The 57,338-nt window shown below is 55.3% G+C and carries 56 protein-coding genes and 1 pseudogene; 31 read left to right on the plus strand and 26 right to left on the minus strand.

Going from position 1 to position 57,338, the window contains the following annotated elements; genetic code table 11:
• Positions 1-136: 136 nt before the first annotated feature.
• Both ACOTXL_RS17835 and ACOTXL_RS17840 read right to left on the minus strand, forming a co-directional pair.
• Entirely contained in the window at positions 137-949 is an 813-nt protein-coding gene (locus ACOTXL_RS17835) for a Cof-type HAD-IIB family hydrolase (RefSeq protein ID WP_045350855.1), read from the minus strand.
• A complete protein-coding gene (locus tag ACOTXL_RS17840; RefSeq protein WP_023315708.1) occupies positions 939-2,153 on the minus strand; it encodes an MFS transporter in 1,215 nt (404 codons plus the stop codon). Before ACOTXL_RS17840 ends, ACOTXL_RS17835 begins: the two co-directional genes overlap by 11 nt.
• Before the next feature lie 82 nt (positions 2,154-2,235).
• On the opposite strand from ACOTXL_RS17840, the gene ACOTXL_RS17845 reads away from it, so the two are divergent.
• Positions 2,236-2,787, plus strand: a complete 552-nt coding sequence (locus ACOTXL_RS17845; RefSeq protein WP_022650683.1) for a TetR/AcrR family transcriptional regulator — start codon at positions 2,236-2,238, stop codon at positions 2,785-2,787.
• A 27-nt stretch (positions 2,788-2,814) separates the two neighbouring features.
• On the opposite strand, the gene arsC is transcribed toward ACOTXL_RS17845, so the two are convergent.
• The 8 genes from arsC to ACOTXL_RS17885 form a co-directional block, all read right to left on the minus strand.
• Positions 2,815-3,240 (minus strand): glutaredoxin-dependent arsenate reductase, encoded by a 426-nt coding sequence (gene arsC / locus ACOTXL_RS17850; protein ID WP_022650684.1) that lies wholly within the window; start codon positions 3,238-3,240, stop codon positions 2,815-2,817.
• Between the two features lie 12 nt (positions 3,241-3,252).
• Positions 3,253-4,542, minus strand: a complete 1,290-nt coding sequence (locus ACOTXL_RS17855) for an arsenic transporter (RefSeq protein WP_022650685.1) — start codon at positions 4,540-4,542, stop codon at positions 3,253-3,255.
• Between the two features lie 40 nt (positions 4,543-4,582).
• Positions 4,583-4,903, minus strand: a complete 321-nt coding sequence (locus tag ACOTXL_RS17860; protein ID WP_045350856.1) for a metalloregulator ArsR/SmtB family transcription factor — start codon at positions 4,901-4,903, stop codon at positions 4,583-4,585.
• Between the two features lie 224 nt (positions 4,904-5,127).
• Entirely contained in the window at positions 5,128-5,607 is a 480-nt protein-coding gene (locus tag ACOTXL_RS17865) for an Hcp family type VI secretion system effector (RefSeq protein WP_023305768.1), read from the minus strand.
• Positions 5,608-5,828: 221 nt separating this feature from the next.
• Positions 5,829-6,536 carry a hypothetical protein gene (locus ACOTXL_RS17870; protein WP_032657854.1) on the minus strand — a complete coding sequence of 236 codons (708 nt, stop codon included), beginning with the start codon at positions 6,534-6,536 and terminating at the stop codon, positions 5,829-5,831.
• 818 nt (positions 6,537-7,354) lie between these two features.
• Positions 7,355-8,224: a hypothetical protein gene (locus tag ACOTXL_RS17875; protein ID WP_127341245.1), complete on the minus strand. Its 870-nt coding sequence runs from the start codon at positions 8,222-8,224 to the stop codon at positions 7,355-7,357.
• A 16-nt stretch (positions 8,225-8,240) separates the two neighbouring features.
• A complete protein-coding gene (locus ACOTXL_RS17880; RefSeq protein WP_032657859.1) occupies positions 8,241-8,630 on the minus strand; it encodes a hypothetical protein in 390 nt (129 codons plus the stop codon).
• 265 nt (positions 8,631-8,895) lie between these two features.
• A complete protein-coding gene (locus ACOTXL_RS17885; protein WP_032610193.1) occupies positions 8,896-10,581 on the minus strand; it encodes an aspartate:alanine antiporter in 1,686 nt (561 codons plus the stop codon).
• Between the two features lie 274 nt (positions 10,582-10,855).
• On the opposite strand from ACOTXL_RS17885, the gene ACOTXL_RS17890 reads away from it, so the two are divergent.
• Positions 10,856-11,230 (plus strand): inner membrane protein YbjM, encoded by a 375-nt coding sequence (locus ACOTXL_RS17890; RefSeq protein ID WP_017384878.1) that lies wholly within the window; start codon positions 10,856-10,858, stop codon positions 11,228-11,230.
• A gap of 30 nt (positions 11,231-11,260) precedes the next feature.
• On the opposite strand, the gene ACOTXL_RS17895 is transcribed toward ACOTXL_RS17890, so the two are convergent.
• Positions 11,261-11,530, minus strand: coding sequence for a GrxA family glutaredoxin (locus tag ACOTXL_RS17895; RefSeq protein WP_006809455.1), 270 nt, complete (start codon positions 11,528-11,530; stop codon positions 11,261-11,263).
• 185 nt (positions 11,531-11,715) lie between these two features.
• On the opposite strand from ACOTXL_RS17895, the pseudogene nfsA reads away from it, so the two are divergent.
• The 11 genes and pseudogenes from nfsA to ACOTXL_RS17950 all read left to right on the plus strand — a co-directional run bounded on the left by nfsA (position 11,716) and on the right by ACOTXL_RS17950 (position 22,480).
• A pseudogene (nfsA, locus tag ACOTXL_RS17900) lies at positions 11,716-12,438 on the plus strand (nitroreductase NfsA).
• A gap of 64 nt (positions 12,439-12,502) precedes the next feature.
• Positions 12,503-13,405, plus strand: a complete 903-nt coding sequence (gene rimK / locus ACOTXL_RS17905; RefSeq protein ID WP_032621711.1) for a 30S ribosomal protein S6--L-glutamate ligase — start codon at positions 12,503-12,505, stop codon at positions 13,403-13,405.
• A 63-nt stretch (positions 13,406-13,468) separates the two neighbouring features.
• On the plus strand, positions 13,469-13,945 hold the full coding sequence (locus ACOTXL_RS17910) for a YbjN domain-containing protein (RefSeq protein WP_003858385.1): 477 nt from the start codon (positions 13,469-13,471) through the stop codon (positions 13,943-13,945).
• 350 nt (positions 13,946-14,295) lie between these two features.
• The gene (gene potF / locus ACOTXL_RS17915) at positions 14,296-15,408 is read left to right on the plus strand and encodes a spermidine/putrescine ABC transporter substrate-binding protein PotF (protein ID WP_022650689.1); all 1,113 of its coding nucleotides are present in this window, start codon (positions 14,296-14,298) and stop codon (positions 15,406-15,408) included.
• A gap of 143 nt (positions 15,409-15,551) precedes the next feature.
• Positions 15,552-16,685: a putrescine ABC transporter ATP-binding subunit PotG gene (potG, locus tag ACOTXL_RS17920; RefSeq protein WP_045350862.1), complete on the plus strand. Its 1,134-nt coding sequence runs from the start codon at positions 15,552-15,554 to the stop codon at positions 16,683-16,685.
• Between the two features lie 9 nt (positions 16,686-16,694).
• Positions 16,695-17,648 carry a putrescine ABC transporter permease PotH gene (gene potH, locus ACOTXL_RS17925; protein WP_003858381.1) on the plus strand — a complete coding sequence of 318 codons (954 nt, stop codon included), beginning with the start codon at positions 16,695-16,697 and terminating at the stop codon, positions 17,646-17,648.
• Positions 17,645-18,490, plus strand: coding sequence for a putrescine ABC transporter permease PotI (potI, locus tag ACOTXL_RS17930; RefSeq protein ID WP_003858378.1), 846 nt, complete (start codon positions 17,645-17,647; stop codon positions 18,488-18,490). The genes potH and potI overlap by 4 nt, the downstream gene beginning before the upstream one ends.
• Positions 18,491-18,532: 42 nt before the next feature.
• The gene (locus ACOTXL_RS17935) at positions 18,533-19,030 is read left to right on the plus strand and encodes a YbjO family protein (protein ID WP_086527936.1); all 498 of its coding nucleotides are present in this window, start codon (positions 18,533-18,535) and stop codon (positions 19,028-19,030) included.
• Between the two features lie 40 nt (positions 19,031-19,070).
• Positions 19,071-20,198, plus strand: a complete 1,128-nt coding sequence (rlmC, locus tag ACOTXL_RS17940) for a 23S rRNA (uracil(747)-C(5))-methyltransferase RlmC (RefSeq protein ID WP_023324381.1) — start codon at positions 19,071-19,073, stop codon at positions 20,196-20,198.
• A 121-nt stretch (positions 20,199-20,319) separates the two neighbouring features.
• Complete coding sequence (locus ACOTXL_RS17945) at positions 20,320-21,027, plus strand: response regulator transcription factor (RefSeq protein ID WP_023324382.1); 708 nt, start codon at positions 20,320-20,322, stop codon at positions 21,025-21,027.
• Positions 21,011-22,480, plus strand: coding sequence for a sensor histidine kinase (locus tag ACOTXL_RS17950; protein WP_022650691.1), 1,470 nt, complete (start codon positions 21,011-21,013; stop codon positions 22,478-22,480). The genes ACOTXL_RS17945 and ACOTXL_RS17950 overlap by 17 nt, the downstream gene beginning before the upstream one ends.
• Positions 22,481-22,555: 75 nt before the next feature.
• Here ACOTXL_RS17950 and artJ read toward each other — a convergent pair whose 3' ends face one another.
• The 6 genes from artJ to ACOTXL_RS17980 all read right to left on the minus strand — a co-directional run bounded on the left by artJ (position 22,556) and on the right by ACOTXL_RS17980 (position 27,075).
• Positions 22,556-23,287 (minus strand): arginine ABC transporter substrate-binding protein ArtJ, encoded by a 732-nt coding sequence (gene artJ, locus ACOTXL_RS17955; RefSeq protein WP_015571008.1) that lies wholly within the window; start codon positions 23,285-23,287, stop codon positions 22,556-22,558.
• Between the two features lie 173 nt (positions 23,288-23,460).
• Positions 23,461-24,129: an arginine ABC transporter permease ArtM gene (gene artM, locus ACOTXL_RS17960; protein WP_003858369.1), complete on the minus strand. Its 669-nt coding sequence runs from the start codon at positions 24,127-24,129 to the stop codon at positions 23,461-23,463.
• The gene (gene artQ / locus ACOTXL_RS17965; protein ID WP_003858367.1) at positions 24,129-24,845 is read right to left on the minus strand and encodes an arginine ABC transporter permease ArtQ; all 717 of its coding nucleotides are present in this window, start codon (positions 24,843-24,845) and stop codon (positions 24,129-24,131) included. Before artQ ends, artM begins: the two co-directional genes overlap by 1 nt.
• Before the next feature lie 6 nt (positions 24,846-24,851).
• Positions 24,852-25,583, minus strand: a complete 732-nt coding sequence (gene artI, locus ACOTXL_RS17970; protein WP_006174322.1) for an arginine ABC transporter substrate-binding protein ArtI — start codon at positions 25,581-25,583, stop codon at positions 24,852-24,854.
• Between the two features lie 18 nt (positions 25,584-25,601).
• Positions 25,602-26,330, minus strand: a complete 729-nt coding sequence (artP, locus tag ACOTXL_RS17975; RefSeq protein WP_006809439.1) for an arginine ABC transporter ATP-binding protein ArtP — start codon at positions 26,328-26,330, stop codon at positions 25,602-25,604.
• Between the two features lie 226 nt (positions 26,331-26,556).
• Positions 26,557-27,075 carry a lipoprotein gene (locus ACOTXL_RS17980; RefSeq protein WP_023315717.1) on the minus strand — a complete coding sequence of 173 codons (519 nt, stop codon included), beginning with the start codon at positions 27,073-27,075 and terminating at the stop codon, positions 26,557-26,559.
• 97 nt (positions 27,076-27,172) lie between these two features.
• Here ACOTXL_RS17980 and ACOTXL_RS17985 point away from each other — a divergent pair, with 97 nt between their 5' ends.
• The 3 genes from ACOTXL_RS17985 (at position 27,173) to ACOTXL_RS17995 (ending at position 29,216) form a co-directional block, all read left to right on the plus strand.
• A complete protein-coding gene (locus tag ACOTXL_RS17985; protein ID WP_003858361.1) occupies positions 27,173-27,496 on the plus strand; it encodes a heavy metal-binding domain-containing protein in 324 nt (107 codons plus the stop codon).
• Positions 27,493-28,323, plus strand: a complete 831-nt coding sequence (locus ACOTXL_RS17990) for an N-acetylmuramoyl-L-alanine amidase (protein WP_045350863.1) — start codon at positions 27,493-27,495, stop codon at positions 28,321-28,323. Before ACOTXL_RS17985 ends, ACOTXL_RS17990 begins: the two co-directional genes overlap by 4 nt.
• Positions 28,324-28,592: 269 nt before the next feature.
• On the plus strand, positions 28,593-29,216 hold the full coding sequence (locus tag ACOTXL_RS17995; RefSeq protein ID WP_022650695.1) for a helix-turn-helix domain-containing protein: 624 nt from the start codon (positions 28,593-28,595) through the stop codon (positions 29,214-29,216).
• 3 nt (positions 29,217-29,219) lie between these two features.
• Here ACOTXL_RS17995 and ACOTXL_RS18000 read toward each other — a convergent pair whose 3' ends face one another.
• Together ACOTXL_RS18000 and ACOTXL_RS18005 are read right to left on the minus strand one after the other, a co-directional pair.
• A complete protein-coding gene (locus tag ACOTXL_RS18000; protein WP_023324384.1) occupies positions 29,220-29,852 on the minus strand; it encodes a hypothetical protein in 633 nt (210 codons plus the stop codon).
• Positions 29,852-31,414 carry an ExeA family protein gene (locus ACOTXL_RS18005; protein WP_023324385.1) on the minus strand — a complete coding sequence of 521 codons (1,563 nt, stop codon included), beginning with the start codon at positions 31,412-31,414 and terminating at the stop codon, positions 29,852-29,854. The genes ACOTXL_RS18000 and ACOTXL_RS18005 overlap by 1 nt, the downstream gene beginning before the upstream one ends.
• A 300-nt stretch (positions 31,415-31,714) precedes the next feature.
• Here ACOTXL_RS18005 and gspC point away from each other — a divergent pair, with 300 nt between their 5' ends.
• The 15 genes from gspC to ACOTXL_RS18080 all read left to right on the plus strand — a co-directional run bounded on the left by gspC (position 31,715) and on the right by ACOTXL_RS18080 (position 47,935).
• Entirely contained in the window at positions 31,715-32,446 is a 732-nt protein-coding gene (gene gspC, locus ACOTXL_RS18010; protein WP_032628179.1) for a type II secretion system protein GspC, read from the plus strand.
• A 13-nt stretch (positions 32,447-32,459) separates the two neighbouring features.
• The gene (gene gspD, locus ACOTXL_RS18015) at positions 32,460-34,382 is read left to right on the plus strand and encodes a type II secretion system secretin GspD (protein WP_022650699.1); all 1,923 of its coding nucleotides are present in this window, start codon (positions 32,460-32,462) and stop codon (positions 34,380-34,382) included.
• A gap of 14 nt (positions 34,383-34,396) precedes the next feature.
• Positions 34,397-35,875 (plus strand): type II secretion system ATPase GspE, encoded by a 1,479-nt coding sequence (gene gspE / locus ACOTXL_RS18020; protein WP_022650700.1) that lies wholly within the window; start codon positions 34,397-34,399, stop codon positions 35,873-35,875.
• Complete coding sequence (gspF, locus tag ACOTXL_RS18025; RefSeq protein WP_017384864.1) at positions 35,875-37,083, plus strand: type II secretion system inner membrane protein GspF; 1,209 nt, start codon at positions 35,875-35,877, stop codon at positions 37,081-37,083. Before gspE ends, gspF begins: the two co-directional genes overlap by 1 nt.
• Positions 37,084-37,086: 3 nt before the next feature.
• Positions 37,087-37,536, plus strand: coding sequence for a type II secretion system major pseudopilin GspG (gene gspG / locus ACOTXL_RS18030; protein WP_003858352.1), 450 nt, complete (start codon positions 37,087-37,089; stop codon positions 37,534-37,536).
• Positions 37,536-38,021 carry a type II secretion system minor pseudopilin GspH gene (gene gspH / locus ACOTXL_RS18035; protein WP_045350864.1) on the plus strand — a complete coding sequence of 162 codons (486 nt, stop codon included), beginning with the start codon at positions 37,536-37,538 and terminating at the stop codon, positions 38,019-38,021. Before gspG ends, gspH begins: the two co-directional genes overlap by 1 nt.
• Positions 38,014-38,394, plus strand: coding sequence for a type II secretion system minor pseudopilin GspI (gspI, locus tag ACOTXL_RS18040; RefSeq protein ID WP_003858348.1), 381 nt, complete (start codon positions 38,014-38,016; stop codon positions 38,392-38,394). The genes gspH and gspI overlap by 8 nt, the downstream gene beginning before the upstream one ends.
• A complete protein-coding gene (gspJ, locus tag ACOTXL_RS18045; protein WP_045350865.1) occupies positions 38,391-39,050 on the plus strand; it encodes a type II secretion system minor pseudopilin GspJ in 660 nt (219 codons plus the stop codon). The genes gspI and gspJ overlap by 4 nt, the downstream gene beginning before the upstream one ends.
• Positions 39,047-40,057, plus strand: a complete 1,011-nt coding sequence (gene gspK / locus ACOTXL_RS18050; RefSeq protein ID WP_045350866.1) for a type II secretion system minor pseudopilin GspK — start codon at positions 39,047-39,049, stop codon at positions 40,055-40,057. Before gspJ ends, gspK begins: the two co-directional genes overlap by 4 nt.
• Positions 40,058-40,072: 15 nt before the next feature.
• Positions 40,073-41,206, plus strand: coding sequence for a type II secretion system protein GspL (gene gspL / locus ACOTXL_RS18055; RefSeq protein WP_023324388.1), 1,134 nt, complete (start codon positions 40,073-40,075; stop codon positions 41,204-41,206).
• Complete coding sequence (gspM, locus tag ACOTXL_RS18060) at positions 41,203-41,688, plus strand: type II secretion system protein GspM (RefSeq protein WP_022650705.1); 486 nt, start codon at positions 41,203-41,205, stop codon at positions 41,686-41,688. The genes gspL and gspM overlap by 4 nt, the downstream gene beginning before the upstream one ends.
• A complete protein-coding gene (locus ACOTXL_RS18065; protein WP_045350867.1) occupies positions 41,685-42,482 on the plus strand; it encodes a prepilin peptidase in 798 nt (265 codons plus the stop codon). The genes gspM and ACOTXL_RS18065 overlap by 4 nt, the downstream gene beginning before the upstream one ends.
• 253 nt (positions 42,483-42,735) lie before the next feature.
• A complete protein-coding gene (locus tag ACOTXL_RS18070; RefSeq protein WP_045350868.1) occupies positions 42,736-45,438 on the plus strand; it encodes a glycosyl hydrolase family 18 protein in 2,703 nt (900 codons plus the stop codon).
• Between the two features lie 101 nt (positions 45,439-45,539).
• A complete protein-coding gene (gene iagB, locus ACOTXL_RS18075; protein WP_022650708.1) occupies positions 45,540-45,980 on the plus strand; it encodes a type III secretion system invasion protein IagB in 441 nt (146 codons plus the stop codon).
• Between the two features lie 134 nt (positions 45,981-46,114).
• Positions 46,115-47,935 carry a chitinase gene (locus tag ACOTXL_RS18080; protein WP_022650709.1) on the plus strand — a complete coding sequence of 607 codons (1,821 nt, stop codon included), beginning with the start codon at positions 46,115-46,117 and terminating at the stop codon, positions 47,933-47,935.
• A 145-nt stretch (positions 47,936-48,080) separates the two neighbouring features.
• On the opposite strand, the gene ACOTXL_RS18085 is transcribed toward ACOTXL_RS18080, so the two are convergent.
• The 7 genes from ACOTXL_RS18085 to ACOTXL_RS18115 all read right to left on the minus strand — a co-directional run bounded on the left by ACOTXL_RS18085 (position 48,081) and on the right by ACOTXL_RS18115 (position 57,307).
• Positions 48,081-49,094: an NAD-dependent epimerase/dehydratase family protein gene (locus ACOTXL_RS18085; protein ID WP_017384852.1), complete on the minus strand. Its 1,014-nt coding sequence runs from the start codon at positions 49,092-49,094 to the stop codon at positions 48,081-48,083.
• Positions 49,095-49,186: 92 nt separating this feature from the next.
• Positions 49,187-50,623 (minus strand): SDR family oxidoreductase, encoded by a 1,437-nt coding sequence (locus tag ACOTXL_RS18090; protein WP_045332338.1) that lies wholly within the window; start codon positions 50,621-50,623, stop codon positions 49,187-49,189.
• Between the two features lie 10 nt (positions 50,624-50,633).
• Positions 50,634-51,635 (minus strand): low-specificity L-threonine aldolase, encoded by a 1,002-nt coding sequence (ltaE, locus tag ACOTXL_RS18095; protein WP_022650711.1) that lies wholly within the window; start codon positions 51,633-51,635, stop codon positions 50,634-50,636.
• A gap of 38 nt (positions 51,636-51,673) precedes the next feature.
• Positions 51,674-53,392 carry a ubiquinone-dependent pyruvate dehydrogenase gene (gene poxB / locus ACOTXL_RS18100; protein WP_045350870.1) on the minus strand — a complete coding sequence of 573 codons (1,719 nt, stop codon included), beginning with the start codon at positions 53,390-53,392 and terminating at the stop codon, positions 51,674-51,676.
• A gap of 239 nt (positions 53,393-53,631) precedes the next feature.
• On the minus strand, positions 53,632-54,600 hold the full coding sequence (gene hcr, locus ACOTXL_RS18105; protein WP_045350871.1) for an NADH oxidoreductase: 969 nt from the start codon (positions 54,598-54,600) through the stop codon (positions 53,632-53,634).
• Positions 54,601-54,610: 10 nt separating this feature from the next.
• A complete protein-coding gene (gene hcp / locus ACOTXL_RS18110; protein WP_032657911.1) occupies positions 54,611-56,263 on the minus strand; it encodes a hydroxylamine reductase in 1,653 nt (550 codons plus the stop codon).
• Between the two features lie 144 nt (positions 56,264-56,407).
• Positions 56,408-57,307: a lysine exporter LysO family protein gene (locus ACOTXL_RS18115; protein ID WP_022650712.1), complete on the minus strand. Its 900-nt coding sequence runs from the start codon at positions 57,305-57,307 to the stop codon at positions 56,408-56,410.
• Between the last annotated feature and the right edge of the window lie 31 nt (positions 57,308-57,338).

Genomic DNA, 57,338 nt, shown 5'->3' on the forward strand with positions numbered 1-57,338 from the left:
CACCAGAGCCGTATGTTCCCCCTCACCCCAGCCCTCTCCCTCAAGGGAGAGGGGGCCGTCTGTGCAGGCATTATTTTGTGGGGAACCCTCAGCCCTGTGGGAGAGGGTTAGGGTGAGGGCACCAGAGCGCACGGAATCAATTAAACGGCGCCCTCCCATCCAGCACCCTATCAATTACGTCCAGAACCCCTTCGTCATTATTGTTCGGCGCTTCATAGCGGGCCACCGCTTTAATATGCGGTCTGGCATTGGCCATCGCGAAGCCAAACCCAGCCTGTCGCAGCATCTCCACGTCGTTACCGCTGTCGCCAAAGGCCACCACTTCACTGTCCTCAATGCCCCAGCGCGCTTGCAGGATCCGCAGGCCGTTAGCTTTGTGTACGCCGGGGATAATCAGGTCGATACTGCCGTGTCCCGTGGTCACCGGCACCATGATGTCGCCAAGCTTCTCATGCAGCAGCGCCTGAATGCGCGGAATTTCGTCGTCAGAGACGTTTAGCCCGAATTTGAAGAAAATATCGTTGAGGTTGTCAAAGCTGCTGACGCTTTCAAGGCGGTGATAGTATTTCGCAGCAATCGCTTTGAAGAGGTCGTTATACGTTTTCAGCGTGTAGGCGCTGTTTTTTCCGCAGGCAATTATCTCTATGCCGGGCACGTCGTTTAACAGGGTGGCGACGGTCAGAAAATGCTCTTTCGACAGTTCGCCGTTAAACACGTCTTCGCCCGCATCCACCACCCAGCCGCCGCTTTCGGCGACGAAGGCGATTTCATGGGCGATCTCCGGGAAAAATGAGATCAGCTGGTAGTACTGGTTTCCGCTGGCGACCACAAAACGGATGCCTTGCGCTTTCATGCGCGCGTACTGCGCCAGAAAACGCGCGCGGTTATAGGTTTTCGCATCGCTCAGGAAGGAGCCATCCATGTCGACTGCAATCAGTTTAACGCTCATATCCCTTCTCCATTGACGTTGTTACTGCTTCCGGTTTTGCCACCGCTCGCGCCACCAGGGCGGCAATAATGACTAACCCTAATACCACCAGCATCGCGCTGCGTAACCCGTAGTGCTCACCGAGGAATCCAAGCAGCGGCGGGCCCACCAGGAAAGCGAGATAGCCCGTGGTCGCCACGACGCTCACGCGCGTCGGCGCGTCGGGGCCGGTATCGCTGGCAGCGGAAATGGTCAGCGGGAAGCCAAGGGAGGCGCCCAGTCCCCACAGGATCACCGACACGCCGGCAATCCAGTCCACATCCACAAAGATAATCATCGCGATGCCCAGCCCGCCCAGCAGGGCGCTGGCACGGACGACAGCCACGCGGCTGTAACGGTCGATAAACCAGCCCCCGGTAAAGCGTCCGACGGTCATGCCGAGCGTAAACCCGGCGTAAATCAGCGAGCCGGAGGTGGGGCTAAATCCGTGCCCGTCCACCATCAGCAACGGTAGCCAGTCGTTGGCGGAGCCTTCAGCAAACGCCATCGCCAGCACCACCACGCCAATCAGCATTAGCTGGAAATCACGATAAAAGGGCAACCCTTTTTCCGCAGACTTCTGTTCGTCCGTGGCGTGTTGTCCTGTGCCTGCGGGAATAGCCCTGATGCCGGTGAGGATCGGGATAATACAGACCAGCGCCGCCAGCAAAATGTGCACATTGGCCGCAATGCCCAGCGCCGTCAGCGCCATCCCCACGCCCGCGCCCGCCAGCGTGCCGAGGCTGTAAAAACCATGCATCATCGGCAGCACCGTTTTGTTCATCGCCTGTTCGACGGCGGCCCCCTCGACGTTAATGGCCACTTCCGCCGCACCAAAGCTGCCGCCAAATACCATCAGCCCAAGGGCAAACATCAGCGGCGAGGCGAACCACAGCGCCACGCTCAGACCGAGCATTCCCACCACGGCGCAGCACATGGTGGTGCGAATCACCGCGCGCGTGCCAAAGCGCTTCACCAGCCAGGCCGAGCAGAGGATGCCGCTCATCGAGCCAATCGACAGGCCAAACAGTACGATCCCCATCTCCGCCGTCGAGACGGACAGCGTATCGCGGATTGCCGGGGTGCGCGTTGCCCAGGAAGCCATCAGCAGCCCGGGGATGAAGAAGAACATAAACAGCGCCCACATGCGCAGATGCAGGGCTTTGCGAGGAGAAGTTAGCGTCATTGGGATCAGCACCAGAAGTACAACAATAGCGACAACACTAGCAACTTTGTGTACATTTGTACACAAACTGGATGAGGATTTTATGAGCAGACCACCGAACGACCCTAACCGCCGCGAGAAGATACTCCAGGCGACGCTGGACACCATTGCTGAGCACGGTATTCATGCCGTCACGCACCGCAAAATTGCCACCTGCGCAGGCGTGCCGCTGGGGTCGATGACCTACTATTTCGACGGGATGGAGTCGCTTCTGGAGGAGGCCTTCACGTGGTTTACGCAGCAGATGTCTCAGCAGTACCGGGATTTCTTCGCGGGGGTGACCGGGCGGGAGAGGGCGTGCGAGGCCATTACCACGCTGATCCACAGTTCAGCCGTGACCACGCCACACAATATGGCGCTGATGTATCAGTTATACGCGTTTATGCACCGCAGCGCCGCGCTGAAAACGGTGATGCAGGACTGGATGAAGATGAGCCAGACTACGCTTGAGCAGTGGTTTGATCCGGCCACCGCCCGTGCGCTGGATGCGTTTATCGAGGGAATGACGCTGCATTTTGTAACCGACCGGTCGCCGTTAACCCGGGAGGAGATCCGGGTGATGGTGGGGCGGATTGCGGGCGAGGATACCGTCTGATAGCGCTCGCCCCGGCCACGCCTGATGTCAGGAGATTTTTTTCCCGCTGGCGTCAACGACGACTTCGCCATCTTCCTTCGTAAATGCCCCTTTTTGCGCGTCCGGAAGGATGTCGAGAACGACTTCAGAAGGGCGGCACAGACGGGTACCCAGCGGCGTCACCACAATCGGACGGTTAATCAGAATAGGGTATTGCAGCATGAAATCGATAAGCTGGTCGTCGGTGAAATGTCCCTGTGAAAGGCCCAGTTGCTCATAAGGCTCGACGTTTTTGCGCAGCAGATCGCCTATGGAAATCCCCATATCTGCAATCAGCCTGGTCAGTTCATCACGCGACGGTGGGTTCTCAAGATAGAGAATAATTTCGGGTTCCGTACCGCTGTTGCGGATCATCTCCAGCGTATTGCGCGACGTGCCGCAAGCCGGGTTGTGGTAGATAGTGATATGGCTCATATCCGTTACTCATTACAGTGTGAAGGAGAGACGTAGCGCCAGCGCGGCAAGCGTCACAAAGAGAACTGGCAGCGTCATTATGATGCCCGTCCTGAAATAGTAGCCCCAGGTAATAGTCATGTTTTTCTGTGCCAGCACATGAAGCCATAGCAGGGTAGCCAGGCTCCCGATGGGGGTAATTTTCGGCCCCAAATCGCAGCCAATCACGTTAGCGTAAATCATCGCCTCTTTAACCAACCCTGTTGCAGCACTACCCTCAATGGAGAGCGCGCCAATCAGCACCGTTGGCATATTGTTCATTATGGATGACAGGAAGGCGGTGATAAATCCGGTTCCCAGCGTGGTGACCCAGAGTCCGTATCCGGCTAAGTAATCAAGAACGCCTGAAAGAGACTCCGTCAGCCCGGCGTTGCGCAGGCCATACACCACCAGATACATCCCCAGCGAGAAGATAACAATTTGCCACGGCGCGCCGCGCAGCACTTTTCCGGTGTTAATGGCGTGCCCGCGTTTAGCAACGGCAAACAAAATCAGCGCGCCAGTTGTTGCGATAGCGCTGACCGGGATACCCAGAGGTTCAAGCACAAAGAAACCGACGAGCAGTAGCAGCAGCACGATCCAGCCCGTTCTGAACGTCGGCAGGTCGTGAATGGCCAAAGCAGGCTCGCGGAGTTTTGCCAGGTCATATTCCGGCGGTATTTCCTTGCGGAAGAACAGATGCAGCATCACCAGCGTTGCGGCAATTGCGGCGATATCAACCGGGATCATCACCGAGGCGTATTCGCTAAAGCCCAGCTTAAAGAAGTCCGCTGAGACGATGTTGACCAGGTTGGAGACAATCAGCGGCAGGCTGGCGGTATCGGCGATAAATCCCGCCGCCATCACGAACGCCAGCGTAGCCTGCTTGCTGAACCCCAGCGCCAGCAGCATGGCGATAACGATAGGCGTCAGGATCAATGCCGCACCGTCATTGGCGAACAGCGCCGCCACGGCCGCACCCAGCAGCACGATCCAGGTAAACAGCAACCGCCCGCGACCGTTTCCCCAGCGAGCAACGTGCAGCGCCGCCCACTCGAAAAAACCGGACTCATCCAGCAGCAAACTGATAACGATTACCGCGATAAACGTGGCCGTCGCATTCCAGACGATGTTCCAGACCACCGGAATATCGTTAACGTGGATCACACCGCTCGCCAGCGCCAGCGCGGCGCCAATGGTGGCACTCCAGCCGATACTGAGCCCTTTGGGCTGCCAGATAACCAGTACCAGCGTAAACAGAAAAATAGCCCCTGCCAGAAACATCTTTTACTCCGTTATATCTGTTTTTGTGAATGTGTCGTGGTCAGCAAGAGCCCGGGAGGCGGTTTTTCAGCTTCATACGTGTCTCTTCTCGCAGGCAGTTCCAGCTGTTATCGATAACGGTTGCCGCCCACGCGGGCATGTTGGGAGAGAGACGGTAGTAGATCCATTTACCCTCACGACGATCGATGACCAGCCCGGCCTCGCGCAGTAAGGCCATATGGCGCGAGACTTTCGGCTGCGGCTCGTTGGTAGCGGCGCAGAGATCGCAGATGCACAACTCGCCCGCCTCACGCAGAAGCATGACGATGGAGAGGCGCGTTTCGTCGGAGAGGGTTTTGAAGAGCTGGAGCGGGTGGAGCATTCTGTCATCCTGAATGTTTTGTTTCATATGCATTAAATCATATGTGATTGTAGTAAAGGAGAGAAGAAGGAGATAGCAGGAAGGATAAAAAAGCGACTGGAGGACTCGCTAAGGTCAAAATAGTCTTTATGGCTTGTCCGGACTACTCCTGATAGTCATGGGAAAGAAACCGCCCCAGGGGGACGGTTTCTTTATATCTGCTCACTTTCAACGCTCTTCTGTGCTCAGGCGCAGCAGCGATCGTTCCAGGTGTCACGGTAAATGATATTCCCCTCCGTGTACTTCCATGAGATTGCTTCGTAACGCAATTCGAGCGTTTCAAGATGGGTGCTGCTCATCCCGTTAGGGGTCATGAAGGGTGCCACTGTCGTGAACTTAACGTTTTCCATCACGATATTGAAATATTCGGCCTCGATCCCGGACTCCAGAATGCGGTACATCTTAATGATCCCCTTCTTCATAACTCTCCCTTCGCACACGGCGCGGTAAAGAAGCGGGGTAGTCTGATCAAATTCTTTAACTATCGTAATAGGGCGATGGACGCGCGTGCCGGTGAGTTTACCCCAGCTTGGATCAACCGGAATGGTTACACCGTGGGAGAACGATTTTAGCTCTATGGAACCAAGACGCGTGGGCATCATGCAGCTACCGATAATTGGCGAACCGTTCTCGTCTTCTAGCCATAGGTGTGCGGGTGTAGACATGTAATTTCCTTATTAGTAAGCGTAACGCATTGATGTTCCTCAATGCCATATCCAGTAAGCCAGTCCCAGTGTTACCAGGTAAAACAGGAGGATGAATCCCTGGCTAACCTCAGGGAAGTAAAAGTCAAGGACATAGCCAAAAATGAACGTGAGGATGATCGGGACATAGGTGCAGAAGAAAAACTGAGCCTGAGATTTGAACCAGCGTCTTAAAAAGCCCATCAGTGTCTACCCATTAGCTTCAGGATCGTGTCAGCAGCATCATAAGGGCTTTGACTGTCAGTCCATTGCTGGGTTAGCACGCCCGCGCGCATAAAAGCAGGCTCCACCAGGAAATACATCATCTCCAGTTCTTGCAGGTATAACGCTTGATAGTAGGCGGGATGCATCACTTGCAGGCGATGAGCGCTGTCAGCAGCTTTTTGCACAACCCCGTATATCCCCAGCCCTCCAATAGCCGCGCCCGTTAATCCTGAAACGACCTTTAACCCTGAAGGTGGAAGGGTCACATAGAGGCAAACAGTCGATGCGACGCCTGCAGAGAATGAATACGAGGTTAGCGTGCTGGTGGATATATAAACGTTAGCGCGCATTAGAGCATGCTGTATCGCTGATAATTCTGCCGGGGAATAATCCTTAACCAGCTCCTCTACGTACGTGTTGATTAGGTCAAAGACGATGTTCCAGCGAGAAATGAGATGGAATATGCCCTTTCGGAATCGAGCGTCCTCCAGGTTTTGTCGGGTGCATACATCGTAATATTCATCAGTAAAGCAGGAGGTGTAGTACAGCAGGCGTTGGGCACCGGCACCTATATTATTCAGGTGGCTCTTTACCTCTTCACCTACATCACGTACCGCCCGGTCCAGCTTCATTGCCAGTATCTTTTGGCTCTGAAGCTGGCGGATGATCTCTTCAGAATGGTACATGCTTACTGACCTCGCACTTCAGCTCAATTGAGCGATTTTTTGCTGCATCCACTAAGACCGGCATTGCTATTACTGAACTTGAAAACTGCATTCCTGTCCCCTCCATAGTGTTTCTATCCGCTCCAGCGTATATCTGTAACTAATATGGAAGTTCAAAGCAGATCATGTTCATGAAAAGCAGGGTATTTTTAGGATAATGACTTGATGTTTTTTAACCAATATGCGATTTATCGGCGAGCTTTTAGTGCGAATAGATAAGTTCAACATTGAGTGACTCGTTCCAAAATCCAACAGAAATATCATCACATACAGACTTTGCCACGCGCAACTAGTAGCGCTCTGGCGTATTCCAGCCTTTCAGGCAGTTAGCGCCACCCTTAAAGCAGATCGAGCCCCCAGCAGGGCGCTGGCGCGTCACAGCATGGCCAAAAAAATCTTTCGCAGACCAAAATCGCACTACACCGCACCCACCTGCGGTTTTTGGATCATAAAAATTTTTCAGTTTTATTTTTCTTCAAACCAGACCGCTTGGCCGCACCAGTGCTGGCGGTTAAGCAGAAATCCAAAACTGAAAAGGTTAAAAAGAATTTCAGTGTTTTTCATTTTTGAATATATAACAAATTTCTTGCTTCTTTGGTAACTTATTGATAATTAAGGGTGATGGTGGATTTAAGTGTGTTTGAAGCAAGAGCCGTATTTATTTGCCTCTTAGATGGATATGTTTGTATGTCAGTCAGGACAAGCCCAGACAGCATATTGAGAAGATTTATGCACTGAAAAAAGTGACAATTAGGAACTTTTAAAAAATCACTGTTACCCTAAAAAGGAATGTCTAAATCTGGAATGTTTTCACGAACCTTTATAGAAAATAATCGCTCACTTCTGAAAGGTTTGAGGTGTAGCTCGGAAAACTTTTTTTCATATCTTTCTTTGAATCTTAAAGAGTAAAGCGTCTCGGTAAACTCACTTACTTCAAAACATTTTTCAATGTCGCTCTTATAAAATGAAAAGTTGAACTCATCTAATTCTGCCTTGATTTTTACATCGGACATGGCATTAATAATGGATATAGCTGTTTCTGCGTCAAAGCTATGAAAATGATCCGTGTTGAAATTTACTTCCTCGTTCCATCTATCATCAGCATATAACCTGATTGTTTGATTAAGTTGATATACCTTCTCCTCATCACTGATGTAAGTTAACGCTTCAATCCTCCCTGATTTTTCAAGGAATTTTACATCTTCATGTTCGCTATGAAAGCTAAGGGAAGGGAATGTGATTAAGCTTCTAATAATATTAATCTTATCAATACTGAGATGGAAGTAAGCAGTTTTAAAATTTGAAAATATTACTTCGTCACGTATATTCTTTTCCTTAATCGCTTTTAATTCACTTTGGGATTTTTTCTTTTTAGAAATGAGGTGTTCATAGATTGTTAATACAATCAAATCAACTATGCTGAAAACAACAATTCCTAATGAAACACCTATTACAAGTGAAATTAATAAAATATAAGTTTCATAGTTTTGTGCTATCGGTTTTATTGCAGTCGTTAGCAATAAATGTAGAAGCGGTAATATTTTACATAAGGATAGGACTCCACCACATATCATAAATAATGTTGTGCAGGCTCTTCTAGGAGTGTACAAGGTAGAAACAAAATTGATAAATTGATCTATATAGTTCACTGGAATTCTCAATTAGTCAGATTGTGTGTTTTGCGGAATCACTGTTCATATCTTCCGGTTCTTGCTGGTCAATTACCCGAATGGCATCAGCAGCTTGAATCAACTTTAGAGCATCATCAACACTTACACCTTGTAAGTCTATGATTTTTCTATCGGCTGCGACTTCAATTCTTATTTTGGATTTTGACTGCAACAAGTTCAGTACCTTAAGAAGGTATGGCGCAAACTTCTGCCCACGTTCAACTAAAATGCTCAGATATTCACGTATGCCTGGATTGGAGGAGAAACATTGTACTCTTTTGGCGTCAATGCCGACAATACTGCATTCTTCTACAAAAGTCTGCTTCAACTCCTCAGGGATGTATACAGCAATTGAAAAATACTGGGATTGATTTTTTGATGACATGATACAGGCCTAAGGAACGGGAAGTAGAGCGCTGTCGCCACTTTGCCGCCACAGTCGCAATTGTTAGTTCCTAACTGATTGATTAGAAAGGGTTATAATAGCAGGCAACAAAAAACCCATCAACCTTGAACCAAAAATGGCGGGGTTGATGGGCTCCACAAATTGGGGACATCAAAGAAAAGCAGTGGCACTAGTTATGACTGCACCCTGCGTAAAAAGTTCTGCGCGTAACGAAAATTTTTTGCGCCACACGCAAACTTGAGATTTATCCGAGTCCTGGCCAGATAATGATGATCAGCGTACCTGCCAGCGTCAACAGCACGTTTGCGATGGCGTAGGTGCCTGCATAGCCCAGCGCCGGGATATTGCTGCGCGCGGTGTCGCTGATGATCTCCATCGCCGGTGCGCAGGTGCGCGCGCCCATCATCGCGCCGAAGAGCAGGGCGCGGTTCATGCGCAGCACGTAGGCGCCGAACAGGAAACAGATCACCACCGGTACCAGGCTGACGATAAGTCCGGAAACCAACATTTGCCAGCCGACCGCGCCCAGGCCGTTGCCAATGCCGCTCCCGGCGCTTAAGCCGACACCCGCCATAAAGACCATCAGACCGAACTCTTTCACCATGTTCAGCGCACCCTGAGGGATATAGCCGAAGGTGGGATGGTTCGCTCGCAGGAAGCCCAGCATGATCCCGGCGAACAGCAGACCGGCTGCATTACCAATGCCGAAGCTAAAGTTGCTGAACTGGAAGGTGATCATCCCGATCATCAGGCCGACAATGAAGAAGGCGCAGAAGGCTAACAGGTCCGTCACCTGGCTGTGGATCGAGATAAAGCCGATACGGTCGGCAACGGTTTTAACACGTCGGGCATCGCCGCTAACCTGCAACACATCGCCTTTATTGAGCACCACGTTATCGTCGATAGGCATTTCAATCTGGCTGCGGATCACGCGGTTGAGGAAACAACCGTGGTCGGTCAGCTTCAGCTGTGCCAGACGGCGGCCCACGGCATTGTGGTTTTTCACCACAATCTCTTCGGTGACAATACGCATGTCCAGCAGGTCGCGGTCAAACACCTCTTTCCCGTTGCGGAAGCTCGGATCGAGACGCGCGTGGGCGTCCGGGTAGCCAACAAGGGCGATGTCATCGCCCATCTGGAGCACCGCGTCACCGTCCGGGTTTGCCAGAATGCCGTTACGACGGATACGTTCGATGTAGCAGCCGGTCTGACGGTAGATCCCCAGCTCGCGCAGGTTTTTCCCGTCGGTCCAGGCAACCAGCTCCGGCCCGACGCGGTAGGCGCGGATCACCGGCAGGTAAACTTTACGTTTGGAGTCCGTGTCCAGGCCGCGCTCGCGGGCGATGGTCTGGGCGCTGGTCTGGAGATCCTGATGCTGAAGTTTTGGCAGATAGCGCGCGCCAACAATCAGGCTCACCAGACCAATCAGATAGGTCAGGGCATAGCCCAGACTCAGGTTGTCCAGCGCGGAGGAAAGCGGCGTGCCGGCCATGCCAGAATGACGAAGCGTATCCCCCGCGCCGACAAGCACCGGTGTGGAGGTCATCGAGCCTGCCAGCATACCGGCCGTTAAGCCGATGTCCCAGCCAAACAGCTTGCCCAGCCCTAACGCAATCAGCAGGGCGCTGCCGACCATCACCAGCGCCAGCATCAGGTAATTTTTGCCGTCTCGGAAGAAAATGGAAAAAAAGTTCGGACCGGCTTCCACGCCTACGCAAAAAATAAACAGCATGAAACCTAAGTTAAGCGCGTCCGTGTTAATACTGAAATGTTGTTGACCTAATAACAGGGAGACGACTAAAACGCCAATGGAATTACCAAGTTGAACTGAACCCAGGCGTAATTTACCCAGACAAAGGCCCAGCGCCAGTACCACAAATAATAACAGGATGTAATTCCCATTTAACAAGTCTGCGACGTTTATATTCACGGAGGCTAACTTCTTGTTTACCAGTAAGTTGTTGAATGAAAGGACTATTTGGGCTACTGTTTTCAGAGTCAGGGAATCACTTTGCATCTCCCTGCTTCCTGATAAATACCCTAAACACTAGCAGTCGGTTAGTTTAATCGTAATAGCTACCGACAGCCACCTATTATCGCACGACTTCTGCGCGTGCTTTGGCAAGGATTGCCGCATTGCTTTATCTGACTGGGCGTTCACCGGACGATTTTTGTATTTGATAGAGATAAGTCAGGAGGATAGTTTGAACTTTAAACGAAACTGGGCTGGCGTAATCAGCTGTTTTTTGCTGTTTACGGTCGTTTGCATGTCACTCGCTTTTAACGTGAAAGGCGCCTTCAGAGCGTCCGGTCATCCCGAGCTGGGCCTGTTGTTCTTCATCCTGCCGGGGGTAGTAGCCGGTTTTCTCTCACGTAAAGGCGAGGTGGTGATGCCGCTTATTGGGGCAATGCTTGCGGCCCCGCTCTGCCTGCTTCTGATGCGCGTGCTGTTTCTCTCGTCGAGAAGCGTCTGGCAGGAAGTGGCGTGGCTACTGAGTGGCGTTTTCTGGTGTGCGCTGGGCGCGCTCTGTTTCTTATTTACGCGCAGCCTGCTGCAACAGCGGAAGCACCGTAAATAAAAACGCCCTCAGGGTGAGGGCGTCTTCGCATTACTGAGCCGCAAACAGGCCCAGGTGTTCTTTGGCGTAGGCCTCAAAATCGGTGCAGCCGCCGATGTGTTTCTGATCGAGGAAGATCTGCGGCACGGTTTCAACCGGTTTACCCACGGTTTTTTCCAGATCGGCTTTAGTGATGCCTTCCGCGTGGATATCCACGTAACGGAAGTTGAAATCATCACGTTCTTCAGTCAGTTTCTCTGCAAGCTCTTTCGCGCGTACACAGTAAGGGCATCCTGGACGACCAAAAATTACTGCAAACATTTCTCTCTCCTCAAAAAACAAGCCTGACGGCGAATAGCGCCTATAGTGCACGATAACCTGCCGTCATGGAAAGAAGGTTTCACCTGTCACTTTGATACAGTCAGGCTATGTTTCGCCAATTACATCAGGTGGATCATTGCCTATACTGGCTGCCATACGTTTTACGCAACACAAAGAGAGACAAAATGACGCCAACCATTGACCTGCTTCGTTCCCACCGTTCCATTCGCCATTTCACCGATGAGCCGATTACCCAGGCGCAGCGGGACGCGATCATCGACAGCGCAAGAGGCACCTCCAGCTCCAGCTTTTTGCAGTGCAGCTCCATTATCCGCATCACCGATCCGGCGATGCGTGAGCAGCTGGTAACGCTGACGGGCGGACAAAAGCACGTTGCCCAGGCGGCTGAGTTCTGGGTGTTCTGCGCCGATTTTAACCGTCACCTGCAAATCTGTCCTTAGGCCGAGCTGGGGCTGGCGGAACAGCTGCTGCTGGGCGTTGTGGATACGGCACTGATGGCGCAAAACGCGTTCACGGCGGCGGAATCACTGGGGCTTGGCGGCGTCTATATTGGCGGGCTGCGTAACAACATCGAAAGCGTGACGGAACTGCTGAAGCTGCCGAAACACGTGCTGCCGCTGTTTGGTCTGTGCCTCGGCTGGCCGGCGGACAACCCGGATCTGAAGCCGCGCATTCCTGCTGCGATGCTGGTGCATGAAAATCACTACCAGCCGGTCGACCAGGACGTTCTGCATCAATACGATGAAGAGCTGGCGAACTACTATCTGACGCGCGACAGCAACAACCGCCGCGACACCTGGAGCGACCATATTCGTCGCACCATCATCAAGGAGAACCGCCCGTTCATTCTCGACTACCTGCACAAACAGGGCTGGGCAACGCGGTAGTCCATTCCTCCTGCGCCTCGTGTATGATAGGCAGGCTTTTACCATGTCTTTAGAGAGGTGCAGGGTGAAAATTGCCATATTGTCCCGGGATGGAACGCTCTATTCATGTAAACGCCTGCGAGAAGCGGCGGCGAAACGCGGACATCAGGTTGAGATCCTCGATCCGATGTCCTGCTATATGAACATCGACCCTGCGGCGTCGTCGATTCATTACAAAGGCCGCAAACTCCCGCATTTTGATGCGGTGATCCCCCGTATTGGCTCCCAGATCACCTATTACGGTACGGCCGCGCTGCGCCAGTTTGAAATGCTGGGAAGCTATCCGCTCAATGAATCCGTGGCGATTTCCCGCGCCCGCGATAAGCTGCGCTCGCTGCAACTGCTGGCGCGCCAGGGGATCGATCTGCCCGTCACCGGGATTGCCCACTCCCCGGACGACACCAGCGATTTAATCGATATGGTGGGCGGTGCGCCGCTGGTCATTAAGCTGGTGGAAGGTACGCAGGGTATTGGAGTGGTACTGGCGGAGACGCGTCAGGCGGCGGAAAGCGTGATCGATGCGTTTCGCGGTCTGAATGCCCATATTCTGGTGCAGGAGTATATTAAAGAGGCTAAAGGGTGCGACATCCGCTGCTTTGTGGTGGGCGATGAAGTGGTGGCCGCCATAGAGCGGCAGGCGAAAGAGGGCGATTTTCGCTCTAACCTGCACCGCGGCGGTATCGCACGGGTGGCCCTTATCAGCGAGCGCGAGCGTGAGATTGCGGTGAAAGCGGCGCAGACGCTGGGCCTGGACGTGGCGGGGGTCGATCTGCTGCGTGCCGACCGCGGGCCGTTGGTGATGGAAGTTAACGCCTCGCCGGGGCTGGAAGGGGTGGAAAAAACCACAGGCGTCGATATTGCAGGTAAAATGATCGCATGGATTGAACGCCATGCGACGCCGGGATTTTGCCTGAAAACGGGCGGTTAAATGGATCGGCGCGCACTTATTGCGTAATCTGGACAACGTTTTTATTTAAGAGGCTGCACTGCGATGGATTTACAGGTCGTACCTACACTGGATACGTTACGTCAATGGCTCGATGATGCCGGTATTACTTTCTTCGAATGCGACTCCTGCCAGGCGCTGCATCTGCCTCACATGCAAAATTTCGACGGCATTTTTGATGCCAAAATCGATCTGATTAACGACGTGATCCTGTTCTCGGCGCTGGCTGAAGTAAAGCCGTCCGCGCTGCTGGCGCTGGCATCCGATCTGTCAGCGATCAACGCCAGTTCTTTGACGGTGAAAGCGTTTCTCGACATACAGGATGATAATCTGCCAAAGCTGGTGGTTTGCCAGTCTTTATTCTCCGGCGCGGGGCTCTCCTTCAAGCAGTTCGCCTGGTTTATGCGCCTGAGCGAAGAGCAAATTTCCATGGTAATGATGGAAGCCAACGCACATCACCTGCTGTATAGCGCGGAAGATGACGCCGAGAATAATGATGCATCTCCCAATTTTCTCCACTAAGCCTGTCTGACTTTTGCGCAGTCGCTGCCAGAGCGGCTGCATAACACCGTTTTTTCTGCTGCTTTTAACCTTTCTTTAAAGAATTTTTCACCTCCTCTCCGGCCGTTTCGGCTTATCACGTAGACATAATCTGCATAAAAAATTGATAAAAGGCGTTTTTTCGTCTGGGCTATAGCCGGAGACACGGGCTACAGTTATTCTTGCGGTGCTTAAAAAAGCGAGCGGAACCTGCCGGGATGAGGGGGGTATTTTATTTCGGGCAGAGCGACAAACTATGCATGATTATTGCATATCTTCAGACTGCACAGTTTTGGTTCGTTTGTTAACGAACTTTCAGAAGGAATAACAATATGATCGCCTTGAATAAAAAATGGTTATCGGGTCTGGTTGCGGGTGCTCTGATGGCCGTCTCTGCCGGCACGCTCGCTGCGGAACAAAAAACGCTGCACGTCTATAACTGGTCTGACTATATTGCGCCGGATACCGTCGCCAATTTTGAAAAAGAGACCGGCATTAAGGTTGTCTACGACGTATTCGATTCCAACGAAGTGCTGGAAGGCAAACTGATGGCGGGCAGCACCGGTTTCGACCTGGTGGTGCCGTCGGCAAGCTTCCTGGAGCGTCAGCTGACCGCCGGTGTCTTCCAGCCGCTGGACAAGAGCAAATTACCGAACTGGAAAAACCTCGATCCGGACGTGCTGAAGCTGGTGGCGAAGCACGATCCGGACAACAAATACGCGATGCCTTACCTGTGGGCGACCACCGGTATTGGCTATAACGTGGATAAAGTCAAAGCGGCGCTGGGCCCGGACGTCAAGCTGGACAGCTGGGACGTGGTGCTGAAGCCGGAAAACCTCGAGAAGCTGAAAAGCTGCGGCGTCTCTTTCCTCGATGCGCCGGAAGAGATTTTCGCCACCGTGCTTAACTATCTCGGCAAGGATCCAAACAGCAGCAAGGCCGACGACTACACCGGTCCGGCGACCGACCTGCTACTGAAGCTGCGTCCAAATATTCGCTACTTCCACTCCTCTCAGTATATCAACGACCTGGCGAACGGGGATATCTGCGTGGCCATCGGCTGGGCGGGCGACGTCTGGCAGGCGGCGAACCGCGCGAAAGAGGCAAAAAACGGCGTGAATGTTTCCTACTTCATTCCGAAGGAGGGGGCGCTGGCGTTCTTCGACGTCTTCGCGATGCCGGCTGATGCGAAAAACAAAGAGGAAGCGTATCAGTTCCTCAACTACCTGATGCGTCCGGACGTGATTGCTCACATCAGCGACCACGTCTACTACGCCAATGGTAACAAGGCCTCCGAGCCGCTGGTGAGCGAAGAAATCCGCAATAATCCGGCGATCTACCCGCCAGCCGATGTGTTTGCCAAGCTCTTCACCCTGAAAGTGCAGGAACCAAAAATTGACCGTGTGCGTACCCGCGCGTGGACCAAGGTGAAAAGTGGTAAGTAACGGCGTTTGATATCGTTGCCCGGTAGCGCCGTCGCTTACCGGGCCGACAAATACCGTAGGCCGGGCAAGCGTTAGCGCCGCCCGGCGATGCGCACCCTGACGGTGCGTTTGCACCAGTGTTGATCTATGCCGGAGAGCACCCCGTGAATGACGCGATCCCCCGCCCGCAGGCGAAAGTCCGTAAAGCGCTGACCCCGCTTCTTGAAATTCGTAACCTCACCAAATCCTTCGACGGCCAGCATGCCGTGGACGATGTCAGCCTGACGATCTACAAAGGTGAAATTTTTGCTTTGCTTGGCGCATCCGGCTGCGGTAAATCGACCCTGCTGCGCATGCTGGCCGGGTTTGAACAGCCCACCGCCGGGCAGATCGTGCTGGATGGGGTAGACCTCTCCAGCGTGCCGCCGTACCAGCGGCCCATCAACATGATGTTCCAGTCCTATGCCCTGTTCCCGCACATGACCGTCGAGCAGAACATCGCCTTCGGCCTGAAGCAGGACAAACTGCCGAAAGCCGAAATCACCGCGCGCGTGGCGGAGATGCTGAGCCTGGTGCATATGCAGGAGTTTGCGAAGCGTAAGCCGCATCAGCTTTCCGGCGGCCAGCGTCAGCGCGTGGCGCTGGCAAGAAGTCTGGCGAAGCGTCCAAAATTATTACTGCTCGACGAGCCGATGGGCGCGCTGGATAAAAAGCTGCGCGACCGGATGCAGCTGGAAGTGGTGGATATCCTCGAGCGCGTTGGGGTGACCTGCGTGATGGTGACTCACGACCAGGAAGAGGCGATGACCATGGCCGGGCGCATTGCGATCATGAATCGCGGTAAGTTCGTGCAGATCGGCGAGCCGGAAGAGATTTACGAACACCCGACAACCCGCTACAGCGCGGAGTTCATCGGCTCGGTGAACGTCTTCGAAGGGCTGCTGAAGGAACGCCAGGACGACGGTGTGGTGATTGAATCGCCGGGGCTGGTGCACCCGCTGAAGGTTGATTCTGATAACTCCGTGGTGGACAACGTGCCGGTTTACGTTGCCCTGCGCCCGGAAAAAATCATGCTATGCGATGAGCCACCCGCCGATGGCTATAACTTTGCCGTGGGCGAAGTGGTGCACATTGCCTATCTCGGCGATCTGTCGATTTACCATGTCCGCCTGAAAAGCGGCCAGATGCTCAGCGCCCAGTTACAGAACGAACACCGGTATCGCAAGGGACAGCCAACCTGGGGCGACGAAGTGAGCCTGTGCTGGGATGCGGACAGTTGCGTAGTCCTGACGGTATAAGGAGCGGTCATGAGTACACTTGAACCTCCAGCCCGCGTCAAAAAACCGGGCGGTTTCGCGCTCTGGCTGGCGCGCATACAGATGGCGCATGGCCGCAAGCTGGTCATCGCCATGCCCTATATCTGGCTGATCCTGCTGTTTCTGCTGCCGTTCCTGATCGTCTTTAAGATCAGCCTGGCGGAGATGGCGCGGGCGATCCCACCGTATACCGATCTGTGGGAGTGGGCCGACGGGCAGCTGACGCTGACCGTAAACCTCGGTAATTTCCTGCAACTGACCGATGATCCGCTCTATTTCGAAGCCTATTTGCAGTCGTTACAGGTTGCGGCTATTTCTACGATCTGCTGCTTGTTGATGGGCTACCCGCTGGCGTGGGCAGTGGCGCACAGCAAGCCGTCGACGCGAAATATTTTACTGCTATTGGTCATTTTACCGTCGTGGACGTCGTTCCTGATCCGCGTGTACGCGTGGATGGGGATCCTGAAGAATAACGGCATACTGAATAACTTCCTGCTGTGGCTTGGGGTGATCGACCAGCCGCTGACGATCCTGCATACCAACCTTGCGGTGTATATCGGGATTGTCTATGCCTATCTGCCGTTTATGGTGCTGCCGATCTATACGGCGCTGACGCGTATTGATTACTCGCTGGTGGAAGCCTCGCTGGATCTCGGCGCACGCCCGTTGAAGACTTTCTTCAGCGTCATTGTGCCGCTCACCAAAGGCGGGATCATCGCCGGATCGATGCTGGTGTTTATCCCGGCTGTCGGGGAGTTTGTGATCCCGGAACTGCTCGGCGGCCCGGACAGCATCATGATTGGCCGCGTGCTGTGGCAGGAGTTCTTCAATAACCGCGACTGGCCGGTGGCCTCGGCGGTGGCGATTGTCATGTTACTGCTGCTGATCGTGCCGATCATGTGGTTCCATAAACATCAGCAGAAACAGATGGGAGACCACGGATGAACAACTTACCGGTAGTACGCTCCCCGTGGCGAATTGCGATCCTGATTATCGGCTTTACCTTCCTGTATGCGCCAATGCTGATGCTGGTGATCTACTCGTTCAACAGCTCTAAGCTGGTCACCGTCTGGGCGGGCTGGTCGACGCGCTGGTACAGCGAGCTGTTCCACGATGATGCGATGATGAGCGCGGTGGGGCTGAGCCTGACCATTGCGGCGCTGGCGGCGACGATGGCCTGCGTGCTGGGCACGATTGCCGCGCTGGTGATGGTGCGCTTTGGCCGTTTCCGCGGGGCAAATGGTTTTGCGTTTATGATCACCGCCCCGCTGGTCATGCCGGACGTGATCACCGGGCTGTCGCTGCTGCTGCTGTTTGTCGCGCTGGCGCACGCCATCGGCTGGCCAGCGGATCGCGGGATGCTCACCATCTGGCTGGCGCACGTCACCTTCTGTACGGCATATGTGGCGGTGGTCATCTCCTCGCGGCTGCGCGAGCTGGATCGCTCCATTGAAGAGGCGGCGATGGATCTCGGCGCCACGCCGCTGAAGGTCTTTTTCATCATCACGCTGCCGATGATTATGCCGGCGGTGATCTCCGGCTGGCTGCTGGCGTTCACGCTCTCGCTCGACGATCTGGTTATCGCCAGCTTTGTGTCGGGACCGGGCGCGACGACGCTGCCGATGCTGGTCTTCTCCAGCGTGCGGATGGGGGTGAATCCGGAGATCAACGCCCTGGCCTCCATCATCCTTGGCGTGGTCGGAATTGTCGGATTTATCGCCTGGTATTTGATGGCGCGCGCGGAAAAACAGCGTGTGCGCGATATCCAGCGTGCAAGACGCGGCTGAAGGAATTACTATTTCCAGTGATGTGCCGCGTATGACGCGGCACTGTTTTTCAGGGAAGTAAAAACATTGGGATTCTTACAAAAAACACGTCATTCGCACGCCCGTCCGAACGTCCCTGCGCTGGTGCAGGTGGCGGCGCTCGCCATTATTATGATCCGCTGTCTGGATGTGCTGATGATAATGAACACGCTGGGTCCGCGCGGAATGGGGGAATTTATTCACCGCAGCGCGCAGACGTGGAATCTGACGCTGGTGTTTCTCAGCAGCCTGATGCTGGTGTTTATTGAGATCTACTGTGCGTTCTCGCTGGTGAAAGGCCGTAACTGGGCGCGCTGGGTGTATCTGCTGACGCAGATCACCGCCGCAGGCTACCTGTGGGCCGCCTCGCTGGGCTATGGCTATCCGGAGCTGTTCAGCATACCCGGTGAGTCGCGACGTGAGATTTTCCATTCACTGGTGATGCAAAAACTGCCGGATATGCTGGTTCTGTTCCTGCTATTTGCACCAGCTTCGAGCCGGCGGTTCTTCCGCCTGCAATAATGTGTATAATCGCAGCCCTCGTGTTTCTTAAGGTTTTCATATGCAGTGCGCACTCTACGACGCCGGACGCTGCCGCTCCTGTCAGTGGATAGAACAGCCGGTCTCTCAACAACTCACCGCCAAAATGGCCAACCTGCAACAGCTGCTGGCAGCACACGCGGTGGGCGAGTGGTGCGCACCCGTCAGCGGCCCGGAGCAGGGCTTTCGCAATAAAGCCAAAATGGTGGTCAGCGGCAGCGTTGAAAAGCCGCTGCTGGGGATGCTGCACCGCGACGGTACGCCGGAAGATTTAACCGACTGCCCGCTGTATCCCGCCTCGTTTGAGCCGGTGTTTAGCGCTCTGAAACCGTTTATCGCCCGGGCGGGGTTAACGCCCTATAACGTTGCCCGCAGGCGCGGCGAGCTGAAATACCTTCTGCTGACCGAAAGCCAGATCGACGGCGGGATGATGCTGCGCTTTGTGCTGCGTTCGGAAAACAAGCTGGAGCAGCTGCGCGCGGCACTTCCGGGATTGCAGCAACAGCTTCCGCAGCTCAAGGTTATCACCGCAAATATTCAGCCGGTGCATATGGCGATCATGGAAGGGGAGAAAGAGATCTTCTTCACCGAACAGCATGCGCTGGAGGAGCGTTTTAACGGCGTGCCGCTGTGGATCCGTCCGCAAAGCTTCTTTCAGACTAACCCCACCGTCGCCAGCGCGCTGTACACCACCGCGCGCGACTGGGTGCGTGCGTTACAGGTTCATCACATGTGGGATCTGTTCTGCGGCGTCGGCGGCTTTGGCCTGCACTGTGCCACGCCAGACATGCAGCTCACCGGCATTGAGATCTCCGCCGAAGCGATTGCCTGCGCGAAGCAGTCCGCCGCGGAGCTGGGGCTGACGAATCTGCACTTCCAGGCGCTGGACTCCACGCAGTTCGCGACCGGGCAGGGCAACGTGCCGGAGCTGGTGCTGGTGAACCCGCCGCGCCGGGGCATCGGCCAGGCGCTCTGCGACTACCTGAGCCAGATGGCGCCGGAGTACATCGTCTACTCCAGCTGTAACGCGCAGACCATGGCGAAGGATATCGCCAGCCTGCCGGGCTACCGCATCGCGCGCGTTCAGCTTTTCGATATGTTCCCCCATACCGCCCATTATGAAGTGTTGACGTTGTTAACCAAAGCGTAGGCCGGGTAAGGCGAAGCCGCCCCCCGGCATAAACCCCACACAATGTTCAACAAAATGTGAACTCTTCCCCCGCTCGAAATCAGGTAAGCTTACGACATAACAAATGATTGAAGGCTTACCCATGAAGCAGATCCTGCTGGTAGAAGATGACCACGATATCGCGGCACTCCTGCGTCTTAACCTGGAAGATGAAGGCTACGCCATTACCCACGAGCCCGACGGGGGCAACGCCTTACAGCGTCTTGAAACACAGCCGTGGGACGCGGTGATCCTCGATCTGATGCTGCCGAATGTTGATGGTCTGGAGATTTGCCGCCGTATCCGCCAGATGACCCGTTACCTGCCCATTATCATCATTAGCGCCCGCAGCAGTGAAACTGACCGTATTACCGGCCTGGAAACCGGGGCGGATGATTATCTGGCAAAACCTTTCTCGGTGCAGGAGCTGATTGCCCGCATTAAGGCGCTGTTCCGCCGACATCAGGCGATGGGCCAGGCGCAGACGGACGGCATTATTCAGGCGCACGGTCTGACTATCGATCCGCTGGCGCGCACCGTGCGTCTTAACGGTCAACACGTCGATCTCACTCCGCGTGAATTTGAACTGCTCTATTTTTTTGCTCGCCATCCTGGAGAGGTCTTTTCACGGCTGGCATTGCTGGAGCAGGTGTGGGGGTATCAGCACGAAGGCTACGAACACACCGTCAACACCCATATTAACCGCCTGCGCATCAAAATAGAAAAAGATGCCGCCGAGCCGGAGATCGTTCGCACCGTCTGGGGCAAAGGCTACAAATTCGCGGAGCAGAATCATGATGCGTCGCTTTAGCCTGAGCCAGCGCCTGACGCTGCTGTTTACGGTGTTACTGCTGCTCTGCGCCACCGTCGCCTGTGCGGTGCAGCTCTACAGTAGCATGCAGTACGGCAACGCGATGGTGCAGCGGCTCTCCGGCGGGCTGGCGCAGCAGATTGTGCAGCGGGAAGCGATTCTGGATTCGCAGGGCAGGGTGGATCGCAGCGCCTTAAAACCGCTGTTCGACCGGCTGATGACCTTTAATCCGAGCGTCGAGCTGTATGTTGTCTCGCCTGATGGCGATATCCTGGCCGATGCCGCCCCGCCGGGGCACATTCAGCGGCAAAAAATTGACCTCGCGCCGATACAGAATTTCCTGAGCGGGACGGTGATGCCGGTGTTTGGCGACGATCCCCGAAGCCAGAATAAGAAAGTCTTCAGCGCCACCCCGCTGCGGCAGGACGGCGAGCTGAAGGGGTATCTGTACATTATTTTGCAGGGGGAAGAGTCCAACGCGCTGGCGGAGATGGCCTGGCACAAAGCGCTCTGGAGTACGGCGCTGTGGTCGATGCTGCTGGTGGCGCTGTTTGGTCTGCTGGCGGGGGTGCTGCTCTGGTACTGGGTGACGCGCCCGGTTAAAGAGCTCACGCTGGACGTGGCCGGGCTGGAGCAGGACAGCATCAGCGCGATTAAGCAGCTGGCGGCCCAGCCGCTTGAGCCTGCCGGCCAGGATGAAGTGGCGATCCTGCGCAATACCTTTATCGAGCTGGCGCGCAAAATCACCTCTCAGTGGGATCGGCTGGCCGACAGCGACCGCCAGCGCCGGGAGTTTATCGCCAACATTTCGCACGACTTACGCACCCCGCTGACGTCGCTGCTGGGTTATCTGGAAACGCTGTCGCTCAAATCCGCCACGCTGTCGCCGCAGGAGCATCAGCAGTACCTCGCTACCGCGCTGCGTCAGGGGCAAAAGGTACGCCATCTGTCGCAGCAGCTGTTCGAGCTGGCGCGTCTTGAGCACGGCGGCATCAAGCCCCAGCGCGAACGTTTTGCCATGGCTGAACTGATTTCCGACGTGGCGCAGAAGTTTGAGCTTACCGCCCGCACGCGCGAGGTGAACCTGCGTATTGATGTGCCGGGGCGATTGCCGCTGGTGAACGCCGACGTGTCGATGATCGAGCGCGTGGTCACTAACCTTCTGGATAACGCCATCCGTCATACGCCGAGCGGCGGAGAAATTCGTCTGGCGGTCTGGCAGGAGAATGAACGACTTCAGGTCGAAGTGGCAGACAATGGTACGGGCGTAGATGCCTCGCTGCGCGACGATTTGTTCCAGCGGCCTTCAGCGTTAAATCCTCAGGCGTCGCGAGAGAACCGTGGGGGATTAGGGCTGTTAATCGTGAAGAGAATGCTGGAGCTGCACGGCGGTGGGATCAGGCTGATGGAGTCCGTGAGCGGGGCGCGGTTCAGGTTCTTTGTACCGCTATGAGAAATTGCCGGGTGGCGCTGCGCTTATCCGGCCTACAGACCACCCCCGCAGGCCAGACCACCCGGCAAAAAGAGATTACTGAGGGAACCACTGCTCGCTGATTTTCTGGTACGTACCGTCAGCTTTGATCGCTTTCAGCGCGCCGTTCAGTTTCTCAAGCAGAGCCTTGTTATCCGGACGCACGGCAATACCGAGGCCAGTGCCGAAATACTGCGGATCGGTCACTTTCTCCGTCGCTGTACCCAGCTGCGGGTTGGTTTTCAGCCACTCATTCACGACTGCGGTGTCGCCAAATACGCCATCGATACGGCCATTTTTCAGGTCGATAATGGCATTCTGGTAGCTGTCGTAGGCCACGGTTTTCACTTCAGGATGCTTGTCCTGGAGGTATTTCTGGTGCGTGGTGCCGTTCTCCATGCCGATGCGCTTGCCTTTCAGCTCGTCGAAAGATTTATAAGCTCCTTTCTTCGCAATCACCACCGCAGAGTTCGCGTAGTACGGGTCGGTGAACGCGACCTGCTTGCTGCGCTCTGGCGTAATGTCCATGCCGGAGATCACCGCATCGTATTTTTTAAATTTCAGGGACGGGATCAGGCTGTCAAACGCGTGGTTAGTAAAGGTGCAGTCGGCCTGCATCTGTTTGCACAGCGCTTTCGCCAGGTCAATGTCGAAACCGACGATCTGGTTGCTGGCATCCAGCGATTCAAACGGCGGATAGGTGGCAGAAACGCCAAAATTGATTTTATCGGCGGCGGATGCGCCAGCGGCGAAGGTTGCGAGTAATGCGGCCAGAACTAACTTTTTCATTGTAATGCTCCCGTCTGTCTTATTGATGCGCCGTGTCTGCGGCCTGGATGTACAATGCCAGTTAATGAATTTATATGCAATAAAAATGATTAAGTATTATTTTAATCACAAAAAAAAGCGGATAACCCATCAGGTTACCCGCTCCATGAATACCGTTTTATGCATTTGGGTGGTTAATTCCTGCGCTCAAACGCTAACGCCTTACGCTCGATAAGACGCATCATCAGCGTCAGCAGACCGTTGACCACCAGATAGACCAGACCCGCCGCACCGAACACCATTACGTCGTAGGTGCGTCCGTACAGCAGCTGTCCGTGGCCCATCACTTCCATCAGGGTGATGGTGTAGGCCAGTGAGGTGCTTTTGAACACCAGAACGACTTCGTTGGAATAGGAAGAGAGCGCGCGCTTAAAGGCATAGGGCAGCAGGATCGCCAGCGTATCCTTCTTGCTCATGCCCAGCGCTCCGCAGGACTGCCACTGGCCTTCCGGGATCGCGCGAATGGCACCGTAGAACAGCTGCGTGGTGTAGGCGGCGCTGTTCAGCGAGAGGGCAATCAGGGCGCAGAGCCACGGTTCAGAGAGCAGGTGCCAGATCACCGGGTATTCCTGTAACGACGGGAACTGCCCCGGGCCGTAGTAAATCAGGAAGATTTGCACCAGCAGCGGCGTACCGGTAAAGAGCGTAATGTAGCCACGTACAATCCACACCAGCACTGGCGTTTTCAGCGTCAGGACGATGGTGAAGATCAGCGCCAGGATCAGCGCCACGATGATAGACGCGACGGTCAGCGTCAGGCTGGTGTGCAGCCCTTTCATCAGTTCGGGTAAATAATCCAGCATCAGCCTGGTCTCCGTTCAAAACGCGTTGCGCGCAGGTCAATACGCTTCAGAACGTACTGGCTCAGCAACGTGATCACCAGGTAGATTGCCGCCGCGACGATGTACCAGGTAAACGGCTCCTGCGTACGGGTGGCGATACTTTTGGTTTGCAGCATCAAATCGTTCACGCTGATCAGGCTTACCAGCGCGGTATCTTTCAGCAGTACCAGCCACTGATTACCCAGCCCTGGCAGGGCATGACGCCACATCTGCGGCATCACCAGGCGGAAGAAGATCGCCGCTTTCGACAGGCCCAGCGCCTGACCGGATTCCCACTGACCCTGTGGCACCGCTTTCAGCGCGCCGCGCAGCGTTTGTGACGCATAGGCTGAATAGAGCAGGGAGAGCGCAATCACGCCGCACAGGAACGGGCTGACGTCGAAGTTCTCGATCTGCATCTGCACCGGGATTTGCGCAAAGCCGAGATTAATCGTGAAGCCGTCCGACAGCGTTAACAGCAGCTGTGAGGAGCCGAAATAGATAAACAGGACCACCAGAATTTCCGGGAGTCCACGCAGCACAGTCACCAGCGCTGAACCGAGCCATGCGACAGGGCGCCACTTAACGGACTCCCACACCGCAAAGAACATCGCCAGTACGAGGCCGATAATCAGTGCACAAACGGCAAGGCCGACGGTCATCCCGGCGGCGCTTGCTAAAGGAAAAATTTCATTCATCAGGAATTACTTCTGGAACCATTTTTTGTAGATGGTTTCGTAGGTGCCGTCTTTCTTCACTTTTTCCAGCGCAGCGTTGAATTTCTGCTGCAACTCGGTGTTGCCCTGACGTACGGCAATACCCAGACCTGTACCGAAGTAGTCTTTATCGGTCACCTTGTCACCCACGGCAGCCAGCTTGTCGTTCGCTTTCAGCCATTCAGTCACGACAGCCGTATCCCCGAACACCGCATCGATACGACCGTTTTGCAGGTCCAGTTTCGCATTCTGGTAGCTGTCATACGGCACGGTGGTGATTTCCGGGTGCTTATCCATGATGAATTTCTGGTGCGTGGTGCCGTTCTGCACGCCGACTTTCTTGCCTTTCAGCAGGTCAACGGAGGCGTATTTACCTTTCTGACCGATGAACAGCGCCGAGTTGTCGTAGTAAGGGGTGGTGAACAGAACCTGCTTCTCACGCTCCGGTGTGATGTCCATACCGGCCATTACGGCGTCGATACGGCGGAACTTCAGGCTTGGGATCAGGCTGTCGAACGCCTGGTTGCTGAAGGTACAGGTCGCGTCGATCTCTTTACACAGGGCATTTGCCAGGTCCACGTCGAAGCCAACAATCTTGTTGTTCGCATCAATGGATTCAAACGGAGGGTAGGACGCTTCAGTGGCGAAACGGATGGTCTGGGCTGCGGTAGCGGAAAGGCTGACGCTAGCAAGCAGCGCGGCAATCAATACTTTTTTCATTATAATTTCCCTAACACATCAGTGTGATAAGTAGTTTTTGAAGGCATCGGTTTGCGGGTTAGTGAAGCAGCTCGCGTCACCCTGCTCAACGATATACCCGTTTTCCATATAGACCACGCGGCTGGCGGTTTTGCGCGCCACTTCCACCTCGTGGGTCACGATGACCTGGGTAATGTTGGTTTCCGCCAGCTCACGAATGATACTCACGATCTGGGCAGTAATTTCCGGGTCCAGCGCCGCGGTCGGCTCATCGAACAGCAGCACCGCTGGCTCCATCATCAGCGCACGGGCGATCGCCACACGCTGTTGCTGACCACCAGAGAGATGCAGAGGATAACGGTCGCTGTACGGTTTCAGACGCAGACGTTCCAGCAGCTTTTCAGCGCGCGCCATCGCCTGGTCTTTGCTTAAGCCAAGCACGCGGCACGGGGCTTCAATCAGGTTTTGCACCACCGTCAGATGCGGCCAGAGATTGTATTGCTGGAAAACCATGCCCACGTTTTGACGCAGTTCACGAATCGCTTTATCAGAAGGGGTTTTCGCGAAGTCAAAATGGTTACCGGCGATGGCCAGCGTTCCCGAACGGGGCATTTCAAGCAGATTTAAAACACGCAGAAGGGAGCTTTTTCCCGCGCCGCTTGGGCCAAGCAAAACCAGCGTTTCGCCCTCCGGGCAACTCAGCGTAATGTCGAACAGCGCCTGGTGTGCGCCGTAGAAGCAGTTAATGCCGTTTAGTTTAATACTCATCGGGGCAGTCTTTACTCATCCAGGCAAACTATAGCAATTGAGGCCGCAGATAGTACCGTTGACAGAATAGTTATGCAATATTTATGCGTTAAAAGTTAAATATAACCCGTGTTTACTCTTAAACATAGCACAAAATAGCGACGGGAAAGGGGGGCGAGTATAAATGTCGGCATTCCGCCTGAAATGCCGGACATTTTACGGGGTTAACGTTTATTTAACGGATGCGTTAGCGGTTCTCAATCGACTGGCGAAGGGTGCCTGCCGGGGCATGAACGCTGCCGCCAATGTAGCGTACATCATCTACTGCCCAGCACTGGCCTTCACGGATCATCAGCACCTCATCCTGCCAGGTTTGCGTCCCCTGGGTTAGCTTCACGCGCAGGGGAATATTGCGTGCGTCGGTATTTGGAATGGTGGATGCGCTGGCGACGTCGGCGCTGTCCGGCAGCGTGGCGCGGCTTGAGAACGGATCGGATGACAGCAGGGCGTTATGCTGCGGATCGCGCGAAGCGTCGGTGAGCAGTTTCGCCAGATTATCGCTCAGGTACGGGCGCAGGGCGGTCAGGTCATTACCGCGATGCTGAATACGGTAATCATAAAATTGTTGCGCCACGGCGTCCGGGCCACCCTCAATACAAGGGCCGCTGCGGGTTCCGATATCCTTAAAGGCTGGCGTGACCGGCGTTGTGCAGGCGCTGAGCACCAGCGCGCATGGCACTAAAAGCGTTAAAGCAGAGTAGCGCATGTTGATTTCCTTATTTATTAACTATCCTTTCAATCATAGCGTAACGAACCGATAATGCAGTTGCTAACGCATTGAACGCTAAAGAAGGAGAGAAAGTATGCAGTTTTCAACAACGCCAACCCTGGAAGGTCAACCGATTACCGAGTACTGCGGCGTGGTCACCGGTGAGGCGATTCTGGGCGCGAACATATTCCGGGACTTCTTTGCCGGCATTCGGGATATCGTCGGGGGTCGCTCCGGCGCGTACGAGAAAGAGCTGCGTAAAGCGCGTGACATTGCGTTTAAGGAGCTGGGCGAGCAGGCCAAAGCGCTGGGCGCGGATGCGGTGGTAGGTATTGATATCGACTACGAAACGGTCGGGAAAGATGCCAGCATGCTGATGGTGAGCGTAAGCGGTACGGCGGTGAAAACCCGTCGATGAAGCGTTCGCTCTCAACCCTCCTGCTGGCGATATTGCTGGCAGGATGCGCCTCGGAAGAGGGCATCGTTGATAAAGGCGCGTACGATCTGGATACGCGCCATCAGGCGCAGGCGGCCTACCCGCGTATAAAGGTGCTGGTTATTCACTACACCGCCGACGATTTCGACACCTCGCTTGCAACCCTGACCGATAAAAACGTCAGCTCTCACTATCTCATTCCCGCAAAGCCCCCAGCTCCACAGGGCAAACCGCGTATCTGGCAGCTGGTCCCGGAGAGCGAGCTGGCCTGGCATGCGGGCATCAGCTTCTGGCGTGGCACCAACCGCATAAATGATACCTCCGTCGGCATTGAGCTGGAAAACTGCGGCTGGCGGCAAACCGATGGCGTGAAAACCTTTACCCCCTTCGAACCGGGGCAAATTGCGGCGCTGATCCCGCTTGCCAGAGATATCATCGCCCGCTACGACATAAAACCGCAGAACGTGGTGGCACACTCGGATATCGCCCCGCAGCGCAAAGACGATCCTGGCCCGATGTTTCCGTGGCGCGAGCTGGCGCAGCAGGGTATCGGGGCCTGGCCCGATCCGGCGCGGGTGAATTTTTATATCAACGGCCGACCGCATTATCAGCAGGTTGATACCGCAGCGCTGCTCGATCTGCTGGCGCGCTACGGTTACGAGGTGCCAGAAAACAGCACGCCCGCACAGCAAAAACGCATCATCATGGTTTTCCAGATGCATTTCCGCCCGCAGTTATGGAATGGCGTAGCGGATGTGGAAACCATGGCGATTGCCGAAGCACTTTTAGAGAAATACGGGCAGGGGTAAACCTTCGGATTACCCCCGAGTGAGTATATTTTCTTAAGTTTCTATCAGATTAATCCTAAGTACAAACTCATTTCATTTTTAGTTAATTGACTTAAAATCATCCCGATTTAAGATGGACACATAGCGCGCTAAGTAATGTAGCGAATTAATCAAAAACTTTACTCTTTTATTTTTATTCTTGAGATTTTCATCAGGTAAAAATTTATGTTTCGGCGTAAATGCCGCGGCCATCTTATTTTAAAAAATCACATCTTAAATCGGGTATAACAATGTTAAGCATCTATGGAAAAAAATTACGTCCACAATATGAAATGGAAAGAATTATTTCTGCAACCGCAGGCGTTGAAGAAAAAACGTTAAAGAAATGGCAGAAAATTTCCACTACTGATTCCGGTTACATTCATGTCATCGTCAGCGGCGAAGTCGAATTTCGACGTGAATCTGACGAACTGTGCATGTTTACTGTCACCGGACAATGCCTTTTCGGCCTATCGTCAATGTATTACAACGCCACCCATATGTACGGCCTTGTCCGGACGAATACGGTCGTTCGCTCGATCAAGAAAGAGGTCTTCGCCCAGCTGATGACCGAAAAAAATCTGTGGCCTGACCTGACCAAAGTCCTTTCCTGGTACATATGCGTGATGAGCAAACGTGATGATGTTCTGGTTGCCCGCAGTGCGTATTCTGTTGTTCGTGAATTTTTATATGAGATTAACGATCTGACTGTTCATCAGCAACGTGATATTAACGTTTATGATTACATTCAGGAATACACTAACCTCGCACGTAGTACTATTATCAAAATCCTCTCCGATCTGAAAAAAGGTCAATATATTGTGGTGGAAAAAGGTCGATTGCTTAACCTCACCGCACTGCCTGAAAAATATTAATACCTACTCCCGCCGTTCTCCTTTCTCACTCAAAGGAGAACGGTTATTTCCACTGTTTTTTACACTCGCTTGTGAATTATCCTGCGTTTCGTCAACCGGCGGCGCGGGAATTTTTCCTTGAGAATAATCCTGCTCCTGCTCTTTTAATGCCTGCTTAAATAATTCCGTTAATGATGACTCTTCACTGCTCGTGCTGGCGGGGGCGATATCGTGCTCATGCGCCTCGGTTCCGGGTAAGGTATCCCGCGAGGTATCGTGCGGCACCGCGCCCTCGGGCGCCTGCTGCCAGTCGGCATCATCACTGCTGATCGGCAGATCCTGCATCGGTGGAACATCAACATGCACTGGCGCAACTTTAGGCTGCGGATGCGGGAACGGTTTACTCACGTACACGTAATGCATTTCCGAAAGCTGCGTTTCCGGTTTGGCAACGCTGGCGTTGACCGGTTCAGGTGCCGGGTGGCGCAGGTTCCAGTAGACGTGCATATACAGGCCGACAACCAGCATGGCGCAAAGCCCGACCAGCCATAACGCTGTTTTGCCGAATACGTTTTTCAGGCTGGGGAGGCGGTACGAAAACCAGACCGCTTCCCCGGTTGTATAGCTGCGCTGGGCCGCAAGGCAGATGGTCGACATTAGGCTTTCTTCTCCTGCATTTTTGCGTCCGGGGTGGTGCGGGTTGCCTGAATCAGTACGCCCGGCGTGCTGTTGGTCACGCGCATCAGCTGCATCAGCGTTTCTTCACCGGGGATGCCATCCACGTGCAGATGCATTTTTTGCTGGAACTCGCGGGTGCGTTTCATCATTTCTGCGGTCCAGATCCGGGCATGCGTTTCGGGCTGGCTCAACGCGATGCTTAACTGCTGATCGAGCCAGGCCATGTCTTTGCTGTCGCTGGCCGTGCCGATCGCGTCTTTTCCTTCCGGTGTCAGGCGGTGCAACTGGGTGAAGTTGCCGGTCGCATGCCGGTTAAACCAGCTGCGGCTTACCTGCCAGGTCCGGTTATTCATTAACAAGTCAATTGATGTATCTCCGACCCTGGCGACCACTGCATAGTTAAGGTGACCGCTGGTTTTCAGCTCACTGACCCACGGATACCCTTCCTGCGCCAGCGTCTGCGGGGACGCGTTCCCCTGTTTACACATCAGGTTCACTTTAGCGGCGTTCTGGCACAGCGCATCGTCGGCCGAGGCGTCATACCCCCACATGAGATAAAGCTGATGCATCGCATCCGGCTGATTAACTATTTCGTTGTCGATAACCGGCACTACGGCTGCCTCAGGTTTTGGCGTCTGCTGTTTCCAGCTGACGGGCACCGGCAGCTGGATCGGCAGGCGCGCGCCGATCGACGAGGTAAAATACCAGCCGCAGGCGGCAAACAGCACGGACGCAAACAGCCCCACGGTTGCCAGGCGCTTACCGTGTTTTTTGGCGGGCAGGATCTCTCCCGCCGCCAGACGTAAATGGCGTGGGCTGACCTGCGCCGCGCGTTCCGTCCAGGCGGCGAGCATTGACAGGTGTGCCAGAGCGTTCAGTTTGCTGATGTTGCCTTTGGTCAGCGTGTGCATTTTGCGCACGCGGGCAGGCGGCAACGGCGAATGTTCACAGTCGTGTTCTTCGCACTGCGCCTGCACATAGCTCAGGTATTCGCAGCAGGTGAGGGGGCGCAGGACATGATGTGTGTGCGTATATTCGCGCAGTTCAGGTTGCTTTAGCAGGCGTTCCTGCTCCGCAGCACCCGTCAGCACCACGGCGAGCCGGAAGTTCAGCTCCTGGGCGCGCGTGAGCAGCGTTCCCAGGACTTCACGGCAGCTCTCCTTCATGGCTTCGGAATGGGCGATCGTCAGCACTCTGGATTTTGCTTTCCCCTCCTGCCACTGGCGCAGGACGGCATCCACCGCCTGCATGCGATCTTTAATCGCTTTCGTTCCCGGGTAGAGTTTGTACAGCAGGCTACTGGCACTCAGTTTGGGAAACGCGTTGATGGCAATAACGGTATTGCTGCTGGCTTTCAGCGCGTCGATGAAGTGGCTCAGAAGCGGAGCGTCGTCGCAAAAAAGCCCGATAATACCCGCCAGCTGGGTTTTCTCTTTCAGCAGGTTGAACACGTCCTGATGATAAGGCACCAGAAAATCACCGGATAAACGGGTGATTGTCCTGAATGGCGGATTTTTAAAATTAAAGTGGCTCTGATACATAACGACTGACCGTCTCTGATTAGGAATAGCAACAGCAGCAGAAAGTAAGGTAATGCCCCTGAGCGGTCAATTTGCAGACAGGGTAAAAATATCCAGCTGGCCGCGCCTAACATCTGGATTTTATACGGTCAATATTTTTCTGTATGAAAGTTGGTGGCGAAGTCAGTGGTCGTATTTGCAACAGCTTATTACTATTTTCCTCCATATTGGCGCAGTATGACGCTGCTTATTTTTGCTTTGCTATAGGCCGGATAAAAAATGAGGTTCTCATTTCTGTCACGGTGGATAACGCCTTGTATTATGTTTGCGCTGCTCATTTTTAGCGGCCAGCAAGGGTATCTCACCTTAAAAGATTATAAAAAAGTTACGAATAAGTTGGCTAAAGCTGATCTACAGCCGCTGAAAAAAACGCGCGAAGATAAACCCTTCACGCTTTTTACGGCTGCCGTCCGTCAGGAGAACTTAGCGGATGCGGCAAAAGCCCCGCTGGCAGCGGAGATAGAGGGCATTGTGCGCAGTGATGACGCCTGGCTCTCCTTTGCTGTTATCAAAACCCCAGGCGGTCAGCGAAGCTACCGTGAGGGTGAACCTCTCGCCGGATTTAACGACGCATTTATTCAGGAAATAAACAAAGATAATGTGGTGGTTAATTATGAAGGTGCTACGCAGGTACTGGCGTTAAATAAACCGGACTATTTTAAGGGGGGCGTGGATAGCGGCCCGGTTACAAAATCGACGAAAGATGCTGGCGCAGAAAGTTTGCATCTTGATGATTATCTGGTGTTAAAACCCATCATTGAAAAAGGCCGACTGGAAGGCTACAGGATAAATCCAAGGAATGCCTCCGCCTTTTACAGTCAGTCAGGTCTGGAAAAAGGCGATGTGGCGGTTCAGGTTAACTCTGTCGATATGACCGATGAAGCAAAAGCGAAAAGCATTATTGCCAACTGGTCGAAAATGAAAGAAGCGGATGTCGTCGTGCGGCGTCACGCTCACCTTGTAAATATTCGGGTTAATGTTCTAAACAATTAACAAGTGTGCAGACATGAAAAAATTTCCCTGGGCGTGCGTGGCGCTGACCGCATTGTCGTTATATTCCAGTTCGCTGCTTGCAGCTAACTTTAGCGCGAGTTTTAAAAATACTGATATTCGCGAGTTTATCGATACGGTAGGCCGCAATCTCAACAAAACCATTCTGGTCGACCCGTCCGTCCAGGGCACCGTCTCGGTCCGAACCTACAACGTGCTGACGGAAGATGAGTACTACCAATTCTTTCTGAGCGTGCTGGATCTCTACGGCCTGTCGGTGATCCCGTTGGACAACGGCATGGTCAAAGTGGTGCGCTCAAGCGTGGCGCGTACCGCCGGTGCGCCGCTGGCAGACAGCAAGAACCCGGGCAAAGGTGATGAGATCATCACCCGCGTGGTGCGCATGGAAAACGTACCCGTTCGCGAGCTGGCCCCGCTGCTGCGTCAGCTCAACGATGCCACTGGCATCGGGAACGTGGTGCACTTTGAGCCGTCCAACGTCCTGCTGTTAACCGGTAAAGCCTCGGTGGTGAACCGCCTGGTGGATCTGGTGCAGCGCGTCGATAAAGACGGTATTCAGCGCCGCGAAATCATCCCGCTGCGCTTTGCCTCTGCCAAAGAACTTTCGGATATGTTGAACAACCTCAACAACGAAGAGCAGAAAGGGCAGAACGCGCCGCAGCTGGCGACCAAGGTGGTGGCGGATGACGAAACCAACAGCCTGGTGATCAGCGGTTCGGAAGATGCGCGCGCGCGTACCCGTTCCCTTATCCATCAGCTGGATCGCGAGCAGAATAACGAGGGGAACACCCGCGTCTTCTACCTCAAATATGCCAGCGCCACCAAAGTGGTGCCGGTGCTGACCGGGATTGGCGAGCAGCTGAAAGACAAGCCGGGCGCGGCCAAAGCGAAAACCGCGAGCGCCTCAACCGATCTGAATATCACCGCCGACGAGTCAACCAACTCCCTGGTGATCACCGCGCAGCCTAATGTGATGAACTCCCTGGAGAAGGTGATCGACAAGCTGGATATTCGCCGTCCGCAGGTGCTGGTGGAAGCGATCATTGCCGAAGTGCAGGACGGTAACGGCCTGGATCTTGGGGTGCAGTGGACCAGCAAGCACGGCGGCGTGCAGTTTGGCGCTACCGGCCTGCCAATCAGCCAGATTAAAAATGGCACAATGAAAGGGGCGAGCTTCACGGGCCTTGCGACCGGCTTCTTTAACGGTGATTTCGGTGCGCTGATGACCGCGCTCTCCACCAACGGCAAAAACGACATCCTCTCCACGCCAAGCGTGGTCACGCTGGATAACAAAGAAGCGTCATTCAACGTCGGTCAGGATGTGCCGGTGCTTTCCGGTTCGCAAACCACCAGCGGCGACAACGTGTTTAACTCCGTTGAGCGTAAAACCGTCGGTACCAAGCTGAAGATTGTGCCGCAAATCAACGATGGCGACATGATCCACCTGAAGATTGAGCAGGAAGTGTCCAGCGTTGACAACAGCGCGACGGAAGATTCCAGCCTCGGCCCAACCTTCAACACGCGCACGATCAATAACGAAGTGATGGTTCACAGTGGCCAGACGGTGGTGCTCGGCGGCCTGATGGAAAATGTGACCAAACAGTCCGTCTCCAAAGTGCCGCTGCTCGGCGATATCCCGCTGGTCGGGCAGCTGTTCCGCTACACCTCGCAGGATACCTCTAAACGCAACCTGATGGTGTTTATTCATACCACCGTCCTGCGTGACGACGACAACTACAGCGCAGCCTCGAAAGAGAAATATGACCAGATCCGGGTGCGCCAGATGCAGCGCGTGGAAGAGAAAAAGCTCGGTATTGTTGAGCCGAGCGACAATGCCGTCCTGCCCGCGTTTCCTTCAGCAAGCCCTCACGTCGCACCGGTGAAAACCTCCGCGGCACGCAATCCGTTTAAAGAGTAAGGCGGAGGGATAACGTGGACGAACTGAGTAAATCCCTGTGTAGCAGCAACTACGCAAAAGATAACGGCGTTCTGCTTTACAACAATGACGTCTATATCCGTGAGGACACCCCGGCGTTAGCACTGCTGGAGGTGCGCCGGGTGCTTGGACGCGCGTTCGTCCCGATCACCCTGGCGCCGGAAGCGTTTGATGAGATGCTGGCCAAAATCTGGCAGCAGAGCAGCGGCGTGTCGCAGCAGCTGGTGGACGACATGGACGCGGATATCGATCTGATGGCGTTAACCGAGGAGATCCCGGATAACGAAGATCTGCTCGATAACGACGAAAACTCGCCGGTGATCCGCCTGATCAACGCCATTCTCGGCGAGGCGGTGAAGGACGGCGCGTCGGATATTCATATCGAAACCTTCGAGCGCACCCTGAGCATTCGCTTTCGCGTTGACGGCGTGCTGCGCCCGGTGCTGCAACCGGCGCGTAAGCTCGCCCCGCTGCTGGTATCGCGAATCAAGGTGATGTCGAAACTCGACATCGCCGAGAAACGTCTCCCCCAGGATGGCCGTATCTCCCTGCGCATCGGTCGCAAGGCGATCGACGTGCGTGTGTCGACCATTCCGTCCCAGTACGGCGAGCGCGTGGTGATGCGTCTGCTCGATAAAAGCAATCTCAAGCCCGACATCAACAAGCTGGGGCTGATTGATGAAGAACTGGAGAAGCTGAAAGGGCTGATCGAACGCCCGCACGGGATCATCCTCGTTACCGGCCCGACGGGTTCCGGTAAAAGCACCACGCTGTACGCCATTCTTTCAGCGCTGAACGGCCACGAACGCAACATTCTGACCGTGGAAGATCCGATTGAGTACGAGCTGGAAGGGGTGGGGCAGACGCAGGTTAACCCGCGCGTGGACATGACCTTTGCCCGCGGGCTGCGCGCCATTCTGCGTCAGGACCCGGACGTGGTAATGATCGGGGAAATTCGTGACGGTGAGACCGCCCAGATTGCGGTGCAGGCGTCGCTGACCGGTCACCTGGTGATGTCGACGCTGCACACCAACAGTGCCGCAGGGGCGATAACCCGTCTGCGGGATATGGGGCTGGAGTCCTTCTTAATCGGTTCATCGTTGCTCGGTGTCATTGCCCAGCGTCTGGTGCGTCGGCTGTGTACGCACTGCCGGACCACCAGTCCGCTGGACGCCAATGAAAAAGCGCTGTTCAGCTTTATGGACGCGCCGCCAGAAGCGATTTACCGCGCGGTGGGGTGCGAACACTGCCGTCAGAGCGGCTATCAGGGCCGCGCCGGTATTCATGAATTTCTGGTGGTGGACAGCGCCATGCGCCGCGCCATCCATGAAGATAAGGACGAAATGTCCCTCGAAACGCAGCTCTTTAAGCAGGCCTACAGCCTGCGTGAAAACGGGCTGCTGAAGGTGATCGGCGGCGTGACGTCTCTGGAAGAGGTCATGCGCGTCACCGCCGAGCGTGGGGGGGATGCATAATGGCTTTCTACGCCTGGACAGCGACGGATGCCGCGGGGAAAACCCAGCGCGGGACGTTACAGGCCGAGGGGCAGAAGCAGGTTCGCCAGTGGCTTCGCGAGCAAAAACTGATGCCCGTCAGCATTACCGAAACCCGCGAAACGGCGGCTGGCGGGAAAGCGAAAACCGGGGTGAAGCTCTCCACTCCGGTGCTGTCGATGTTTACCCGTCAGCTTTCGACGCTGGTCAACGCCGCGCTGCCGCTGGAGAGCGCGCTGAAGGCGATCTCGAAGCAGACGGAAGACAAAAAGCTGGCGGCGATGGTGGTGGAGATCCGCGAGAAGGTGGTGGAAGGCCACACCCTGTTCGATGCCTTCAGCCAGTTCCCGCGCACCTTCGACAAGCTTTACTGCACGCTGGTGATGGCCGGGGAGAAAACCGGTCACCTGGGCGACGTGCTGGAGAAGCTGGCGGAGTACAACGAGCAGCGCCAGAAGATGAAAAGTAAGCTGACGCAGGCGATGGTCTACCCGATAACCCTCACCGTGGTCGCCATCGCGGTCATCAGCATCCTGCTGGTGGCGGTTGTGCCGCAGGTGATCGAGCAGTTCACTCACATGAAGCAGCAGCTGCCGATCACCACCCGGACGCTGATTGCGGTAAGTGATTTCCTGCAAGCCTGGGGCATTTATATTGTGGGCATTCTGGGGGGCGGCTTTATCGGCTTCAAAACCTGGCTGAGGAATGCCAAAAACCGTTTTCGCTGGCACAGCTGGCTGGTGAACGGCTCGCCGATTAAAAAGCTGGTCTGCGCCATCAACAGCGCCCGCTATATCCGTACCCTGAGTATTCTGCAGGCCAGTAGCGTGCCGCTGCTGGAGGGGATGTATATCGCGATGGACGGTATCGAAAACCGCTATGCCCGGCAGGTGCTGGAGCAGGCCGCCGACACCGTGCGCCAGGGGGCGTCGCTGTATGCGGCGCTGGAACAGGCGAAATTATTCCCGCCCACTATGCTGTATATGATTGCCTCCGGTGAAGAGAGCGGGGAATTAGGTAATTTAATGGATCGCGCGGCGGAAAATCAGGAATCGGCCTTACAACATCGAATTACATTAACGCTGTCGGTCTTTGAACCGGCGCTGGTGGTATCCATGGCGACGATTGTTTTATTCATCGTGCTTTCAATATTACAACCGCTTCTGCAACTTAATAATATGGTAGGTTAAATCATGGCTTTAAAACGTAAAAACCTGGCTCGCCAGGCGGGCTTCACATTGCTCGAATTAATGGTGGTCATTGTTATTCTCGGCGTACTGGCGAGTATGGTAGTGCCAAATTTAATGGGCAATAAGGAAAAAGCCGATACGCAAAAAGCAACCAGCGATATTGTCGCGCTCGAAGGCTCGCTGGATATGTACAAGCTGGATAACCACCGCTACCCGACCACAGAGCAGGGTTTGCAGGCGCTGGTGACCAAACCTGAAATCGCGCCAATCCCGAACGGCTACCGCACGGACGGCTATATCCGTCGCCTGCCGCAGGACCCCTGGGGCAATGATTATCTGCTGGTGAGCCCGGGTGAACACGGCGCGGTGGACGTCTTCTCAGCCGGTCCCGACGGCGAAGCCAATACCGCCGATGACATTACCAACTGGTCTCTGGATAAGAAAGAGAAATAATGAAAAATCAACGCGGCTTTACGTTGCTGGAAATTATTCTGGCGCTGGTGATATTTGCCAGTTGCGCCATGATGGTGGTGTCCACCATTCCTTCGCGCAGCGGCGCGGATATATTTGGCCAGCAATTAAAAGCGCTTGTTGATTATGGTTCAGACCGTGCGGTGATGGACGGAAATATTGTCGGGATGGTGATCGCCACCGATAAATATCAGCTGGTGACGATCGCCGATGAAAATGGCGAGCGTCACTGGGTGCCATTATCTGCCGGACGCATTTCCACCAAAGGTGATTTTCCGGAAGAGATGCATGTGTCGCTCTCGCCGCAGCGCCTGGCCGCGACGGTGACGTCCGAGCCGCAGGTAATCTTTTTACCGGACGGTGAAATCAGCCGCTTTACGCTGACGCTGCAAAGTTATGACAAACAGCACCATTTCCGCGTGGTGTCGCAAGGTGCGGCGCCGGTATCGGTAGAAAACGATGGCTAACGGCAACAAAAAGCAAAAGGGGATGACGCTGCTGGAGGTGATGGTCGCTCTGGTGATTTTCTCCACCGCCGCGCTGGCGCTGATGAACTCGGTCTCCCTGAACGTGCGTTTTACCCATGGCCTGGCCGATACCTTGCAGGCCAGTTGGGTGGCGGAAAATCAGCTGGCGGAAGCACAGCTCACGAAAACCGACTTCCCGGATGCTGAACAGCAGGGGACGGAAATCATGGGCGGGCGCAGCTGGAACTGGCGTAAGCAGCGGGTGAAAACGGCCGACAACGTCTGGGCGAATACAATACGCGTGTATGCGGAAGGCGATGAGAGCCAGCCGGTTATTTCCCTGCATATCATTCCGCCGGGAGAGAGCAAGTGAAGAAAACGCGACGCCAGCGCGGATTTACCCTGCTGGAGATCATGATTGCGCTGACTATCTTCGCGGTGATCAGCACCCTGGCCTGGCAAATTCTGGACGGCGCGATGCGTACCAGTTCGGCGACGGATGCCAGCGCCGCAAAGCTCAACCAGCTTCAGCGCGCCTGGAGTCTGATGGAGCGTGATTTTTTCCAGCTTCAGGCGCGCGCCCCGCGTAATGAGCCGGAGCTGTTTCGTCAGGCGGGCGATGCCCTTGAACTGACCACCCTGAATGGCGTGAGCGGAACGGTCCAACTGGAGCGCGTGCGCTGGCGGCTGGAAGAGGGGCGTTTGTATCGCGACGTCTGGCCGGTCATTGACGGCCCGGCGGACGTTAAGCCTGACGAAGTGCCGATTGTCAGCGGCGTTAAATCATTGCAGTGGCGGTTTTATCGTCAGGGCTGGCTGAAAAGCTGGAGCGACGCCGCCCATCTGCCGGACGGCGTGGAGGTTACGTTGACGATGGAAAACGGGGATACCTGGCGCTGGGTGTTTACCACGCCGGGTGATATGCCGGAGGTGGCCGCTGCCGCGGCGCCAGAGAAAGCCGCCGACGCGCCTGGGACGCCCCCGGATGCAGCCCCTGCGCCTGCGCCTTCGCCGGAGACCAGACCATGAAGCGGATCCGTCAACAACAGGGCGTCGCCCTGCTGGTGGTGCTGATTTTGCTGGTGATGATGTCGGCGCTGGCCGCCAAAATCAGCCAGCAGTTCTGCCGTAATTTGCAGAAAACGCATTATCAGGTAAGCCAGCAGCAGCTGCGCTGGGCGATGCAGGCCCAGGAAAAAGTGGTGAAGGACCGGTTACAGACCGACGCCAGCGGCGAGAGCAAGCCGCTGGCGCTGGACGGCGACTGGCATCAGCCGCTGGAGACGCAGGGTGAAGATTACACGGTCGTGAGCCAGGTGGAAGATGCGCAGGACTGCTTTAACGTCAATAACCTGTTGACCGCCGACATCGCACCCCAGGGGCAAAGCGCTCCCGCGGTGGCGGAAACACCGCGTAAAGCGCGGATTGTAGAACAACTTCTGACGGAAAGTGGGCTCAGTCCGGGCACGGCGGAGGCGGTCTATTTCCAGCTGGTGGATTATCTCGATGGTGACAGCACCACGGCGAAGGAGGGGGCCGAAAGCGATGCGTGGGCTGGCGTCGTGCCCGCGCGGCAACCGGCAAATCAGATGATGCGCAGCATCGCGGAAATCAAACTGCTGCCGGCGTTCCCTGTTACGGCATATCCAAAGGTGAGCAAGCTGTTATGCGCGCTGCCGGACGCCGCCAGCAAGGTGGACGTGAACACCCTGCAACCGGAACAGGCCGCCGTGCTGGCGGCCATGTTCCCGGGAAAACTCACGCGGGATGACGCCGTTCGCCTGCTGGATTCGCGTCCGGAATCGGGCTGGGAAAATATGGAAGCGTTCAGCAAAGCGCTGGAGCAGGCCTTCCCGCAGTTAAAAGACGATCTCCCGCAGGTGGTGGATCAATTTTCTATAAACAGCCGGTACTTCCGCGTGAATTACACCGGCAATACCGATGAATTAACGCTTCGCGTGGTCAGCCAGCTTCAGGTGAATAACGAAGCCGGTGAGAGCGTGACGTGGCAGCGTCGTTACCGAATGATTGAATAAGAAAAGTAGAACGTTATGAAACAGGTACTTTTTGTTCGTCCCGACAGCCGCGAGGGCGGGAAAATAATGTGGTGTGAGTCCGGCAGCGAGCGCGTCGAGGTGGTCGACAGCCTGGAGATGCTGTCCGAACACCCCCTGGCTACGCGCGTTTGTCTCCTGTTACCCGCCAGCGACATGATTTTCCGCCATTTTAGGCTACCGAAAAAGGTGGCTTCTCAGGGAATGGCCTTCTCGTGGATGGCAGAAGAGACGCTGATTGGCGACGTGGACAACCTCCACTGGACGGTACTCCACAAAAAAGGCGCCGACGTCGACGCCGTGGCCATTGACGCCGACCGCCTGCGCGCAACATTAACCCGCTGCCAGGAGGCCGGATTAAACGTGATTCAGGCCCTGCCTGATGCCTGGCTCCTGCCCGTGACGGCAGGGGGCAGCACACTGGTCGCGCAGGATGATGGCTACTGGCTGCGTTTATCGCCCCATGTGGCGGGTGAAATGGAGGCAACCCTGCTGCCGCTGTTAATGCAGAAAGCCGGGGTCGGGGAAGTGTGGTGTTACGGCGATGCGCCTGCGAAGGTGCACATTGACGTGCAGCATGCCTGGCAGCATCCGCTGGCGCTGATCCAGCCGCAGTGGCAAACCTGTCGCGTTAACCTGCTTCACGGTGAATTCAGCCTTAAGGCCGGTCATGGGCGGGCAGCGAAAAGGATGAAAGCCGCGATGGTGGCGGCGGGCGTGCTGTCTGTTGGTCTGCTGCTGGGGCCACGCATTGCGATGGCCTGGATGCTGGTGCAGCAGGAAAATCGGGTGCAGCAGGAGATCGTCCAGGTTTATCAGCACCATTTCCCCAGCATGCGCCAGCAGACCAATATCAAATATCACTTTGGCCAAAGCCTGAAAAAACAGAGCAAGGGGTTCTTTCTTCAGCTTGAGGAGCTGGAGAAAGCCCGGCAGTCAGTCCCTGCGATGGAGATCGATCTGCTGGAATACGATGCGCAGCAAAACACCCTGACGCTGAGCGTCAGCGCGCAAAACCAGCCCGCGTTGCAGGCGTTTGTTAACCAGACCAGTGAGAATTTTGATTTTACCTTACAGCCTGTTTCAACAACCGAACCGTATACCGCCATGATCGCAGGGAAACATAAATGAAAGAGCGAATCGCACAGCTGAAAGCGCGCTATCAGAATTACAGCGCCCGGGAAAAAATCATTTTAAAAATATGTGCCGTTGCCATTGTGGGGGCAGCGGTGTATTACACAGGAGTGATCCCCTTGGATAATATGATTAAAAATAGTAAATCGACACTTAAAAGACAAAAAGAGACGCTTAACTGGATGCGCAGTGAAATTGATAAAAATCATCTTCAGATCCAGTTAGTCAAAACGGATAATCCGCGTACGGTGGTCGAGAATAGCGCCCATGAAATTAACCTTTCGCTGACGGATGTGCGCCAGGAGGGGCAAACTTTATCGTTCGTGGTGAATCGGGTTAATGTGTATGAATTAAAAAGCTGGCTGCGTGAAATTAATCAGACCACCGGTGTGAGATTGCAAAAAATAAACCTCACGCCGGTTGACCACCTCAGCGATGTGAAAGCGCAGGTGCAACTCACCTGGGCAAAAAACGCATGAATACCTTCGCGCTGATGCGGGATGCCTTTCCGGTAGGGTTCCCGATAATGAGTGCGATCCTGGGCGGCATTGTGGGCAGTTTTCTTGGCGTTGTCGCCGAACGCGTACCGGGGATGGTGATGGATGAGGAGGGGAGCGGTAATCTGCTCATTCCGGCCTCGCACTGTCCGGTGTGCCAGCATGCGCTCGCCGCGTGGGAAAACATCCCGCTGCTCAGCTGGCTTTTATTACGGGGGCGCTGCCACCAGTGCGGCAGCGCGATCCCGCTGCGACTCTTTCTGGTCGAACTGATCTCCGCCTTGTTTTTTGGCATCACGGCCTGGTGCATGCCGGACGTTCAGGCACTGTTCTCTTTGTGGTTACTGGCGGCTTTTTTACTGCCGCTGGCCATGATCGACTGGCAGCACCAGTTGCTTCCGGACTGCCTGACCCAGCCGCTGCTGTGGGCAGGTCTCTTGCTTCATGTGTTTGACCACACGTTGCCGCTACGCGATGCGCTGTTCGGCGCGGTGGCGGGCTATCTGTCGCTCTGGCTGCTCTACTGGGCTTTTCGTCTGATCACGGGACGAGAAGGTCTGGGTTACGGGGATTTTAAGCTACTGGCGGCGCTGGGCGCCTGGTGCGGCTGGCAGGCGTTGCCCTCTATTGAACTGGCGGCAGCGTTAAGCGGTGTTGTCGGTTATTTCGCCGTAAATAATTTAAATAAAAATAACCTCACTATTTCTTTTGGTCCTTATCTCGCCTTTGCTGGAATAGGGGTTTTTATTAGTCAGCAAATTGCTTTCACATTTTAAATATACAGGTCAAGATTTTTTATAAATCTTTTTGATGGAGGAAGGAAAGGACGATCCTTTACGCTCAGTGTATCGTAAGAGATATAAGCTACACGGGATTTGGCTTGTATCTTTTAATGGAGGAATACAACGCAGCAACAATTTTTTGTTCACGGCACTCACGTTGGTTAAATACGCATTACGCGAAACGCATCCATGATCTCACGGAAGACATGGGTTACTACGTTATAAATAAATTTATCAGGAAATAAAAATGAAATTTATGAAGCCAAAATATCTGGCGCTCTTTATTGCGGCGGCAACCAGCTCCGCATTTGCAGCAGCGCCAGGTGCACCGACGATCGGCTATGGCAATGACAAATTTGCCCTGGTGGAAGTGGATCAGGCTGCACAGGATTATAACAATCTTGTCAAAGTGCATAACGATGGCGTGGATGTAAAAGTTGAGTGGAACGTCTGGAGTGGTGATGCGCCAACTTCTGCGAAATTTCTGCTGGACGGACAGACCGTATGGGCCGGCGCAGCCGGTGCGACGGGCTCTGCAACGTTTAAAGTGAAAAAAGGCGGGCGTTATCAGGAACAGGTTGAAGTCTGTAATGCCAGCGGCTGTGCGAAAAGCGCCAGTAAGCTGATTATTGTGGCTGACACCGACGGTAGCCACCTGCTGCCGCTGAATACGTCTCTCCAGGAGAACAACAAAGCGTTCGCGAAGCATACCGATAAAGTGGTTGCGGCCTACTTCCCGGAATGGGGCGTTTACGACCGTAACTTCCCGGTTGATAAGATCCCTGCGGCAAACCTCAACCACATTCTGTACGGCTTCATTCCAATCTGTGGCGGTGACGGCATCAACGACGGCCTGAAAACCATTGAAGGTGGTAACAGCTTCCGCGTGCTTCAGAACGACTGTAAGGGCCGTCCTGACTTTACCGTGGCGATCCACGACCCATGGGCTGCGCTGCAAAAACCACAGGCTGGCGTCTCCAACTGGGATGATCCGTACAAAGGTAACTTTGGCCAGCTGATGGCGCTGAAAAAAGCGCATCCAGGCCTGAAAGTGCTGCCATCTATCGGCGGCTGGACGCTTTCCGATCCGTTCTTCCACATGGGCGACCCGGCTATCCGAGCACGCTTTGTCTCTTCTGTGAAAGATTTCCTCCAGACGTGGAAATTCTTTGACGGCGTGGATATCGACTGGGAATTCCCGGGCGGTGGCGGTGTAACCGAAAACCTGGGTAACCCGCAGCAGGATAAAGCGACCTATACCGCACTGATGCACGACCTGCGCACCATGCTGAACGAGCTGTCTGCACAGACGGGCCGTACCTATGAACTGACCAGCGCCATCGGTGCAGGCCGCGATAAGATCGAAGACGTGGATTACACCACGGCTCAGCAGTATCTCGACCACATCTTCCTGATGAGCTACGACTTCTACGGCGGCTGGAGCAACACCGTTCTCGGCCACCAGGCTGCGCTGCGTGCGCCAGCATGGCGTCCGGACACTGATTACACCACTGAAAATGGCGTTAACGCGCTGCTTGCGCAGGGTGTACAGCCAGGCAAGATCGTGGTGGGTGCGGGCATGTATGGCCGCGGCTGGACCGGCGTGCATGGCTACACCGGTGACAATCCATTCACCGGTACGGCAACCGGCATGGTGAAAGGCACCTGGGAACCGGGCGTGGTTGACTATCGTCAGATCGTGAACGAATACAAAGGCAAACCGGGCTGGGAATACGGCTACGACACGACCGCTGAAGCCCCTTACGTCTTCAACAAATCCACCGGCGACCTGATCTCGTATGAAGATGCGCGTTCAACCACGGCGAAAGGCAAGTATGTTCTGGCCAATAAACTGGGCGGTCTGTTCGCGTGGTCTATCGACTCTGATACCGGCGACATTCTGAATGCGATGAACGAAAGCCTGCTGGGCGGCGACTCGACTCCGGTTGATCCGGTGGTCACCAACCACGCGCCAATCGCGTCCTCTGCCGATCAGAACGTGTCTGGCCCGGCAACCGTCACGCTCGATGGCTCTGCTTCCAGCGATCCTGATGGCGATGCGATTACCTACAAATGGACTCAGGTCTCTGGTCCGTCTGTCACCATCAACAACAGCACCAAAGCGAAAGCGACCTTCAATGTTGCGGCAGCGACCACCGACCAGACCATGACGTTCCGCCTGACGGTGACCGATGCAAAAGGCCTGAGCAACGCGATTGATGTCCAGGTGGTGAACAAGGCGCCGAAAGCTAACCAGGCACCGGTTTTAAACCCAATGGAAGCGATCACGCTTGAATCTGGTGAAACCTATGCGCTGCATGCCCAGGCTGCGGACCCAGACGGTGATGCGCTGACCTACGCCTGGAGCGTACCAGCAGATATGCACGCCACCGGAACTGACTCCGCGAACGTGAATATCACGGCGCCGGAAGTGAGCTCGACGTCTACCTACACCCTGAGCGTGGTAGTGAGCGACGGTAAGACCAGCGTGCAGTCTAACGTCCAGGTTACCGTGAATCCGAAAGCGGCGCCTGCACCGGTACCTGCTGACGAAGACACTAACCCGGCGGATGACGTTACCCCTCCGGCTGATGATGTGACTCCTCCGTCTGACAAAGGAAGCTGCGATGCACCTGTGGATGCTAACGCCAGCAAATACGCGGCGTGGGAATCCAGCAAAATCTACAACGGTGGCGATACCGTAAGCTTCGACCATCTGGTGTGGAAAGCGAAGTACTGGACTCAGGGCAATCAGCCTGGCTTCGGTGTGGATGCATGGGAGCTGGTGAGCAACGTGAAGATGAACTGGCGTTCTGACCTGGTCTACAACGGCGGCGACACTACCACCTATGAAGGTAACGTTTACCGTGCGAAATGGTGGACCCGTGGTGATAACCCAGCCAACAGCGACGTATGGGTAAAAGAAGGCGCATCAACAGATTGCAAATAATCTAACCCATTAATCACTCCCCCTTTAGAGGGGGAGTGATTCAAAATTCATTTTACAGGATGTTGGTAAGGAGAAATAACCGAAACTGTCAGCAGGTAAAAATGAAAAAGTTAATTTTGTTGTTATTGATAATAAGCCAAAGCGCACTGGCAAATTGTTGGGATAAAGCGGCGCATTATTATCATGTCGATCCTTATTTACTGTACGCGATAGCGAATGTGGAATCCGGAATGAATCCGTATGCGGTTGGGCAAAACCGCGATGGCACGCGGGATGTCGGGCTGATGCAAATCAACAGTTCGCATTTTACCGCGCTGGAAAGCAGAGGCATCGACGAATATCGATTAATCACGGAGCCGTGTACTTCGATCATGGTCGGGGCTTCTATCCTTTCCGGGATGATCAGGGTGTATGGCTACAACTGGGAAGCCGTTGGCGCGTATAACGCCGGACTGAAAAAAGAAAATTATCCGCAGAGGATGAAATATGCCCATAAGGTCTGGGCCAAATATCAGCAACTGAAATTAGCAGCACGTTATTAACGTTTTTTATTTTTGAAGAATTCCTGAAGGTGTTCTTCGAAAAGTGAAAACAGCTGAATGTGGTTTATGTATTAACGGAGTAATACCTAAGCCGGGATATTAACATTTAATTTGAAACGAACAGGAAAACTGAAATGAACAAAAGGACGTTACTGAGTGTACTCATTGCGGGAGCCTGCGTGGCGCCATTCATGGCCCAGGCTGCGAATCTGAAGGAGACCAGCAGTGAGCCGTACACCATCAAAGCCAGCGATCTGGCGAAGAAAGAGAAGGAACTGACGGACTTCCCGCTGATGGCTTCGGTTAAAGAGACCATCCAGACGCTGGATAACGCGCAGGTCGAACTGATTGAGCCAGGCCGGGCGGCGAACCCGGACAACGTTAAACGCGTTGAAGGGATTGTGAAAGCCAGCGACTGGGAATATCTCTTCCCGCTGCGCGCCCAGGCCTATACCTACAGCAACTTCCTGAAAGCCGTGGGTAAATTCCCGGCGCTGTGTAAAACCTATAATGACGGTCGTGACAGCGACGCCATCTGTCGCAAAGAGCTGGCCACCATGTTTGCCCACTTTGCCCAGGAAACTGGCGGCCACGAAAGCTGGCGTCCGGAAGCCGAATGGCGTCAGGCGCTGGTCCACGTACGTGAAATGGGCTGGAGCGAAGGGCAGAAGGGCGGTTATAACGGCGAATGTAACCCGGACGTCTGGCAAGGACAGACCTGGCCTTGCGGTAAAGATAAAGACGGCGATTTCCTGAGCTATTTCGGACGCGGTGCGAAACAGTTGTCTTATAACTACAACTACGGTCCATTCTCTGAAGCGATGTACGGCGACGTGCGTACGCTGCTCGACAAACCTGAGCTGGTGGCGGACACCTGGCTGAACCTGGCGAGTGCGATCTTCTTCTTCGCCTATCCGCAGCCGCCAAAACCAAGCATGTTGCAGGTGATCGACGGTACATGGCAGCCGAACGACCACGATAAAGCCAACGGTCTGGTTCCGGGCTTTGGTGTGACCACCCAGATCATCAACGGCGGCGTTGAGTGCGGCGGCCCGACTGAAATTGCGCAGTCTCAGAACCGTATCAAATACTACAAAGAGTTTGCAAACTACCTGAAAGTGCCTGTTCCGGCGAACGAAGTGTTGGGTTGCGCCAACATGAAGCAGTTCGACGAAGGTGGCGCAGGCGCCCTGAAGATTTACTGGGAACAGGACTGGGGATGGAGCGCGGATACCCCGGACGGCAAGACCTACTCTTGCCAGCTGGTGGGCTACCAGACTCCGTTCAGCGCCTTTAAAGAAGGTGACTACAGCAAGTGCGTGCAGAAGTTCTTTAACGTGAAAATCGTTAACGATGATGGTTCTTCCGTTACCCCGGACGAAACCCCGGTCACGCCAACACCGACGCCATCTGGCGATGAAACGCCAGCGCCAACACCAACGCCGGATGAAACCCCGGTCGAACCTGTTGTGGTGAACCACGCGCCGGTTGCGCAGATTGCCGGTCCGATCGGTGCAGTGGAAGCAGGTGCGCAGGTTTCTCTGAGTGCGGAAGGCTCCACCGATCCTGATGGCAACAAACTGACGTATACCTGGCGTTCCCAGGATGGTCAGACTGTTACCGGTCAGGACAAAGCGGTTGTGACCTTCACAGCGCCAGAGTCTGCGACGGCGCAGCAGTATGAAGTGAGCCTGACCGTCAGCGATGGCGAGCTGAGCAGCACCACGTCTTACCTGCTGAACGTGAAAGCGAAAGCGGCAACGCCATCCGGAGAAGATACGTCTTACCCGGCATGGAGCGCGAACAGCAAGTACAACGCCGGTGATATCGTGAACAACCACGGTAAACTGTTCCAGTGCAAACCGTTCCCGTACAGCGGCTGGTGTAACAACTCTCCAACGTACTATGAACCAGGCGCAGGTCTGGCATGGGCTGAAGCCTGGACGGCTCTGTAAAAGCAAACGGCAACCCCCAGGGTTGCCGTTTTAGTGTCTGCACCCTCTCCCTGTGGGAGAGGGCCGGGGTGAGGGCATCAGTCCGCACTCTCTGTTTTTTGCCGGGTGGCGCTGCGCTTACCCGGCCTACATGAGGCAGGAACGCTTACCGGTGCAACTTCCCGTGATCCCGTAACCACGCCGCCGTACGCACTATCCCTTCATCCAGCGAGACAATCGGTTTATATCCCAGCTCGTTCTCCGCCCGAGAAATATCCAGCGTAAAATCAAAGTTGAGCTTCGACACACCGTAATGCGTCAGCGCAGGCTCTTTCGCCGATTTGCTGCCAAAACGCTCCATGCTGCGGGCAATCATGTCCAGCATTGGGTAGGGAACGGAACGGATCCGGCAGTCGATTTTTAATTCGTCAATTAGCCTTTGCACAATGCTGCGCAGGGTACAGGGTTCGCCGTTGGTGATGTTATACGCGCGCCCCGACACCAGCTTATCGCATTCCGGCTGGCTCGCCAGCCACATGGCGTGAACGGCATTTTCGTAATAGGTCATGTCCACCAGCGCATCGCCGCCGCGCGGTAACAGCACGCTGCCGTAGTGATGCATCATCTGGGCCAGTCGCGGGATGAAGACTTTGTCGTGCGGCCCAAACAGGCTCTGCGGACGCAGCACGGTAAAGCGGGTGTGCGGGTTTGACTGGGCCAGCAGGTCGATCACCTCTTCGCCCGCCGCTTTACTGCGGGCAAACTCACAGGCAAAGCGCGCCGGGCGGAAATCTTCCTGAATATCACGATGGTGGTGATAGTCGAAATAGAGCGACGGAGAGGAAATATGAATAAAGTTACGCACGCCCCAGGCGACGGCCCATTCACCCAGACGGCGCGTGGCGCGCACGTTGGCGAGATCAAAGGCTTCCTGGGTACCCCACGGGGAGGTAAAACTGGAGCAGTGCCACAGCGTATCGATACCGGCGAGCATCACCTTGGCCTGAGAGGAGACCAGCTCCGTCAGATCGGCATGGACAAATTCAGCGCCCATTTTTTGCAGGAGCTTACCCATCGCCTCATTGCGACCGGTGGCCCTCACGCTGATGCCTTTGTTGCGCAGAAACTCGACCGCATTTCGGCCTAAGCCGCTGGTCGCCCCGGTAACCAGTACCTTCATAACAATCCACTGTGTTGAAAAGAATTTCGTGCGCATTCTTTCGTGAATTACGATGTGTTGCAATGGGAAAGGTGAAAGATTAAGAGTTTTATTTAGTTATTTTCCCGCTTTTCTTCTGCCAGTAGCGCAATCCGTTTCGCCATTCCGCGGAAGATAAACAGGTGTGCCGGGATCATCAGCAACCAGTAAAACAGACCCGGCATTCCGTGCGGATGCCACCATGCCCGAACGTCCAGTTCACGATGGTCGCCCTTGTCCTTCAGGGTGAAGCAGAGCCGCCCCAGCCCTGGCGCCTTCATGCCAAACAGCAGCGCCAGCTGTTTTTCCGGCTCAACGATAATCACCTTCCAGCTGTCGACGGTATCGCCCACCTTCAGCCAGGGATGGGCAGGGCGGCCTTTTGCCAGCCGGTGACCGACCAGCAGATCCAGCGCGCCGCGCGTTTGCCACAGAATATTGCCGAAGAAATAGCGCTCTTTGCCGCCAATCTGGTTCACAACTTCCCACAGCGCTGCAAGGCTGGCCGTGGTTTTGACCGTACAGCCCGCCTGTTTCGGATAATAGCCGTACTCGGGCCGCCAGCGGGCAAACGCCTGCGCGTCGTAGCCCCAGTCGCTGGAGTTCACCAGCTTCTCTTCTTCTTTCAGCGTATTACGTACCGCGTCGTCAAAGCGGATCAATTCCTGAGGGATTAAGGCGCGCAGCGCGCGATCGTCCGCCAGCAGATCGTGCTTCAGCCCCTGGATCAGCGCTTTGGCGGTCGTCGGCGGCACGGAGGTGATCACATTCAAAAACCACACTGATATCCAGCGGGTCGGGAAGGGGATGGGGATCAGCCAGCGGCGGCGGCCGCTCACCCGCATAAAATGTTCGAACTGCGCCTGATAGCTCAGCACTTCCGGGCCTGCCGCCTCCAGCACGCGATGCTGCTCCGCCGGGTGATCCAGCAATGCCACCAGATAGTGGAGTAAATTCTCCAGCGCAATGGGCGTGGTGCGCGAGCGTACCCAGCGCGGCGGCGTCAGCACAGGCAGGTTGTAGACCATATCGCGCATCACTTCGAACGCGGCGGAACCCGCGCCGACGATGATCCCTGCCCGGAGTTCGGTGACGGGGATACGGGCGCTTCGCAGCGTTTCTGCCGTCAGCTGTCGGGCGCGCAGATGATCTGACTGCTCGTTCTCAGGCGCCTGGAGTGAGCTTAAAAAAATCACCTGCTTCACCGGCGTTTGCCGCAGCGCATCACGAACGTTCATCGCCACCTGACGCTCGTGGGCGATAAAATCGCCGCCTTCGCCCATGCTGTGGACAAGGTAGTAAAGCGTATCGACCCCTTCCAGCAGCGCAGGAAGCGCTTTCGGCCAGTTAAGGTCAACGTTGTGACACGTCACGCCAGGCAAATGTAGCTTTTGCAGGCGTTCCGTGTTGCGTGCCGCTGCCAGCACCTGGTGCCCCTGCTGGCTTAACGCAGTGGTCAGATGCTGACCGATATACCCGCTGGCGCCGAGCACCAGAATACGTTGCGGCACGGTATGCTCCTTAACGCTGTAAAAACGCCTGCCAGTGTTTCACCACCTCGGTCAACTGCTCGCGGTTAACGTCAAGATGCATCACCAGTCGCACGACCGGGGAGGCGTTGATCAGCACGCCTCGGGCTTTCATAAAGTCGCCCAGCGCGGCAGCATGCTCATCGCCGACGCGGACAAACAGCATGTTGGTGTCGTGTCGCATGACATCAGCGCCGATTTCACGCAGCTGCGCTGCCATCCACGCCGCATTATCGTGATCGTCTTTCAGGCGTGACACGTTATTTTTCAGGGCGTACAGTCCGGCAGCCGCCAGAATACCCGCCTGACGCATCCCGCCGCCGGTCATTTTGCGCCACCGGTTGGCGCGTCTGATGTAGTCTGCGCTGCCAACCAGCAGGGAACCTACCGGCGTGCCCAGCCCTTTAGAGAGGCAAATGGTGAACGAGTCGCAATATTGGGTGATCTCTTTCAGCTCGCAGCCGTACTCCACCACGGCGTTGAAGATACGTGCGCCGTCAACGTGGAGGCCGAGCTTGCGCTCGCGGGTAAAATCCCATGCCGCTTTCAGGTATTCGCGCGGCAGGACTTTACCGTTATGGGTGTTTTCGAGGCTCAGCAGTTTAGTGCGGGCGAAGTGAATATCGTCGGCTTTGATTTTCGCCGCGACTTTGTCCAGCGGCAGCGTACCGTCCGGCGCAGCATCGATCGGCTGCGGCTGGATGCTGCCGAGCACCGCCGCGCCGCCGGCTTCGTACAGGTAGTTATGCGCCCCCTGGCCGACGATATACTCCTCGCCGCGCTCGCAGTGGCTGAGCAGCGCCACCAGGTTAGCCTGTGTGCCGGTGGGCAGGAACAGAGCAGCCTCTTTACCGCTCAGCTCGGCCGCATAGCGCTGGAGTTCGTTGACCGTCGGGTCATCGCCGTAGACGTCGTCCCCGACCGGGGCGGCCATCATCTCTTCGAGCATGGCGCGGCCCGGACGGGTAACGGTATCACTACGTAAATCAATCATGGCATGTCCTTATATTTAAAAAGGCGATGCCAGATGTTTTACCTGAGCCAGTTGGTTTTTGCCAGTTCGATCACCTCGTCACCGCGCCCGCTGATGATGGCGCGCAGCATGTAGAGGCTAAATCCTTTGGCCTGTTCCAGCTTGATTTGAGGCGGGATCGCCAGCTCTTCTTTGGCGACCACCACATCCACCAGCACCGGGCCGTCGATGGCGAAGGCGCGTTGCAGGGCGTCGTCCACCTCTGAGGCTTTCTCCACCCGAATACCGGTGATACCGCAGGCTTCGGCGATGCGGGCGAAGTTGGTGTCGTGCAGCTCGGTGCCGTCCGTGAGGTAGCCTCCGGCCTTCATCTCCATCGCCACGAAGCCCAGCACGCTGTTGTTAAAGACCACGATTTTCAGCGGAAGCTTCATCTGCGCCACCGACAGGAAATCCCCCATCAGCATACTGAACCCGCCGTCGCCACACATCGCCACCACCTGACGTTCCGGTGCCGTCACTTTTGCGCCCAGCGCCTGCGGCATGGCGTTGGCCATTGAGCCATGGTTGAACGACCCAAGCAGGCGTCGTTTGCCGTTCATTTTCAGGTAGCGTGCTGCCCAGACGGTGGGCGTACCCACGTCGCAGGTGAAGATGGCATCGTCGTCGGCGAAGTGGCTGATCTGCTGCGCCAGATACTGCGGGTGGATCGCTTTTTCGCTCGGTTTGGCGAGATCGTCCAGCCCCTTACGCGCATCGCGATAGTCGCTCAGGGCTTTATCGAGGAATTTGCGGTCCGTTTTTTCTTCCAGTAGCGGCAGCAGGGCGGCGAGGGTGGATTTGATATCGCCGATAAGCGCCATATCCACCTTGCTGTGCGCGCCGATGCTGCCGGGATTAATGTCGATCTGGATAATTTTGGCATCCGTCGGGTAGAACGCGCGGTACGGGAACTGAGTGCCGAGCAGGATCAGCGTGTCGGCGTTCATCATGGTGTGGAAGCCGCTGGAAAAACCGATCAGCCCGGTCATGCCGACATCGTACGGATTATCGTATTCAACGTGCTCTTTCCCGCGCAGGGCATGCACCACTGGCGCCTTGAGCTTGCCGGCAAATTCCACCAGCGCTTTATGCGCACCGGCGCAGCCGCTGCCGCACATCAGGGCGATATTGCTGGAGTATCGCAGCAGTTGCGCCAGCTTTTTCAGCTCTTCTTCGGCAGGGGTAATGGTTGGCTGTGGCGCAGAGTACCAGTGGGTGGTTGCGGTTTCAGGTGCGGCCTTCAGCGCCACGTCCCCCGGCAGCACAACCACCGAAACCCCGCGATTCAGGATCGCCTTACGCATGGCTATTGCCAGCACCTGTGGGATCTGCTCCGGTGATGAGACCAGCTCGCAATAGTGGCTGCATTCACGGAACAGCTCCTGCGGATGCGTCTCCTGAAAATAGCCGCTACCGATTTCAGATGACGGAATGTGAGCCGCAATCGCCAGCACCGGAACATGGTTGCGGTGACAGTCGAACAGACCGTTGATGAGGTGCAGGTTTCCTGGTCCGCAGGAACCTGCACAGACGGCGAGTTCACCCGTAAGCTGCGCTTCGGCACCGGCGGCAAAGGCGGCGACCTCTTCATGGCGGGTGGGCATCCACTCAATGGTCTTCATCTTGTTAAGGCTATCGCTGAGTCCGTTCAGAGAGTCGCCGGTGACGCCCCAGATACGCTCTACGCCAGCCTGCTCAAGGGTTTTTGCTATGTATGCAGCCACGGTTTGTTTCATGGTGGTCCTTCTCCTTTATGTGATATCGCTTACAAGCTTAGAAGAAAGTCACTGTATTGCCTGCTCAGTCCTCTTTAAGTACAGGTGGTTTTTCTGCGCGACGCGCCTGGCAAAGTCAAACAAATAACGGGCTGCCGTACAGGCAGTAGGCACAAAATAGGCCGGGTAAACGTAGTGCCACCCGGCAAAAAGCCCGGTGGCGCTGACGCTTACCGGGCCTACAGGTGAACCACGACAGATTATGCGAGCACAAGATCGCCCTGCGGATGGCACGAACATGCCAGCACATAGCCCTCGGCAATTTCCGCGTCGGTCAGCGTCATGGTGCTGGTGACCGTGTACTCACCGGAAACCACTTTGGTCTTGCAGCAACCGCACACCCCGGCGCGACAGGCCGCCACTACCGGCACGTTGTTGCTTTCCAGCGCTTCAAGCAGCGTGGTGCCCACGCGGCCAAAGAAAGTCTGCGCCGGTTGCAGCTTCGTGAACTTCATCCCGCTGGTCGCCGCTGCCGCTACAGGCGTGAAGAACTGCTCTTTGAAGAAGCGGGTCACGCCGAGCGCTTTCACTTCTTTCTCCACGATCTCCATATAAGGCGCCGGGCCGCAGGTCATCACGATGCGGTTCGCAATATCCGGCACGCTTTGCAGCAGCTCGCGGCTCAGGCGCCCCGCGACAAAACCGTGCGTCGCGTTGTGCTCAGCCACCAGCGTCACCGGATAGTTGCGCCATTCTTCGGCAAAAATCACATCTTCCGGGGAACGCACGCTGAAAATCACCTGCACGTCGGCCTGAGGACGGTATTTCGCCAGCCAGCGACGCATCGACATAATCGGCGTCACGCCACAGCCTGCCGCCAGCAGCAGGAATTTATCTTCCGTCTTGTCGTCACAGGTAAACTCGCCCTGCGCGTCAGACAGCCAGATGTAATCCCCGCGCTTCACGTCCCGGGTCAGCCACTCGGATCCTGCGCCGTCATCAATACGACGGACGGTGAGCGTAATGTATTCGCTCACGCCCGGCGTGGAGGAGAGGGTGTAGGCGCGCAGGGTATCCGCCGAATTACGCACGCTAACCAGCGCATACTGACCTGGGCGGTACGGGTAGTAGTCATGGCACAGCAGCGACAGCGTCCACACATCCGGCGTCTCCTGATGGATGTGATGAACCTGCATCCGCCACGGACATTGTGAGGTTGGCATGGTCATGAGTTACTCCTTACGCGCTCAGCAGTTGCTTCATATCATCTTCAACGTTGGTCACGGAACGCAGACCAAATTTCTCGTTCAGGATGGCCAGCAGGTCCGGCGTCAGGAAGCCTGGCGCAGTCGGCCCGGTGACGATGTTGGTCACGCCGAGAGAGAGCAGGGTCAACAGAATAACGATCGCTTTCTGCTCGAACCAGGAGAGCACCAGCGACAGCGGCAGGTCGTTCACGCCGCAGCCCAGTTTCTCTGCCAGCGTGACCGCCAGAATGATGGCTGAATACGCATCGTTACACTGACCCGCATCCACCAGGCGCGGCAGACCTTCGATGTTGCCGAAGTCCAGCTTGTTGAAACGGTACTTACCGCAGGCCAGGGTCAGGATCAGGCAGTCTTCCGGTACGCGGGTGGCGAAATCGGTGAAGTAGTTACGTTCCCCGCGCGCGCCGTCACAGCCGCCGATAAGGAAGATGTGACGCAGTTTTTCACGGCTGACGAGGTCAATCAGGGAATCCGCCGCACCCAGCAGGGTTTCACGGCCAAAACCGACGGTGATGAGGTGCGGGATTTCGCTGTACGGGAAGCCTGCCATCTGCTGCGCCTGAGCGATAACCGGACCGAAATCGTCGCCTTCAAGGTGGCTCACGCCCGGCCAGCCGACGATGCTGCGGGTCCAGATACGGTCGTCATACGCGCCGACGGTCGGGTCGATGATGCAGTTAGAGGTCATAACAATTGGGCCAGGGAAGCGGGCGAACTCCACCTGCTGGTTCTGCCAGCCGCTGCCGTAGTTACCGATCAGATGCTTAAATTTACGCAGCTCCGGGTAGCCGTGCGCGGGCAGCATTTCGCCGTGGGTATAGACGTTAACGCCAGTGCCTTCGGTCTGCTTCAGCAGGTTGTAGAGATCTTTCAGGTCATGACCGGAGATCAGGATGCATTTGCCTTTGGTCGCTTTGACGTTGACCTGCGTTGGCGTTGGGTGGCCGTAGGTGCTGGTTTCACCGGCATCCAGAATACTCATCACTTTGAAGTTCATCTGGCCGATTTCCATCGAGCATTCCAGCAGGGCGTTCATGTCGGAAGGCCAGGTGCCCAGCCATGCCATGATTTTGTGGTACTGGGCGTAAATAGCGTTATCGTACTGGCCGAGTACGTGCGCGTGCTCCATATAGGCCGCAGCACCTTTCAGACCGTACAGGCACAGCAGGCGCAGGCCGAGGATGTTCTCGCCAATTGCCGCTTTGTCCTTATTTGGGGTGAATTCTGCGGCCTGACGCTGTAGCTCGCCCAGGTCGTCGCTCACCAGCTGTAGCTCCGCCATCGGGTTGTCCACGCGGGCGCTGGCGTCGGCATTCAGGCACTGCGCTTTCAGGGCTTCACGCAGGGCAATCGCTTCGCGGGCATAGCCCACAATGCGTGGAGAATCGAAGTTAACGTTGGTCAGCGTGGAGAAAAATGCGCGCGGCGCAAAGCTGTCGACATAGTGATCGACAATGCCATATTCACGGGCTTTGAAGGCCCAGGCGGACAAGCCTTGCAGCGCCGCAATCAGCAGATCCTGGAGATCGGACGTTTCTGCGGTTTTGCCGCACATACCCTGCGCGTAAGAGCAGCCGTTGCCTGCTGGGGTACGGATGGTTTGTTCACATTGCACACAAAACATAATCACACCTGTTAAAGTTATATTTGAGATACATGTTTAAGGTTATGCCTGTGCTACAGCAGAGAAAAGTGCTTTCTTATACTAAGTGGAGGGTTATTGATTTAGCGCAATTTTGGCGGCAGGTTCACTACCGCCAAAGCAGTATCAGGCTGAGAAGAACGCCATCAGAATGGGTACCAGCAGGCTCAGAATAAAGCCGTGTACAATGGCGGCAGGAACCATCTCCAGCCCTCCCGAGCGCTGTAACACCGGCAGGGTAAAGTCCATTGAGGTGGCCCCGCACAGGCCCAGCGCAGTAGAGCGGCTGCGGCGTACCAGGCCGGGGATCAGCATGATGGCTATCAGCTCGCGCGCCAGATCGTTAAAGAAGGCGGCGCTGCCGATCACCGGACCAAACGATTCGGTCAGCAGAATACCTGAGAGCGAATACCAGCCGAAACCGGACGCCATCGCCAGGCTGGTTTTCAGCGGCAGATCGAGAATAAAGGCGTTAATCACTCCCCCCGCCAGTGAGCTGGCCACAACGATAACGGCAACCATCATGCCCCGGCGGTTAAGGACAATCTGTTTCAGCGTCATGCCATTATTTCGCAGCTGAATACCAATCAGGAAGAGCAGGAAAATAAGCGTATATTCGCTGGCTTCCGTTGCGTGCTGTAAAAATGCCCAGCCGGTCAGACCCAGTAAAAAACCGAGTACCACCACGCCGCACAGCTTTAATGATTCCAGCGCCATCGCAATACGGGAGGGAAGCTTTTCCTGATGATGGTGATTTTTCCAGGGAATAGTGCGTTCCAGCCAGAACAGCGCGGCAATATTGCACAGCAGAATAACCACTACCGTAACCGCAGAATAATGCAGGATGGAAAGCAAGTTCGTCGCCAGATTATCCAGGAAGGCCAGGCTGATCCCCATAAAGAACAGAATGACGTAAACAATCCAGCTGAGAAAACGATTAATAAGCTTTAAGGCCGATTCATGACGCAGCGGAATAAGGTAGCCCGCAATCAGGGGCAGAAGAATGATGAGGAGTCCTGAGAACATGAACAGCCGGTCCTTTTGAGTATCAGTTAAG

The sequence above is a fragment of the Enterobacter cloacae complex sp. IR5402 genome, from assembly GCF_049238125.1.
GTDB lineage: Bacteria > Pseudomonadota > Gammaproteobacteria > Enterobacterales > Enterobacteriaceae > Enterobacter > Enterobacter hormaechei_C.

Excerpts from the sequence above, each read along its gene's own strand:
- ACOTXL_RS17865 (WP_023305768.1), bottom strand. The coding sequence starts at position 5,607 with ATGTCTACACCCGCACACCTATGGCTAGAAGACGAGAACGGTTCGCCA.
- artI (WP_006174322.1), bottom strand. The coding sequence starts at position 25,583 with ATGAAAAAAGTATTGATTGCCGCGCTGCTTGCTAGCGTCAGCCTTTCC.
- gspL (WP_023324388.1), top strand. The coding sequence starts at position 40,073 with ATGAAACAGGTACTTTTTGTTCGTCCCGACAGCCGCGAGGGCGGGAAA.
- ACOTXL_RS18085 (WP_017384852.1), bottom strand. The coding sequence starts at position 49,094 with ATGAAGGTACTGGTTACCGGGGCGACCAGCGGCTTAGGCCGAAATGCG.
- hcp (WP_032657911.1), bottom strand. The coding sequence starts at position 56,263 with ATGTTTTGTGTGCAATGTGAACAAACCATCCGTACCCCAGCAGGCAAC.
- ACOTXL_RS17870 (WP_032657854.1), bottom strand. The coding sequence starts at position 6,536 with ATGTACCATTCTGAAGAGATCATCCGCCAGCTTCAGAGCCAAAAGATA.
- ltaE (WP_022650711.1), bottom strand. The coding sequence starts at position 51,635 with ATGATTGATTTACGTAGTGATACCGTTACCCGTCCGGGCCGCGCCATG.
- ACOTXL_RS18080 (WP_022650709.1), top strand. The coding sequence starts at position 46,115 with ATGAACAAAAGGACGTTACTGAGTGTACTCATTGCGGGAGCCTGCGTG.
- gspM (WP_022650705.1), top strand. The coding sequence starts at position 41,203 with ATGAAAGAGCGAATCGCACAGCTGAAAGCGCGCTATCAGAATTACAGC.
- ACOTXL_RS18115 (WP_022650712.1), bottom strand. The coding sequence starts at position 57,307 with ATGTTCTCAGGACTCCTCATCATTCTTCTGCCCCTGATTGCGGGCTAC.
- artP (WP_006809439.1), bottom strand. The coding sequence starts at position 26,330 with ATGAGTATTAAACTAAACGGCATTAACTGCTTCTACGGCGCACACCAG.
- gspI (WP_003858348.1), top strand. The coding sequence starts at position 38,014 with ATGGCTAACGGCAACAAAAAGCAAAAGGGGATGACGCTGCTGGAGGTG.
- ACOTXL_RS18065 (WP_045350867.1), top strand. The coding sequence starts at position 41,685 with ATGAATACCTTCGCGCTGATGCGGGATGCCTTTCCGGTAGGGTTCCCG.
- gspC (WP_032628179.1), top strand. The coding sequence starts at position 31,715 with ATGTTTGCGCTGCTCATTTTTAGCGGCCAGCAAGGGTATCTCACCTTA.
- ACOTXL_RS17880 (WP_032657859.1), bottom strand. The coding sequence starts at position 8,630 with ATGTCATCAAAAAATCAATCCCAGTATTTTTCAATTGCTGTATACATC.
- hcr (WP_045350871.1), bottom strand. The coding sequence starts at position 54,600 with ATGACCATGCCAACCTCACAATGTCCGTGGCGGATGCAGGTTCATCAC.
- ACOTXL_RS17835 (WP_045350855.1), bottom strand. The coding sequence starts at position 949 with ATGAGCGTTAAACTGATTGCAGTCGACATGGATGGCTCCTTCCTGAGC.
- ACOTXL_RS17855 (WP_022650685.1), bottom strand. The coding sequence starts at position 4,542 with ATGTTTCTGGCAGGGGCTATTTTTCTGTTTACGCTGGTACTGGTTATC.
- ACOTXL_RS17860 (WP_045350856.1), bottom strand. The coding sequence starts at position 4,903 with ATGCTCCACCCGCTCCAGCTCTTCAAAACCCTCTCCGACGAAACGCGC.
- ACOTXL_RS18000 (WP_023324384.1), bottom strand. The coding sequence starts at position 29,852 with ATGTCGACCATCTGCCTTGCGGCCCAGCGCAGCTATACAACCGGGGAA.
- ACOTXL_RS17945 (WP_023324382.1), top strand. The coding sequence starts at position 20,320 with ATGAAGCAGATCCTGCTGGTAGAAGATGACCACGATATCGCGGCACTC.
- ACOTXL_RS18005 (WP_023324385.1), bottom strand. The coding sequence starts at position 31,414 with ATGTATCAGAGCCACTTTAATTTTAAAAATCCGCCATTCAGGACAATC.
- ACOTXL_RS17910 (WP_003858385.1), top strand. The coding sequence starts at position 13,469 with ATGGATTTACAGGTCGTACCTACACTGGATACGTTACGTCAATGGCTC.
- gspH (WP_045350864.1), top strand. The coding sequence starts at position 37,536 with ATGAAAAATCAACGCGGCTTTACGTTGCTGGAAATTATTCTGGCGCTG.
- iagB (WP_022650708.1), top strand. The coding sequence starts at position 45,540 with ATGAAAAAGTTAATTTTGTTGTTATTGATAATAAGCCAAAGCGCACTG.
- gspF (WP_017384864.1), top strand. The coding sequence starts at position 35,875 with ATGGCTTTCTACGCCTGGACAGCGACGGATGCCGCGGGGAAAACCCAG.
- gspD (WP_022650699.1), top strand. The coding sequence starts at position 32,460 with ATGAAAAAATTTCCCTGGGCGTGCGTGGCGCTGACCGCATTGTCGTTA.
- ACOTXL_RS17995 (WP_022650695.1), top strand. The coding sequence starts at position 28,593 with ATGTTAAGCATCTATGGAAAAAAATTACGTCCACAATATGAAATGGAA.
- artJ (WP_015571008.1), bottom strand. The coding sequence starts at position 23,287 with ATGAAAAAGTTAGTTCTGGCCGCATTACTCGCAACCTTCGCCGCTGGC.
- rlmC (WP_023324381.1), top strand. The coding sequence starts at position 19,071 with ATGCAGTGCGCACTCTACGACGCCGGACGCTGCCGCTCCTGTCAGTGG.
- ACOTXL_RS17990 (WP_045350863.1), top strand. The coding sequence starts at position 27,493 with ATGAAGCGTTCGCTCTCAACCCTCCTGCTGGCGATATTGCTGGCAGGA.
- artM (WP_003858369.1), bottom strand. The coding sequence starts at position 24,129 with ATGCTGGATTATTTACCCGAACTGATGAAAGGGCTGCACACCAGCCTG.
- potH (WP_003858381.1), top strand. The coding sequence starts at position 16,695 with ATGAGTACACTTGAACCTCCAGCCCGCGTCAAAAAACCGGGCGGTTTC.
- potI (WP_003858378.1), top strand. The coding sequence starts at position 17,645 with ATGAACAACTTACCGGTAGTACGCTCCCCGTGGCGAATTGCGATCCTG.
- ACOTXL_RS17985 (WP_003858361.1), top strand. The coding sequence starts at position 27,173 with ATGCAGTTTTCAACAACGCCAACCCTGGAAGGTCAACCGATTACCGAG.
- ACOTXL_RS17895 (WP_006809455.1), bottom strand. The coding sequence starts at position 11,530 with ATGTTTGCAGTAATTTTTGGTCGTCCAGGATGCCCTTACTGTGTACGC.
- artQ (WP_003858367.1), bottom strand. The coding sequence starts at position 24,845 with ATGAATGAAATTTTTCCTTTAGCAAGCGCCGCCGGGATGACCGTCGGC.
- ACOTXL_RS17840 (WP_023315708.1), bottom strand. The coding sequence starts at position 2,153 with ATGACGCTAACTTCTCCTCGCAAAGCCCTGCATCTGCGCATGTGGGCG.
- arsC (WP_022650684.1), bottom strand. The coding sequence starts at position 3,240 with ATGAGCCATATCACTATCTACCACAACCCGGCTTGCGGCACGTCGCGC.
- ACOTXL_RS17980 (WP_023315717.1), bottom strand. The coding sequence starts at position 27,075 with ATGCGCTACTCTGCTTTAACGCTTTTAGTGCCATGCGCGCTGGTGCTC.
- ACOTXL_RS18070 (WP_045350868.1), top strand. The coding sequence starts at position 42,736 with ATGAAATTTATGAAGCCAAAATATCTGGCGCTCTTTATTGCGGCGGCA.
- ACOTXL_RS17845 (WP_022650683.1), top strand. The coding sequence starts at position 2,236 with ATGAGCAGACCACCGAACGACCCTAACCGCCGCGAGAAGATACTCCAG.
- poxB (WP_045350870.1), bottom strand. The coding sequence starts at position 53,392 with ATGAAACAAACCGTGGCTGCATACATAGCAAAAACCCTTGAGCAGGCT.
- potF (WP_022650689.1), top strand. The coding sequence starts at position 14,296 with ATGATCGCCTTGAATAAAAAATGGTTATCGGGTCTGGTTGCGGGTGCT.
- gspK (WP_045350866.1), top strand. The coding sequence starts at position 39,047 with ATGAAGCGGATCCGTCAACAACAGGGCGTCGCCCTGCTGGTGGTGCTG.
- gspG (WP_003858352.1), top strand. The coding sequence starts at position 37,087 with ATGGCTTTAAAACGTAAAAACCTGGCTCGCCAGGCGGGCTTCACATTG.
- ACOTXL_RS17950 (WP_022650691.1), top strand. The coding sequence starts at position 21,011 with ATGATGCGTCGCTTTAGCCTGAGCCAGCGCCTGACGCTGCTGTTTACG.